This window comes from Tunturibacter psychrotolerans, assembly GCF_040359615.1.
Classification (GTDB): domain Bacteria; phylum Acidobacteriota; class Terriglobia; order Terriglobales; family Acidobacteriaceae; genus Edaphobacter; species Edaphobacter psychrotolerans.
Genome location: NZ_CP132942.1, coordinates 3,109,713 through 3,167,383, shown reverse-complemented (window position 1 = coordinate 3,167,383; position 57,671 = coordinate 3,109,713). Strand labels below are relative to the sequence as shown.

46 protein-coding genes, 1 tRNA gene and 2 pseudogenes (2 of these 49 cut by a window edge) are annotated in these 57,671 nt (G+C 53.7%); 19 read left to right on the top strand and 30 right to left on the bottom strand.

Annotation, left to right across the window (positions count from 1 at the left end; translation table 11 throughout):
- The 3 genes in view from RBB77_RS13115 to RBB77_RS13105 are tightly spaced (at most 38 nt apart) and all read left to right on the top strand, a layout consistent with a single transcriptional unit that may run on beyond the window.
- Positions 1 to 485: the 3' end of a TolC family protein gene (locus RBB77_RS13115; RefSeq protein ID WP_353062200.1), read on the top strand. It extends 949 nt beyond the left edge of the window; only the last 485 of its 1,434 coding nucleotides appear in the window; its start codon lies off the left edge, out of view; it ends in the stop codon at positions 483 to 485.
- 38 nt (positions 486 to 523) lie between these two features.
- Entirely contained in the window at positions 524 to 1,804 is a 1,281-nt protein-coding gene (locus tag RBB77_RS13110; RefSeq protein ID WP_353062199.1) for an efflux RND transporter periplasmic adaptor subunit, read from the top strand.
- Between the two features lie 8 nt (positions 1,805 to 1,812).
- Positions 1,813 to 5,034: an efflux RND transporter permease subunit gene (locus RBB77_RS13105; protein WP_353067624.1), complete on the top strand. Its 3,222-nt coding sequence runs from the start codon at positions 1,813 to 1,815 to the stop codon at positions 5,032 to 5,034.
- A gap of 56 nt (positions 5,035 to 5,090) precedes the next feature.
- Here the strand turns inward: RBB77_RS13105 and RBB77_RS13100 are convergent, their stop codons facing one another.
- The 13 genes from RBB77_RS13100 to RBB77_RS13040 all read right to left on the bottom strand — a co-directional run bounded on the left by RBB77_RS13100 (position 5,091) and on the right by RBB77_RS13040 (position 20,400).
- Positions 5,091 to 5,570 carry a carboxypeptidase regulatory-like domain-containing protein gene (locus tag RBB77_RS13100; RefSeq protein ID WP_353062198.1) on the bottom strand — a complete coding sequence of 160 codons (480 nt, stop codon included), beginning with the start codon at positions 5,568 to 5,570 and terminating at the stop codon, positions 5,091 to 5,093.
- A gap of 273 nt (positions 5,571 to 5,843) precedes the next feature.
- Positions 5,844 to 7,283, bottom strand: a complete 1,440-nt coding sequence (locus tag RBB77_RS13095; protein WP_353062197.1) for a hypothetical protein — start codon at positions 7,281 to 7,283, stop codon at positions 5,844 to 5,846.
- A gap of 141 nt (positions 7,284 to 7,424) precedes the next feature.
- Complete coding sequence (locus RBB77_RS13090; protein WP_353062196.1) at positions 7,425 to 9,227, bottom strand: sensor histidine kinase; 1,803 nt, start codon at positions 9,225 to 9,227, stop codon at positions 7,425 to 7,427.
- 46 nt (positions 9,228 to 9,273) lie between these two features.
- A complete protein-coding gene (locus RBB77_RS13085) occupies positions 9,274 to 9,957 on the bottom strand; it encodes a response regulator transcription factor (protein WP_353062195.1) in 684 nt (227 codons plus the stop codon).
- Between the two features lie 273 nt (positions 9,958 to 10,230).
- The gene (locus RBB77_RS13080) at positions 10,231 to 11,400 is read right to left on the bottom strand and encodes a glycosyltransferase family 4 protein (RefSeq protein ID WP_353062194.1); all 1,170 of its coding nucleotides are present in this window, start codon (positions 11,398 to 11,400) and stop codon (positions 10,231 to 10,233) included.
- Between the two features lie 10 nt (positions 11,401 to 11,410).
- The gene (locus RBB77_RS13075; protein ID WP_353062193.1) at positions 11,411 to 12,262 is read right to left on the bottom strand and encodes a glycosyltransferase family 2 protein; all 852 of its coding nucleotides are present in this window, start codon (positions 12,260 to 12,262) and stop codon (positions 11,411 to 11,413) included.
- A gap of 53 nt (positions 12,263 to 12,315) precedes the next feature.
- Positions 12,316 to 13,386, bottom strand: coding sequence for a lipopolysaccharide biosynthesis protein (locus RBB77_RS13070; protein ID WP_353062192.1), 1,071 nt, complete (start codon positions 13,384 to 13,386; stop codon positions 12,316 to 12,318).
- 321 nt (positions 13,387 to 13,707) lie between these two features.
- Positions 13,708 to 16,659, bottom strand: a complete 2,952-nt coding sequence (locus tag RBB77_RS13065; RefSeq protein WP_353062191.1) for an SLBB domain-containing protein — start codon at positions 16,657 to 16,659, stop codon at positions 13,708 to 13,710.
- Positions 16,660 to 17,964 (bottom strand): nucleotidyltransferase family protein, encoded by a 1,305-nt coding sequence (locus RBB77_RS13060; RefSeq protein WP_353062190.1) that lies wholly within the window; start codon positions 17,962 to 17,964, stop codon positions 16,660 to 16,662. It lies immediately after the preceding gene.
- 39 nt (positions 17,965 to 18,003) lie between these two features.
- A complete protein-coding gene (locus RBB77_RS13055) occupies positions 18,004 to 18,381 on the bottom strand; it encodes a c-type cytochrome (RefSeq protein WP_353062189.1) in 378 nt (125 codons plus the stop codon).
- Positions 18,382 to 18,476: 95 nt separating this feature from the next.
- Positions 18,477 to 18,845, bottom strand: a complete 369-nt coding sequence (locus RBB77_RS13050) for a cupredoxin domain-containing protein (RefSeq protein WP_353062188.1) — start codon at positions 18,843 to 18,845, stop codon at positions 18,477 to 18,479.
- A 188-nt stretch (positions 18,846 to 19,033) separates the two neighbouring features.
- Positions 19,034 to 19,423 carry a hypothetical protein gene (locus RBB77_RS13045; protein WP_353062187.1) on the bottom strand — a complete coding sequence of 130 codons (390 nt, stop codon included), beginning with the start codon at positions 19,421 to 19,423 and terminating at the stop codon, positions 19,034 to 19,036.
- Complete coding sequence (locus RBB77_RS13040; RefSeq protein ID WP_353062186.1) at positions 19,420 to 20,400, bottom strand: hypothetical protein; 981 nt, start codon at positions 20,398 to 20,400, stop codon at positions 19,420 to 19,422. The genes RBB77_RS13045 and RBB77_RS13040 overlap by 4 nt, the downstream gene beginning before the upstream one ends.
- A 139-nt stretch (positions 20,401 to 20,539) precedes the next feature.
- On the opposite strand from RBB77_RS13040, the gene RBB77_RS13035 reads away from it, so the two are divergent.
- From RBB77_RS13035 to RBB77_RS12995, 9 genes and pseudogenes are all read left to right on the top strand, one after another.
- Positions 20,540 to 22,057 carry a B12-binding domain-containing radical SAM protein gene (locus tag RBB77_RS13035; RefSeq protein ID WP_353062185.1) on the top strand — a complete coding sequence of 506 codons (1,518 nt, stop codon included), beginning with the start codon at positions 20,540 to 20,542 and terminating at the stop codon, positions 22,055 to 22,057.
- The gene (locus RBB77_RS13030) at positions 22,051 to 23,553 is read left to right on the top strand and encodes a B12-binding domain-containing radical SAM protein (protein WP_353062184.1); all 1,503 of its coding nucleotides are present in this window, start codon (positions 22,051 to 22,053) and stop codon (positions 23,551 to 23,553) included. The genes RBB77_RS13035 and RBB77_RS13030 overlap by 7 nt, the downstream gene beginning before the upstream one ends.
- A gap of 27 nt (positions 23,554 to 23,580) precedes the next feature.
- Positions 23,581 to 25,083 carry a B12-binding domain-containing radical SAM protein gene (locus tag RBB77_RS13025; RefSeq protein ID WP_353062183.1) on the top strand — a complete coding sequence of 501 codons (1,503 nt, stop codon included), beginning with the start codon at positions 23,581 to 23,583 and terminating at the stop codon, positions 25,081 to 25,083.
- Complete coding sequence (locus RBB77_RS13020) at positions 25,084 to 26,481, top strand: B12-binding domain-containing radical SAM protein (protein ID WP_353062182.1); 1,398 nt, start codon at positions 25,084 to 25,086, stop codon at positions 26,479 to 26,481.
- Complete coding sequence (locus tag RBB77_RS13015; RefSeq protein WP_353062181.1) at positions 26,478 to 27,296, top strand: class I SAM-dependent methyltransferase; 819 nt, start codon at positions 26,478 to 26,480, stop codon at positions 27,294 to 27,296. Before RBB77_RS13020 ends, RBB77_RS13015 begins: the two co-directional genes overlap by 4 nt.
- Positions 27,293 to 28,291: a class I SAM-dependent methyltransferase gene (locus tag RBB77_RS13010; protein WP_353062180.1), complete on the top strand. Its 999-nt coding sequence runs from the start codon at positions 27,293 to 27,295 to the stop codon at positions 28,289 to 28,291. The genes RBB77_RS13015 and RBB77_RS13010 overlap by 4 nt, the downstream gene beginning before the upstream one ends.
- Positions 28,288 to 29,751: a B12-binding domain-containing radical SAM protein gene (locus RBB77_RS13005; RefSeq protein WP_353062179.1), complete on the top strand. Its 1,464-nt coding sequence runs from the start codon at positions 28,288 to 28,290 to the stop codon at positions 29,749 to 29,751. Before RBB77_RS13010 ends, RBB77_RS13005 begins: the two co-directional genes overlap by 4 nt.
- Positions 29,748 to 31,697 carry a methyltransferase domain-containing protein gene (locus tag RBB77_RS13000; protein ID WP_353062178.1) on the top strand — a complete coding sequence of 650 codons (1,950 nt, stop codon included), beginning with the start codon at positions 29,748 to 29,750 and terminating at the stop codon, positions 31,695 to 31,697. Before RBB77_RS13005 ends, RBB77_RS13000 begins: the two co-directional genes overlap by 4 nt.
- Positions 31,681 to 32,079, top strand: a pseudogene (locus tag RBB77_RS12995) (radical SAM protein); the annotation flags it as partial. The gene RBB77_RS13000 and the pseudogene RBB77_RS12995, both read left to right, overlap by 17 nt.
- Here the strand turns inward: RBB77_RS12995 and RBB77_RS12990 are convergent.
- Positions 31,975 to 32,193: a hypothetical protein gene (locus RBB77_RS12990; protein WP_353067715.1), complete on the bottom strand. Its 219-nt coding sequence runs from the start codon at positions 32,191 to 32,193 to the stop codon at positions 31,975 to 31,977. The pseudogene RBB77_RS12995 and the gene RBB77_RS12990 sit on opposite strands and share 105 nt — an antisense overlap.
- A 42-nt stretch (positions 32,194 to 32,235) precedes the next feature.
- On the opposite strand from RBB77_RS12990, the gene RBB77_RS12985 reads away from it, so the two are divergent.
- A complete protein-coding gene (locus RBB77_RS12985; RefSeq protein WP_353067623.1) occupies positions 32,236 to 32,733 on the top strand; it encodes an SPASM domain-containing protein in 498 nt (165 codons plus the stop codon).
- Between the two features lie 83 nt (positions 32,734 to 32,816).
- Here the strand turns inward: RBB77_RS12985 and RBB77_RS12980 are convergent, their stop codons facing one another.
- Positions 32,817 to 36,110 carry a serine/threonine-protein kinase gene (locus tag RBB77_RS12980; RefSeq protein WP_353062177.1) on the bottom strand — a complete coding sequence of 1,098 codons (3,294 nt, stop codon included), beginning with the start codon at positions 36,108 to 36,110 and terminating at the stop codon, positions 32,817 to 32,819.
- A 292-nt stretch (positions 36,111 to 36,402) separates the two neighbouring features.
- Here RBB77_RS12980 and RBB77_RS12975 point away from each other — a divergent pair, with 292 nt between their 5' ends.
- Positions 36,403 to 37,194: an HAD family hydrolase gene (locus tag RBB77_RS12975; protein WP_353062176.1), complete on the top strand. Its 792-nt coding sequence runs from the start codon at positions 36,403 to 36,405 to the stop codon at positions 37,192 to 37,194.
- A 278-nt stretch (positions 37,195 to 37,472) separates the two neighbouring features.
- Here the strand turns inward: RBB77_RS12975 and RBB77_RS12970 are convergent, their stop codons facing one another.
- On the bottom strand, positions 37,473 to 37,727 hold the full coding sequence (locus RBB77_RS12970; RefSeq protein ID WP_353062175.1) for a hypothetical protein: 255 nt from the start codon (positions 37,725 to 37,727) through the stop codon (positions 37,473 to 37,475).
- 79 nt (positions 37,728 to 37,806) lie between these two features.
- On the opposite strand from RBB77_RS12970, the gene RBB77_RS12965 reads away from it, so the two are divergent.
- The 3 genes from RBB77_RS12965 to RBB77_RS12955 all read left to right on the top strand — a co-directional run bounded on the left by RBB77_RS12965 (position 37,807) and on the right by RBB77_RS12955 (position 41,499).
- Positions 37,807 to 40,239: an Orn/Lys/Arg decarboxylase N-terminal domain-containing protein gene (locus tag RBB77_RS12965; RefSeq protein WP_353062174.1), complete on the top strand. Its 2,433-nt coding sequence runs from the start codon at positions 37,807 to 37,809 to the stop codon at positions 40,237 to 40,239.
- A gap of 257 nt (positions 40,240 to 40,496) precedes the next feature.
- On the top strand, positions 40,497 to 41,192 hold the full coding sequence (locus RBB77_RS12960; protein ID WP_353062173.1) for a lipid-binding SYLF domain-containing protein: 696 nt from the start codon (positions 40,497 to 40,499) through the stop codon (positions 41,190 to 41,192).
- 222 nt (positions 41,193 to 41,414) lie between these two features.
- A tRNA-Leu gene (locus RBB77_RS12955) sits at positions 41,415 to 41,499 on the top strand.
- A 53-nt stretch (positions 41,500 to 41,552) separates the two neighbouring features.
- Here the strand turns inward: RBB77_RS12955 and RBB77_RS12950 are convergent.
- The 5 genes and pseudogenes from RBB77_RS12950 to RBB77_RS12930 all read right to left on the bottom strand — a co-directional run bounded on the left by RBB77_RS12950 (position 41,553) and on the right by RBB77_RS12930 (position 44,715).
- Positions 41,553 to 41,894, bottom strand: a complete 342-nt coding sequence (locus RBB77_RS12950) for a winged helix-turn-helix transcriptional regulator (RefSeq protein WP_353067622.1) — start codon at positions 41,892 to 41,894, stop codon at positions 41,553 to 41,555.
- A gap of 25 nt (positions 41,895 to 41,919) precedes the next feature.
- Complete coding sequence (locus tag RBB77_RS12945) at positions 41,920 to 42,042, bottom strand: hypothetical protein (protein WP_353062172.1); 123 nt, start codon at positions 42,040 to 42,042, stop codon at positions 41,920 to 41,922.
- A gap of 49 nt (positions 42,043 to 42,091) precedes the next feature.
- Positions 42,092 to 42,295 (bottom strand): annotated as a pseudogene (locus tag RBB77_RS12940) (hypothetical protein); the annotation flags it as partial.
- Between the two features lie 390 nt (positions 42,296 to 42,685).
- Positions 42,686 to 44,143: an FUSC family protein gene (locus RBB77_RS12935; RefSeq protein WP_353062171.1), complete on the bottom strand. Its 1,458-nt coding sequence runs from the start codon at positions 44,141 to 44,143 to the stop codon at positions 42,686 to 42,688.
- Positions 44,140 to 44,715 carry an isochorismatase family cysteine hydrolase gene (locus RBB77_RS12930; protein WP_353062170.1) on the bottom strand — a complete coding sequence of 192 codons (576 nt, stop codon included), beginning with the start codon at positions 44,713 to 44,715 and terminating at the stop codon, positions 44,140 to 44,142. The genes RBB77_RS12935 and RBB77_RS12930 overlap by 4 nt, the downstream gene beginning before the upstream one ends.
- A gap of 434 nt (positions 44,716 to 45,149) precedes the next feature.
- Between RBB77_RS12930 and RBB77_RS12925 the strand changes: the two genes are divergently transcribed.
- The gene (locus RBB77_RS12925; RefSeq protein ID WP_353062169.1) at positions 45,150 to 46,067 is read left to right on the top strand and encodes a LysR substrate-binding domain-containing protein; all 918 of its coding nucleotides are present in this window, start codon (positions 45,150 to 45,152) and stop codon (positions 46,065 to 46,067) included.
- A 16-nt stretch (positions 46,068 to 46,083) separates the two neighbouring features.
- Here RBB77_RS12925 and RBB77_RS12920 read toward each other — a convergent pair whose 3' ends face one another.
- From RBB77_RS12920 to RBB77_RS12880, 9 genes are all read right to left on the bottom strand, one after another.
- On the bottom strand, positions 46,084 to 46,953 hold the full coding sequence (locus tag RBB77_RS12920; protein ID WP_353062168.1) for an isocitrate lyase/PEP mutase family protein: 870 nt from the start codon (positions 46,951 to 46,953) through the stop codon (positions 46,084 to 46,086).
- A gap of 793 nt (positions 46,954 to 47,746) precedes the next feature.
- On the bottom strand, positions 47,747 to 49,468 hold the full coding sequence (gene poxB, locus RBB77_RS12915) for a ubiquinone-dependent pyruvate dehydrogenase (RefSeq protein WP_353062167.1): 1,722 nt from the start codon (positions 49,466 to 49,468) through the stop codon (positions 47,747 to 47,749).
- A 100-nt stretch (positions 49,469 to 49,568) separates the two neighbouring features.
- On the bottom strand, positions 49,569 to 50,966 hold the full coding sequence (locus RBB77_RS12910; RefSeq protein ID WP_353062166.1) for an MmgE/PrpD family protein: 1,398 nt from the start codon (positions 50,964 to 50,966) through the stop codon (positions 49,569 to 49,571).
- Between the two features lie 39 nt (positions 50,967 to 51,005).
- The gene (locus tag RBB77_RS12905; protein WP_353067621.1) at positions 51,006 to 51,995 is read right to left on the bottom strand and encodes an AEC family transporter; all 990 of its coding nucleotides are present in this window, start codon (positions 51,993 to 51,995) and stop codon (positions 51,006 to 51,008) included.
- A gap of 28 nt (positions 51,996 to 52,023) precedes the next feature.
- Positions 52,024 to 53,349 carry an acetyl-CoA hydrolase/transferase family protein gene (locus tag RBB77_RS12900; RefSeq protein ID WP_353062165.1) on the bottom strand — a complete coding sequence of 442 codons (1,326 nt, stop codon included), beginning with the start codon at positions 53,347 to 53,349 and terminating at the stop codon, positions 52,024 to 52,026.
- Between the two features lie 63 nt (positions 53,350 to 53,412).
- Complete coding sequence (gene ripB / locus RBB77_RS12895) at positions 53,413 to 53,937, bottom strand: (R)-specific enoyl-CoA hydratase RipB/Ich (protein ID WP_353062164.1); 525 nt, start codon at positions 53,935 to 53,937, stop codon at positions 53,413 to 53,415.
- A 55-nt stretch (positions 53,938 to 53,992) separates the two neighbouring features.
- Positions 53,993 to 54,853 carry an itaconate degradation C-C-lyase RipC gene (gene ripC / locus RBB77_RS12890; RefSeq protein ID WP_353062163.1) on the bottom strand — a complete coding sequence of 287 codons (861 nt, stop codon included), beginning with the start codon at positions 54,851 to 54,853 and terminating at the stop codon, positions 53,993 to 53,995.
- Between the two features lie 112 nt (positions 54,854 to 54,965).
- Positions 54,966 to 55,370: a nuclear transport factor 2 family protein gene (locus tag RBB77_RS12885; RefSeq protein WP_353062162.1), complete on the bottom strand. Its 405-nt coding sequence runs from the start codon at positions 55,368 to 55,370 to the stop codon at positions 54,966 to 54,968.
- A gap of 804 nt (positions 55,371 to 56,174) precedes the next feature.
- Positions 56,175 to 56,324, bottom strand: a complete 150-nt coding sequence (locus RBB77_RS12880) for a hypothetical protein (protein ID WP_353062161.1) — start codon at positions 56,322 to 56,324, stop codon at positions 56,175 to 56,177.
- A 520-nt stretch (positions 56,325 to 56,844) separates the two neighbouring features.
- On the opposite strand from RBB77_RS12880, the gene RBB77_RS12875 reads away from it, so the two are divergent.
- On the top strand, positions 56,845 to 57,671 hold the 5' end (the start) of the coding sequence (locus RBB77_RS12875; RefSeq protein ID WP_353062160.1) for a sigma 54-interacting transcriptional regulator. The gene runs 5,407 nt beyond the window's last position; only the first 827 of its 6,234 coding nucleotides appear in the window; the start codon lies at positions 56,845 to 56,847; its stop codon lies beyond the right edge, outside the window.

Genomic DNA, 57,671 nt, shown 5'->3' with positions numbered 1-57,671 from the left:
CGGCCCGCGCGGCGTATCTGCCGGATCTGGGCCTCAACCTCGCCTACGGTATCGACGCGGCACAGTTCGCGGTCAACGGTAGGGACGGCGTCCGTAATCTTGGCTATTCTGCTACGGCTACTCTTGATATCCCGGTCTGGGATTGGCTCTCGACACAACATAGGGTACGGCAAGCCCAGATCTTACGTGACGCCGCCAAGACAACACTTACGGCAACGCAGCGCCGTCTCACAGCTCAACTTGACGAATTTTACGCCGAAGCATCGGTCGCACGAGATCAACTGCAATCGCTCCAAGTCAGCGCTCAGACAGCGAGAGAAAGCCTTCAGCTCACGCGCTTGCGCTATACCGCTGGCGAAGCTACCGTCCTCGAAGTCGTAGACGCACAAAACTCGCTAACCAATGCCGAGCTCGCGCGTGAAGATGGAACCGTTCGCTACGAGACCGCGCTTGCCAATCTGCAGATCCTCACAGGAACGATCTAACCATGACCATTATCCGAACATATAGAGCCAATTATGCGTTGACTACCATTCTTCTTGGCGCCTTCTCGTTTTTGATAACTGGATGCAAGAAAGCTGAGGAATCGACTGCTCCGGAAGTCACCGTCAAGGCCGTTCATCCCCAGATTGGAAGTATCTCCGAACAGATCACGGCTGACGCCACGCTCGCACCGTTCGCGCAGGCAACTCTCTCGCCCAAGGTAACAGCTCCGGTTCGGAAGTTTTATGTTCAACGAGGATCGATTGTCAAAGCAGGCCAACTGCTGGCAACTTTGGAAAACAGGGATCTCGAGGCAGCTGCGCTCGACAACAAAGGAGTGTACACATCCGCTCAAGCCGCCTACGAAACGGCGACTCGTGCTACGGCACCAGAAGACTACACAAAAGCACAACTCGATCTAACCCAAGCTAAGGGCATGCTCGACCTCAATCAAAGTATCGTATCGGCCCGGAGTCAACTGTTCGCCCAGGGAGCTATCCCGGGGCGTGATCTCGACACGGCGAAGGCGACTCTCGTGCAATCACAAGCTGCCTATGACATCGCCAAACAACATTTTGAAACTATTCAGAAGGTGAGCCACAAGGCCACGTTAGAGAACGCTCAAGGGCAACTCGCATCTGCTCAAGGAAAGTACCTGGGGGCCCAGGCACAGCTGAGCTATACGGAGATGCGAAGCCCGATCAGTGGTGTCGTTACGGACCGTCCTCTTTTCGAAGGCGAAACTGCTGCGGCCGGAACACCAGTTATCACTATCATGGACACATCGGCGTTGTTAGCCAAGCTGCACATCTCCCAAATGCAATCGCAGCAACTGACCCAGGGAGCTCTTGCCGAAGTCACGATTCCGGGAGTTTCCGACCCCGTAGCAGCCAAAGTTTCCCTTATTAGTCCGGCTCTTGATCCGGGGAGCACCACCGTTGAAGTTTGGATTCGCGTCGAAAATCCAAAGAACCTCTTTAAAGCAGGTACAGCCGCGCATGCCGTCATCACGGGCCGTACCGTGTCTAAGGCTTTACTCATACCTTCCGAAGCCGTTCAGACAGCAGCCGACGGCACGACAAAGTCAGTCATGGTAATTGTTGCGGACGGATCAGCGCGCAAACACACAGTTGTACTTGGCATCCAAACTCCCGAGACCGTTCAGGTACTCAGCGGCATCACCACTGCCGATACTGTAATAACAACGGGAGCATATGGGCTAGATGATGGAACAAAAGTGAAGATTGGAGCAGATGCTGCCGACAAGCTCGACTCCACCGGCGCGGACACGAAGCCCGGACCCGGGAAGAAGGACGATTAGTGACGCCAATGATCGAAGTCACTCCCGTTCGTCAACCGCCCAAAGACTTCTGGATCTCTTACGCTTCAAAACCTATCTTTTTCTTTTTGATCGTCCTTACAGTCGCTGGTATATACGGAGCCGTCCAGGTTCCAATCTCCGTTTTCCCCGATACTAACTTTCCTCGCGTTGTCATCGGTGTCGACAACGGTGTGATGCCTGTCGAACAGATGCAGGTCACAATAACCAAGCCGATCGAAGATGCAATAAATAGCGTCCCCGGTCTGGTCACCGTCCGTAGCACTACCAGCCGAGGCTCAGCCGAGATCAGCCTTTTTTTCGACTGGAGTGTCGACATGTATCGCACGCTTCAACTTACCGATGCGGCACTTTCCAAGGTACAACGGTCACTGCCCACAACCGCACGGATCACCGCCAACCGTCTCACTTTTGCTACCTTTCCCGTCCTCGGGTATGCGCTAACCACAGATGCCGACGCTTCAGGAAGAGATCTGGTATCGCAGACTCAACTGTTTGAGATCGCCACCTACGATCTCAAACCACCTCTGAATCGCGTCAACGGCGTAAGTACTGTCGTCGTGCAGGGAGGCAAGGTTCCCGAGTTTCACGTAATTCCGAACCTCGCCCGCATGCAGGCAGCAGGGATGACTCTCCTCGACCTCGTAAATGGTATTCAAGCATCTAACATCAGCGACTCACCGGGACTTTACGAGGCAAACCACCAACTCCTCCTGGGCCTCGTTGGTGCTCAGGCCCACAACAGCTCCGAGTTGTCCAGTCTTGTCATCAAAACAACACCAAACGGCGCTCCCATCCGTGTCGCAGATGTAGCCGCAGTGCAGCCAGCAACGATGCCGGTCTACACAATGGTCACCTCGAATGGCAAGCCGGCCGTCCTTCTGAACATCGCCCGCCAACCTTTATCCAACACTGTTAAAGTCGCAGACGCGGTCGCCCATGAGATCGCTCAGTTGCAGACTAGACTTCCCCGCGGGGTTCATTTGGTCTCGTTTTATGATCAGTCCGAACTCGTCCGGGAAGCAATCGCCAGTGTTCGCGACGCCATCCTTGTTGGTCTGATTTTGGCATGCGTCATCCTTTTTCTGTTCCTGCGCGACTGGAGTTCTTCGCTAGTAGCTGGGCTTGTCATTCCAGTCACGATCGCGATTACCATCCTGTTCCTTTGGCTGATCGGCCAATCGTTTAACCTGATGACCCTGGGTGGTCTTGCCGCGGCGATTGGCCTTGTCATTGATGACGCAATCGTTGTCGTCGAAAACATTGTCGTCCACCAGGATCGCGGAGAGCCCCGAATCGAGGCTGTTCGAAAAGCTCTTCGCGAGATCACAACACCCCTAGTCTTCTCCACCATCACGCCGGTCGTCGTCTTTCTTCCGCTCATAGCCGTTACCGGTGTCATCGGAAGCTTCTTCCGCGCATTGGCCGTCACAATGACGGTGGCGTTGCTCACTTCGTTGGCTCTGGCGCTCACGTGGACTCCGGCTCTCTCATTGCATCTCCTGCGACGCAACAGAAACGCCATCTCTCCCAGTGCAGCTTCACACTCTGTTGTTGATGATCAAATTCAGGGCCATGAATTTGGTCTGGTCATGCGCAAAATCTTCCGTCTTCATGGTCGCTTGCTGATGTGGGCTCTGGCGCGGCCCTTTCTTCTTAGCGTGGCTTGTCTTGGCGTCGTCATTGTCGGATATTTCAGCTATCGTGCACTTGGAACAGACTTGTTACCCGAGATGGACGAGGGCGCCTTTGTCCTCGACTACTTGACGCCAGCCGGCACCTCACTCTCTGAAACGAATCGCATTCTGCTTCATGTGGAGCAAATTCTGCACAATACGCGAGAGGTAGAGATAACTTCTCGCCGGACTGGTCTGCAGATGGGGCTTGCGGCTGTCACCGAGGCTAACTTCGGTGACTTCACCGTTCGACTCAAGAAGCGACGCTCACGCTCAATCGACGAAGTGATCGCAGACGTTCGCGAGGAGATCAAGAAAACGGAACCAGCCCTTGACGTGGAATTCACACAAGTCCTCCAAGACATGATTGGCGATCTCTCAAACTCACCCGAGCCCATCCAGGTCAAGCTCTTTGCGTCCGACGCAAATCTTCTCCACGAACTCGGGCCGAAGGTTGCAGATGCTATCTCAAAAATTCCCGGCGTAGTTGACACGCAGAACGGCGTCGACAATACAATCTCAGGTCCGGCGACCAGCTTTCAGGTCGACCCAGTAGTAGCTGGAAGGCTCGGGTTTACACCAACAGAAGTTTCTGAGGATGCGACGGCGATCCTCGACGGCCTTCCCACCAACGACCCTATGATCGTCAACGGCCGACCCTATACAATCCGCGTTCGCCTTCCCGACGACTCACGAATTTCGCTCGATTCCATTCAGAACACGGTTTTCAACTCAAGTACCGGCCGCATGGCCAGCCTCGGGTCCCTCGCTCAAGTTACTCAGCTTCCCCCACAGAATGAGATCCGCCGCGAGAACCTACAACAGCTTGTTCTCGTTAGTGGTCGCCTCGAAGGCTCCGATCTTGGCACTGCGATGACGCGTGTTCGTTCCACCGTTCAGTCCCTCAACCTACCGCCCACCGTGCGAGTAGAGTATGGTGGGACCTACCAGGAGCAGCAGAAGTCTTTTGGTGACCTTGCCCGAGTGCTGGTTCTGGCTCTAGCTCTCGTTTTCGGCGTTCTCCTAGCAGAATTTCGCAACTTCGCTGCCCCGGTCGCTATCCTTACCAGTTCAATCTTATCTATGACGGGAGTCGTGGTTGCGCTCCTTCTCACGGGCACCATCTTTAATGTCGCCAGTTTTATGGGGCTCATTATGGTCATCGGTATCGTCGCGAAAAATGGCATTTTGTTGCTCGATGCAGACGAAAGATATCGCAATGAGGGAAAACTTCATGGCCGGAATAGGCTGTCCGATCGGCCGGATGTGGTGTTGAGCAATACCAGCGACCGAGCCGATACGGATCTTGCTCGTGAAGCCATGTTGCATGCTGCACAGCGCCGCCTCCGGCCAATCTTCATGACTGCCGTTGTGGCTATCTGCGGAATGCTTCCCCTCGCATTCGCACTAGGTGCAGGTTCGCAGATGCTTCAACCTCTTGCTATAGCTGTTATAGGCGGTCTGTTGCTATCTATCTTTCTCAGCCTCGTCGTAACGCCGGTGATTTACTACAACCTCACAAAAAGCATTAACTAAAAGGGTCTAATAATTTTTGCGAACATTATCCAGCGCAGCAGGTCTCGACCCGATCACTAATATCGAATCTCTTGATTCGGTTTATATTCCTCCCCAAATTTGTTTTTATGGTTTGCTAGCGCGTCGCCTGTAGCTTGTAGCGTGATGTCGTCGAGGCGTAGAGGTTGAGACGTAACCTGGATGATGCGTTCAGCCGTGGTCTGATCGGCCGGTTGACCGTTTTCGCTCCACACATTCAGCCGGTAGTTTCCGGGCGGTACATTGTGGATGGAAACCGTGCCGTTCTCTCCTGAGATCCCATAGTAGGGAGTGCTCAGCGCCAGGATAACTGCTCCCATCTCCGGATGAATGTTACAGAAGATATAGGAGACACCTTCGCGATCGAAACGCACGGAACGGGTTGTGCCCGATTCATATAGGCCTAGATCGAACCGTTTGCCGTTGAAAAGTGAAAAAACATTGTGAAAGAAGGGATCTTCATTAGGAAATTGCACGGAGGCGCCGGTGGCGACGACAAGCAGATGAGGCGTGAACATTTTGTGCTTCTGGACGAGACGGTATACCGGTTGACTCACCGGCGACGGAGATATCGTAGTTGTTGGCTTCAAAGAGGAGAGCCATATGACTACATTGCCGGTGCTGAGTGTCTCATGATCCTTCCTGGCACTTGCAGATGACGATGCACGCACGAGGATCTTTGTGGACACCTCCACGCCCTGGGCTCGTAACTGTGGCATCGCAAGCGCCGCCAGGAGGCACCAGTATGGGACGGTTCTCGACCTTGGCAGCTTACGCACTTTCTCAATCTCCTAGAACTGATATCCCGCCGAAAGCGAGAAGATGTCCGCCGAAGTACCAGCACCATAAATAGGCCAGGTCCATATTCTTCGATACTCAGGGGAGAAGATGATATAGGTCTTGGGCTTGAAAATTAGGTTGGCGACGACCATCTTGTTACGTGCGCGCAGTTGCACCTCTGTGGCAGTCGCCGGAAATTGGAGGCTGTGAAAATCGCCTGCGAAGCCGTCGTCCAGACCAATACTCGCGTTCGCCTCGAGGGACCGGCCGAAGCGCGTTTTAAACTGAGTCCAACCGCCTATCGCGTTCAAGCCGCGATAGGGGTTTCCTCCAGTGACAGGATTGACACCAATGAGAATGTCTTTATAAACCCCGCCGCCCAACCCGCCCAGACCCAAGCCACGATATCCCTCTCCACTGACTTCAAAATGGTCGCCGAGTGGTACTCGCCAGTCCGTTGTAACCGCCCAAGTATCCAGATTTTCTCCGTAGGGATAACTCTGTCGACTGTAATATCCGCTGAGCCCGACCTGAAAAGGATGTTCGTTGAATGAATCTCCGTAAGAGTTTTTGGTCGGGGTCCCATAGGATATGCGCGATTCATAAGCCGGTTGTTTGGAATATTCCCCAGGACTGGGAGCTCGGAATAGCAGATTCGTGCTGTAACCGGCGGTCGGCGGATCCCACAAACCTAACTCGAATTGCAGCTTCCTTGTCGAATGAAGCGGGATCTGGTGTGCATAGCGCAATTGAGGCGACCAAGTCCACAAATTTCCTGCACCCGCCAGGCTGGGCTCGGCAACAGTTGCATAAGAGGTGGGCGACAACGGAGAGATCAAAGGCCCTACCATCCCTGCCTGAATTGAATCGTGATCCCAATCGAAATTGATACTAGCAGTCCTCATGCGGACGATGCCAGCTGAGGTTGCAGTGCTGCCATAAGCGAGCCCACCGAAGAAGTCCAGGTTCACGTCAGCAGAAGTTCTTGCGCCAGCGATCCTAGGTCCAAAACCCTGCAGACCTAGAATGGTTTGACGAAAACTTGCCCCAGCACTGCCATCGCCCGAGTCGTTGCTTCCGGCGAGGGCAACCTCAGGTAGATCGATATTATCGACAATACCCTTGTTAATAAAAGAGTTGAAAAGGATCAGGCCCGTAACGCGAACGGGATACTTCGAATCGCTTTCGACCTTCGTCTGCTCATGAAGCTTGACTTGCTCTTCCAGAGTTTGCTGCCTCTCCTGTAGGTCTTCGATCGCCGAAGCTGTCGTCCTTGCCGTGTCGACTTCATCCTTGTGGAGAGACTGTTCGGAAATCGGTTTGGTTGCAGCGAGCTGTCCTTTGATCTGGGAGAGTTCTTGTCGTAGTTGTTGAATTTCCTTTCGAGACTGCTCGAGCTGCTGATTAGCTTCATCTAGTGATGACGATATTGCTTGCAGTCTTTGCTCCATTTTTGAAGACGGACCATTTGCAGGTGAAGAGGACGAAGATGCTGGAACCTGTGCAAGTATTGTCGATTGCGCGTGCGACGAAGCGCACACTCCAACTAGTATCAGACAAGTGAGAAGTAAAACACTGATCTCTCTCATTCTTCAACCTTTTTCATGGACTGGGATGTGTGCGACCGAGGTCTTCTTCTCAACCGCGACGCCAAGCGCCTGTAGCGCTGCTCTTGGCAGGTTAATCGTGAAAACGGTATTACCTGCCGTGGTCTCCTCGAGTTCGATCCCGCCGCCATGCTCTTGCGCAATTTGCTGGGCAAGGGTTAAGCCAAGCCCTGTGCCGCTCTCCCTGCTCTCGCTTACGAACGGCAAGAATATCTTTTGACGAACAAGAGCGGGTACACCTGGACCATTGTCGGCAATTCTAATCTGAATCGACCGCTCGCTTTCGATGAGAGCCAGAGTCACTGCGGCCGGACCCTGACCACGCTTTGCGGCCTGACATGCGTTAAGGAGCAGATTGTAAACCGCACGTCCCAGTTTTTTTGCGTCGACCCACGCTTCGAGCGACGATAGGCCGTTCAAGGTTATTTTGACGTCCCGGCCCGCAGGATGGGAGCGGACCATGTTTACCGCTCTCTGGATCATAAGCGTAATCGATTCGAATTCCGGATGGAGTGCCCTCCCGGTTTGAGTAAAGAGAAGGAGCGAATCGAGAAGATCGGTCATTCCCTGTACGGCCGTCTGTACTTCGAGCATCAGCTCTTCTCGTTCCGGCTGAGATATATTGGCGCCGCTCATAAATTCGGCGTTTGCATACATTGCGGAAAGATAGTGCCTCAGATCATGTGAGATGGAACTCGCCATTCTTCCGATCGTCGCAAGTCTCTCCGAGTCCAGAAGCTCCCGCTGTGTGCGGCGTAACTGAATACGCATACGTTCAAAAGCCCTGCTTAACTCCCTTATCTCCGACGCACCGTCTTCACTGAGTTTATAGTCAAAGTTGCCTTGAGCGAGAGCCCGAGTCCCTTCCACCAGCGTGCCAATAGGACGCGTGAGATTGCGTAAGATCGAGGCCAGCATTCCGGATCCCACGACCAACGCTGCGAGAGCAAGCGCCAACACCCAACGGTTCACTCGATCCAGCAATTGCGTCGCCTGTTCAAAGGACTTAAGCACAACAAGCTGTGGAATCTCCGTTGGACTCTCCTCTCCAACGGAATTCGTGAGTCGTTCCGATGCCGCCAGATATTCCATCTTTCCAAGTTGAATTTTCTTGTCCTGGGTCGATATCTGCAACAGATTCCCACCCCGCGCAACGAGCTGTTGCTGTAATCCCAGACCTAGCGTGCTGACTACTACTCTGCCGTTAACTGCGAATGCAACCTGTGCCGCAGCTGCTTCACTCACCTCGCGGGCAACATACTCATCAATGGGATATCCCACAGCCACAGATCCGAGAAAGGTCCCGTGCTCTTTTGGTCCAAAATAGAGTGGCTGGGTCGCTATCTCGTAGATACGGTCGCCGAGAGAGAGCAGAATTGGCTCGCCTGGTCTGTGGCGGTCTGCCTCAAGCCCACGTGCCACGCCTGAACGATCTAGCGCGGCACCTCGATTGTAGGACACAATGAGCTTCCCGTTTTGATCAAGCAACGCGAAGAAATCGCATCCGCTCACCTGCCAGAATTCTATCCCACCATCCGCGATCGTTCTCGGATCGTAGGTGGTCATCAGTGACTTTAGACTAGGCAAGTCGGCGAGGAGAGCAGATTCGCGCGCAAGCAGTTCACGCTGCTGATGTTGAATATTCTGGTAGGTCTTTACTGAGTGCCGGAGGTCGGATGCGAGGTCCGCCTTCGTCTGCTGCTGCACTATTGTTCGGATTACGAGAAGACTGAGTAGCGTGCAACCAAATGATAGGACGACCAGCGGGATAAGCAACGTCGTTCTCATCCGTAGCCTATCCATCAACTTCGTCCTCCCATGAGCGGCGGCGAAATCAGTTTCCGCGGACGAATTTGTAGCCAATGCCATGGATAGTGCGGAAGTATACAGGCTTTCCTGGATCCACCTCCAACTTCTGCCTTAACTTCATAATGTGGTTGTCCACTGTGCGCGTTGTCGGGTACGACGTGTAGTTCCAGACATCGTTGAGCAGCTCTTCCCGCGTAATGACTCGCTCAGCATGTTCGACAAAATACTGGAGAAGCTTGATCTCGTGCGCTGTAAGGACCACTGGAGCACCGTCTTTGAAAACCTCCATCCCGGAGAAATCCGCTGTCACGTTTCCGAAACTAACCCGGCTGATCGCTGCCGGCTTTCGAGTCCTTCGAATTGCCGCCTGTACCCGTGCCATGAGCTCGCGCGGACTAAAGGGTTTTGTTACATAGTCGTCCGCGCCCAACTCCAACAACAAAACTTTATCGGCGACCTCAGAAACTGCGCTAAGAACAACAACTGGAGTACTCGCGGACCAGCTCTTGATGCCTTTGCAGACCTCGAGGCCCGACATGCTCGGTAGCATGAGGTCGAGAACAACACCGGCAGGTTTTAGGCTCTTACAGGTCGCTAAGCCCTGCGCGCCATCGCCGGTCACATGTACGTCATAACCTTCGGTGGTGAACTGCCGATGAAGCGCTTTCTGTATGCGAGGATCGTCTTCAATAACCAGAATCAAGCTCACTTTTTGCTCCTCAGGAATCTCAATATCGGATCTGATTCCCAACTTCTTTATTTTATCGAGATCATGAGGTTTCTCTGGCGGTTAACCGCACAAGTATCTCACTCGTATCATCAAATGACAAAGCCCTGACATCTCAGAGACATTTTGCGCCCAACTGAGATGCACCACCAAACTAAATAGGCGTGAGTTAGGTCCTCAGGAGTTCTGAACAGAAACACGAATAATTGTTATCCTCATTGAAGCTGCTCCGAATATTATCGGCGGCACGCCGAATCAAGAACCGGCTGGGTGGAGCTCCACCGTCTCATTTCTCTTCGCCGCCTGCATCGATCCTTCTCGAAGATCCACATAAACAACCATGAGCTTATTAGCAATTTCTCCCAACGAAAATCTATCCAGATTCTCTGAGATTCGCCTAGGCGTATCAAGTGCATCACAAATTACCGCGGCCAGAGCTGACACCTCCTTCCCCGAGTTCAGGTCAAAATAGTGACAGGCCTCTCCCCCTATCTCACGGAACGTCGGAATATCAGAGCATACAACACGACTTCCACAAAGCAGCCCTTCGACTACAGGTAGACCGAACCCCTCCATCAAAGACGGAGCTAACAATAAGTCACAGCTTTTGTAAAGCCACGCCAATTCTTCATCACTCACACTGTCCATCATCTTTACGCGATCTCCCAAGGCTTCTCGCTCTATGACGGCTTTGATCGCGCCTGTCTCTGGACCGTGGTTCCCCAATAAAACCAGCAACGTCCGTCTTTCTATCCTACCTTTTTCCAATAGCGTTCCAAACGCCCTAAGCGCCAGTGGTATATTTTTGTTCGCCCGGTGCTGAGCCACCATTAAGAAAAACGGTTGCCCCTTAATGACAGGCGCACTCGGTCTATCGGAGTCGATGTTGACACAGTTGTGGACTACTACGCTCTTCCGTTGGGCAATCTTGGGAAATCGCGTCGCTAATCGGGACAACGTGGTCTCAGAAACACAGGCGATCAAATCAGCCTCTTCGAGGCAACGTTGCAAGAACGCTCTATTGAAAAACACTTTTGGAAATCCGAAATTATGTGGCTCGTCGTAAGGATACAGATCGTGTAGCGATACGACCACAGGACAATTTAGCGCGCTCCGACGAATCGGCACAGGAAAGGAAAGATGAAGGATGTCTGCGGCCAGAGCATCCAGGAGTTTTGGCAGCTCCCATAGGTACCACAAATTGCGCGTAAACGCATCGTTACGAGTGTCAACTGTTACGATATTTACCTTGGTGCCTTCTATCCGAAATGAGTGCCTGAAATATTCCTCTTGCCATTTCCCGATGACCAAGGTGACTTCAGAGATCTCTCTCCGACTAGCCGCACAGCACACGAGGCTATACGCGTGCCTGCAAATGCCGGAAGGGCCAGTTGATGATGAGAGTGCGGTAATGAGAATATTCATAACTCTGCTCTTACGATCCGAATCTGTCGAACGAGTTCGCTTGTAACTGTGCCCAATAGGAGCCGCGGATTGCCTTTTCTCCATATCGTCTCAAACCAGCGATAGGCCGACAGAAAAACAGCGCGGCTCTTTTTAGTCGCTCAGACTTCAACCGACGAAGCAACGGCACGGTGGCGAAAATTACGCGTCTGTGCTCCCATTGTTGCTTTTCTGGATTGCGGCATGTCTTGCTGGCAGGTTGCAATCGGAAATCGGCAAGAAGCTCCGGAATGTGCTTGAACCTGTATCCCTTTACGGCCAACCGAATAAACAGTTCTAGGTCCATCACATACTGAAGGTTCTCATTGATCCAATTTCCTTCATCAAAGACTCGACGGCGAAAAAACGTGGTAGTGGTCGGGATATATAAAACCCGATGATAAAAGAGAACAAAGGCACTAAATGTAATTTCTGGTTTAATCCGAACGAGCCCGCCAAATTCGTCTACGACACGATAGTCTCCGTACAGAATGTCGAGCCCCGGATCCTCTTCAAACATTTTTGCCACGCGTTCAAAACATCCTGTCCGGTAGCGGTCATCCGCATTCAGCCAACCAATAATGTCTCCCGTCGCTTTTCGAAACCCCTTGTTTAACGCCTCACTCTGACCACTATCAGGTTCGGATACCCAAGTTATGCCTGATGAGGCGTCGATCCGGAAGTTCCGCAATAACTCTACAGTTCCATCGGTTGACATCCCGTCGATCACTAAGTGCTCGCAGTTCGGATAGTTCTGTATAACCACACTTTCCAGAGCTTCATAAATAAAGCTTGCCTGATTTAGTGATGGCGTCACAATCGAGATGGATAAGGGTTTGGTCATATAATTTCGCTCTTCCGAGGGTGCATTCCATGCCAACAATAATTGCTCAATCCCTACTTTCGAACCCGCTCGCTGGTTATTGTCGACTTGATGTGAATAACTAGTTCTCGTCGTGGATCGAAAGCATCCAATTCCTCCCAGAATTGCTTCGCCAAAAGGTATATTGCCGTCAGGATGATTGACAACACAGTCGCGGTCAGAGCTATTAACAATCGATGGGGACCAGACTTTCGCTCAGGAAGGCTGGGGAAGTCTATAATCCCGACCGTTGGAATCGACTTGGCCTCATCAATACGAGCCGTTTCATATTCTTCTGAAAGCAGGTCGAATACCGTCTCGTGAATACGAACAGTTCTATAAAGATTCGCCCAGTGCACGCCCAGTCGAGGGAGATCTCTTAATGCGGGGTATGGATGAGCCACATCCAGATTCTCACCTTCTGCTCCCTGGCTACTCTGTTCGTTCGCACGCTGTAGCTCGCGTCGCAGAATCGCGTCCCTTGCCTCCGCCGCACGAACTCGAACATTTTGATCGCCATAAATCTGACGCAACGAGCTCAGTTCAGATTCGCCCGCTATTAGCTGCCCTTCAAGCTTCGCTCCGGCGTCTACGGTAGCCTTCGTCTGTTCCTTTAGATCAATCGTAGTGTTCTTGCTGGAGAAGTCACTGAGTTCAAGCTGGGCACGTTGTAGTTCTGCCTGGACGGTGCTGAGTCGCTGTTCAATAAACTCACGTTCACGATGAGCAGATGAAGTGTTGACTCTAGCGACTAGTCCGTTTAGCTCATCGAGATAAGCCTGAGCTAACTCTTTTGCGCGATTGCGATCTTCGTCTGTCACAACGATTGTGATTACGCCATTCTTAGGATCCTCGGTTATCTTGGTCAAATGTGCGAGTCGTTTAGCCGTACTATCTCGATATCGCTTATGATATACACGCTGCAGATCAAACTTATCGATGAGATGACCAGATATTGTTCCACTATGCAATAGAGCAACGAACAAGGCGCTATTGTTTTTCGCTCCGATGAGACTTCCCGCTAGGCCTGCCAGACCGCTCGCCGAACTCTTACCAACTAGTGCAGCAAGCATCGCTGCGCCGTTTCCACCCTGTTCGGGAGGCATAAGTCGCGCGCCAGATTCATACTCTTTGGGTAGCGTAAACGCGAGTAGCAGACTAAGTCCGAAGACGACTCCCGCCACACGAAGCATCAGATGCCGATTATCCCAAAACAACGACGCGTTCGCAATCCAGGTTGGTCTCTTCACAACATCTGCAGGACTCACGTCTTGGCTTAGTGGAAACGCTCGAGATGTCGGCTCTAAGAGATTGTGCATTGCTTACACCTCGGTAGTCGCTCGTAGGTTTGTTTCCAGATAACTGTCAAGAGCTGCAGCCACACGCGAGTTGAATTGCTGTAACTTGTAGGTTCAGCATGGATAGTTTTAATGTAATGCTAGTGCTGCTGCGAAGCCAATCGAGGAGAACACCTGGGCCGACGCGAAAAGGTTTCGCCACAAAGCCGATCCACCAAACACTTTTTGGGGGACGACAACGACATCACCAGGACCTAACTTTGAGTCAAGAACCCCTGGCTCGTGCCAATTGTTTGACCGCCTTCCGACCACTAGACCATTCGCTCGAATGACGAGAATTTCTTTTCTGTTGCCGCCTTCTGTACTACCCCCTGCGTGCTGGAGATACCACCCCGCGGTTTTCCCAGGAACAAAAGTGATAGCTGAAGCGTTATAAACCTGACCAGTAACTAGGACAAAACCTGGCTTCTTGGGGATGGTGAGAACGTCTCCGTTTCGCATTTCGATATCTGCGGGTGTGCCTTCCCAACTCGCTATATCAGTGCTTATTTTGATGACTAGGCGTCCAATTGCAGGTTGATTGCGCAACCGAGAGACTACTTCTTTCTGCTGTTGAACAAGTAACTGCAACGTCGCGGCGTCGTCTTGCGCAGAGAGGCTTGGAGCAAGCTTCGCACCCGCTGACGTTGTCTCGATTTGACGTATCAATTCGTTTCGGCTCTTGTCTTCAAGGTCTTTCACCTGAAGTCTGATCAGCACAGCTCCCGAAGGATAGGCGGTTGATCGGAAGCCGCCCGCTCGTTTTATCACTGAGCTCAACCGCTCCCCTTCCTGTAGCCCATAGGACCCGGGATAGGTCACCTCACCGGCAAAGTTTACTGAAGCTCCAATATCGTTCCACCCAGATATTTGGTGGACGGTGAGCACATCACCAACTTTCAGCGTTGCATCGGAGTTGGAATCATAATTGTTCACTGCTGCTCCAATCCGAACCGCCTGTCTCCGGCTTATGACTTCTCTTCCATCTTTTACGTCATAACTAGCGAGGTCTGCGTTATCGAGGAGCGCACTACGTTTAAAACCGCCTGCCATACGAACGAGTTGTGCAGCCGTCATTCCTTGAGAAAGTGCGTATTCTCCTGGATGAATCACGTCTCCATGTATCTGAACCTTTGGAGCGTCAGCCTCATAGCGACCGACGATACGAATCGTGTCGAAAGGCCGCAGGCTAATCTCTTCATTACCAGACAAGACGTCGGGAACGTTAAACGAGATAGCTTCAGCGCGCAGATCAGGGGGGAGTAAACGAATAATTTCTCCGCCATCCGCTGGCTCCGGAAGAAGGTCTTGATAGGAACGAAGGACGTCAGTCAATTTCATACCGTCGTGATACGAGAATTTCCCCGGTCTGACAACATGTCCCTCTACGTAAATTGCCTTCTCGCTATACGGGAGAATCGGATCCACAGTAATCCGATCGCCGTCCTGAATTTCAAACTCATCCATTGTTACTTGCGACGCCTCCTTCGTAATCCCTTCGGGAAGGTTAAGGCTCAGCGTCGCCCGATGACCCTGTGGGTCGATTCGCTCAATCTTGGTGCGGGTCACCGCAGCGGCCACAAGCAGCCCTCCGGCATCGGCTAACACCTCCGACAGCTTTTTCTCATCTTTTAGTTCATAGGTAGCCGGACGTTTAACCATTCCCGTGACCCCAACCTGCCTTCCTAGAGGGGGAATCAAAATCGTGTCGCCCGCTTCGAGCCGATCCTCTTCAGATCGAATACCGTGGAGAAGAAAATCATAAAGATCGACCTCGCGCACCAGCTTTTGTCCACGGTACTGACGAACTATGCGCAGTGAGCCGAACCGTGTCGGGCCACCAGCTGCATAGAGTGCGTTGAGAGGGGTCGACAATGAACTGATATCGTACGCGCCCGGCCGTTGCACGTCGCCAACTACGTACACTCGTATGGTCCGTAATCGCGAAATAGTGATGGCTACCTTCGTATCCCTGAACTGCCTACTCAGTTCCTGTTGGACCACCTCCTGAGCCCGTTGGATCGACAATCCGGCTACTGAAACTGCACCAGCTTCAGGGAGAACGACCTTTCCTTCTCGATCGATAGTTCTCGGAAGACTCTGCGATATACCGCCCCAGAAATTGATAATCAGGCCATCACCAGCGCCTAAAATGTAGTCTGGTCCGATGGGCACATCAATCGACATCTGTTTTGTAGCTAAGCCACGCTCAAGAAACATGTCTGAACCAAAGCGCCTAAGTTTCGAAGTCTGTTCAGGAACCTGAGAGTAAAGATCGCGAAGTGCCTGAAGATTGTAGGGGGTTGCCTGATGAATGATTTCCGTAGTATTGCCACTGTTCCGGTCTGACTTGCTCTGAGACGAACGACCTACGTCATCCCGCGACGCTGGTGAATTTCTTCTTGGAATTCCATCTGAGTTAGGAGTTTCCGATCCTCCGGAGTCAGTGCCGATTGTACTTGTCAGACCAGCACCTCTAGAAGAACTTATGACTCCTGGCTCTGATAGTGTAGGAGAGAGAGTGGCATCGTCGATTCCTTGTGTTCCTGTGCTCTGTCCTTCTAAATCGAGATCATCCAGATATCCGCGAGCCCTCAACCACACGCTGATTGCTCCACGCAATCCCGCATTTGAAGATATGCCTTGATACAACATGTCGTCAGTAATGGAATCTACTTGAACAATCGTTCCTCCCTGTTGCAGATAGTCGGCCATCACTTGTTTAAGATCTACGACCAACTCGGGCCGCGATTGCACAATCATCAGAATTTGGCTAGCGGTTAAGGTGCCGTTTGGACTTTGATTGGCACTATTCCCTGCCGTTTCCTCCTTTGTGCGGTCGCTCCCACCATCGTCGGAAATGTTTGCGTCCGGTGACATAGGAGTCGTAGAACTCGAGGGCGAAGCAGAAGGTAGCCCAGTCGGCAAACTTGGTGCCTGCAGTTGCTGTGACTGCACGGCGACTGTTGATAACATTAGACAGCCAAGGGCGATCACACTCCATTTCAATTGTTCGAAGACACTCATCTGGAGAGCTTTCACCTATTCCTTACTTTCTAAAGTATCGAGACTTCTTATCTGTAGCTCACCCTGGTGCGGATCTGCCTTTCGTAAGAACGCGACGCTCCTCTTCCAGTGGGCTGCTTCGAGCATGTAGTAGCAACCTTGCTCAAGATGGAAGTACAACCTAAACAGAAAGAACCGGAATTCCTCGAGCACCTTGCCTAGGTTCACTAGTAAACTTGAACTCGGGTTCTTGACAGTGATTCTCGCCGGTCTATGTAAAGGAAACGGGCTTTTAGCCTCTCGGGATCCCACAATTCCATCGCGCGCCATGGCCCAGTGAAGCAATAGATAGAGCTTTGTTCCAGGGAACCTCGCAAAGACGACTTTTTTTCCATACCTATCTAGCCACAGACTAACCGTCGGAGGCAGTTCCCGAATTGTCCAGGCCAGCGCGTCCGGCATCCGGCGTATGTCGAACATCTGCAGCGAAACCCGTGTCGCAACCCCTATTGCCAGCTTGGTTTCTTCGCTTTCCGACGCACACCGCCGAACCTCGGCCCACAGTGCATAATTCTCTTCGTTAACGTTGACGAAGTTGACGTATTCAAGAATCCACGACGCACGCGTCCATTCACCCTTGAGGTGTTTGAATAAGTGATCTGCAAGCGCAATAAACCGATCACAATCAGAGAGGATTGGCAGTTCTAAGTCTTCCCAGCGCCTTAGACCCGCTCTGGCTAACCTATCGTGCCGGAACGCCCTTCCAGCTGAGCCATTAACGTCGTCGAAGTGAATTTCTACGCAACGTTGAAGTTTAGGCTTATAGAGATCTTTCAAACTGGGCAACCGTCCATTACCAGCCTTAAACTCCTTTACGTTAGGTCCCTCCCCGGTCAGCAAATACCCCTGGCGCTCTAACGTCCGTTGGCACTGAAAAATATGAGAGCGGTCTACCAAAAAATCTAGATCGAGCTGAAGACGTTGCCCGACTTCTCTGAATGCATCGGGAACCAAAGTGAAGCCTTTAAGGTTGGCGTAGCACAGACCCACTCTCGTGAACTCTCTATTAATCACCATAAACTCTTGAAACAGGTGCATGGTGTTCGCCTGATTATCTTCTGCATTCTCCTGGAGACGAAGCAAAACGGGCCCAGGAATTGCTGCTTGAATGCCTAAGACTTCGAGGCGATTCAACAAATAAAGCGCGAGGCCACTGGCATCCAACCACCTGTAAGTCCCCTGCCACGCCCGGTAATTAAACTTGGAAAGGGCTTCATGGTGGGTGCTCGGATCTTCTTGTCGAAAGGTTGCAATCACTGCCTCCGCCAATTGGTAGTTCATTCGCAGCACTCTCCTTCATGTTGGTGTTTTTACCAGTGATTACTTGTCGTAAAGAACTGGATCACCGAGGCTACCTGCGGGCGGCAGGTTCCGAATAAACAAAACAATCGACCATATCTCGTCATCGCTCAGAATGCCCTTCGAGCCCGGCATGCCGGATGGTGCAATACCATAATCGATCACCCATTTGAGTTGCCCATCCGTGTAGGACTGAATCTCACTAGAGCTAAGCAGAGGTACCGGAGGCGACATGGCACCTGCGAACGGGACACCAGTGTTTTGGCCATCCATTCCATGACATGCGACGCAATAGTGCGTGAAAGCCTCCCGCCCCGCGGCGATGTTTGCGTCAGAGCGCTGGAGCGGACTACGTTGCGTGCGGTTGCGAATGAATAAGGAGTGCTTGCTCCAAGTCAAAACACTGTCCTCTATCCTGCCGGGAGGTGAAGATTTACATCCAGTCATTACTACTAAATAGAGCAGCATCAAGATTGGACGGGTCTTGCGCATTGTTACTCTGTCACGTGAAGCGTTAAAGTCATTGAGCCGTGACCAGATCCGCAGAACACTGAGCAGTGGCCTACAAAGTCACCGGTTTGTGTGGGCGTGAATGCGAGTTCCGCCGGCTTCCCCTTTTCAATCTTCGTGTTAAGGTTCAATTCCTTGAATTTTAAGCCATGAGCAACGTCTTCAGTTGTCAACTTGATTACTACCGGCTCACCTTTCTTCAGGGTGATTTGTGACGGCTCGTAGGCGAAACGCTTCACCGAAACATTGATCGTAACGGGAACATCGGACGTTGAAGCAAATCCCGGCACAACGAATGAGCCGACAGATAACATACTCACTAGAATTGCTTTGGCTGAAATCCAGTACTTCATTCACGACACCACCTTTTCCTGGTTTTGCGAACATCATCAAAAGGTACATCCGCCATTCATTTCGAGACTGGAATGTAGACATATCCAATGCTCTTGACCTTAGTTGACTCACTTGGTTTAGTTGTCATTGTGCAATGTGCTATTTGTCACTTATTTGTAAAAGGCTATCCAGCCATTGGGTTGGTCAGTCAAATCTTCAGCAGGGTAGGAATTAATTCTGAAACCAAGTGTTTGATCGTAATCGCAGAAGAGACAAATCCCAGAAATTCCGACCTTTGAGCGTCATAGAATAGAACCGTCTCCGTTCCAACAATCAACGTTCGTAGTTCTCCCCCGGAGAGCAAAGTGGTCTCGGCATTATCATTCGCCGCAAATACTTCTCGAATAAGCTGCCAAGAAACCACAGCAGGCAGATTTTCAGCTCTTTGGGTGCTCCAGGAGCGCCGAACTGCCAACGCAATTCCTAAGTCATTTGATCGGACAGAATAACGACTGGGACCGACGCAATCGGCGAACACATATGGCGTTGCCACGAACCGTCGCAAAAGGTCTGGAGACCGTGTCGCATTGAGTTTCAAGCAAATATCTCCCGCGTCTGATTAGCGACAAACTCAACAAGATACTCGGCGGCGACCTGAGGAGTTCCTCCATACCGGAGCAACCAACATGGTAGTCTTGATACCATTTCGAGAGTGAGATCTCGCATCACAGAAGCTTCATACAGCTCCGTGGGCAATCTCTCCACGCTAGAATTGAGATAATTTCTAGCTTTACTCGACGCCACGGAAGCGAACTCAACCTTGAAATCTAGTATTCGCTCCAAAAAAATCACCCATCGCGGTTCACATGCTCTTTCAATTCGGACCGAGAATGCGTCGGCGATGTCAACCTCGTAGGCTAACTCTCCATTCATTGACTTCTGTGGGCAATAGCTCGTCAAACTAGGAAAGTGATTGGTAGCATCTGGCAACAGCTTGACTGGAGCTGATGTGCCGAACGCTACCAGAGAGCTCTGATGCCGTGACATATAGGTCCAATCATCGGAGACGTAGCTGAATCCGTTTTGTGCAAGGGCGACAGATAACGTAGATTTTCCCGCACCTGACAAGCCTGCTATTAGTAGTCCGTCACCACTCCGCTCAAGACACGCGCAATGCATGGGAACCAACCCCATGGCTGCACCTAACACTCCCAGAGAGATTGGGATAAGCTTTTCCCTCCAGAAACGGAGGTCTGTAGCTGCGACTCTCGAGATACTGGCGCTAAGTGTGCGGCGCAACACATCGAAGATAAAGATGTTGCCAGTGCCAAACGAAGCTGTCACGACATGGCGTAAACCGCGGAAGTGGGGCTCTTCAATCGGATCGAATGAAGATTCGTTCACTACAACGCGCATGCTAAATCGATTTCCAGGTTCGCATTTCTCGACGTGGGAAAGCTGGCTTAGTAGAGCTCGTAGTTCGAACGAGTTTGTGATCAGATCACACACCACACCCGCGAAACGAAGCTCTTGGGCATAGGGCAGAATCGCTGGATCGACCGAAACTGACTTCATCGGAACACCGCCGAACTTCACTCTATCGCAAGGGATACGGGATTTTCACCACCCCCGAAAAACTTTACAAAGCGCTGACATGGATATGACAACTGCTGCCGCCGCTAGTCATATCGTCCAAAATGAGTGAGGGATCGAATTGCCTAAAGCCCGCAAAGTCGTCTTCTTCTTTCCATCTTTCGCGAGCTCCGATGCCACAGCGCCCCTAGGTATTCTCGCTGTTGCCACTCCGCTGATCCGCGCTGGTTATGAGGTTGTGCTCATCGACTCTACGATCACCCCGAACTATAAGCTACGCGTCCTAGAAGAAGTGAAGGATGCGATCTGTCTCGGGATTTCTTTGGTGACCGGACCAATGATTCGGGAAACTGTCGCGATTGCCAAAGCAATCAAAGCTCGAGATCCCAAGTTCCCTATTGTCCTCGGCGGCTGGCACCCCTCCCTTCTACCTACACAGACACTTGAAGCCCCATACATCGACTACGTCATTTGCGGACAGGGAGAAGAGTCCTTCCTTGAGCTGGTCGGACACATTGAGAATCAGTCCGCTCCGGACTTCGTCTCGGGTATCGGTTTTAAGCGAGATAACAAACTCACATTTACGCCCGAACGTGCACTGCGGCCCATCGTAGAGCAGCCTCCCAAGGCCTATCAAATCGCAGATTTCGATGCCTATGAACGAATGTGTGGGAAGCGTTGGGCGATGTACACCTCTAGCTTGGCCTGTCCGTTTGATTGCGCTTATTGCACTAACGGTGCGGTCTATAAGCGCAAATGGAACGCTCTTCCAGCAGAGCAATTCGTTGAAGAGACTGTTGACCTGAGCCGAAGGTACAACCTGAGTATGCTTTGGATCGTCGACGATAACTTTCTCGTGGATCTCGATCGCGCACGAGCCATAGGCGAAGGTCTGGTGCGAGCAGGCGCAGAGTTTCAGTGGAGCATTCAAGCAACCACAAATCTCACCTCACGGCTTTCTCAAGAGGATCTGAAATTGTTGCGCCGCAGCGGACTTCACCAAATCTGTCAAGGTGTAGACTCCGGGTCTCCGAAGATCTTGAAGGCTATGAACAAGACATTTCAAAACTTTGAGGATATCTACGAGAGCGCGGCACGATGTCTGTCCGCAGGAATGCGCCCCTCTTTCAACATCATCTTCGCCTACCCTGGAGAGGGACCCAAAGAACGTAGAGAGACCATGAATTTTATTATGGATGTTTGCCGGCGTTTTCCAGGCACCGAGTTCTGGACGAATATCTTCACTCCCTATCCCGGAACCAACGTAATGAACAGGGCCGCCGAGCTTGGGATAGAAGTCCCCGACTCGCTCGAAAAATGGGCCGAGTTTTTTCCACGCTATACCAAGCTCCCATGGCTGAACGGACGTGATCACGAAGAATTACAAATTATGCGCGATTACCTTCGAATCGCTTTTGATCGGATTCCGATCGGAGTTGACCGCCGAACCCGCATCACTCGTCTCGCTCAGAAATGCATTTCTTTTCCAGCGCGTTTCCGACTTGATCATGGACTGTATCGTTTTCCGGCCGAGCTCTGGTTGAATGACAAGCTAAAAGCAAGGACCGCGGGATTCAAACCAGTCGTCGATGCGCGCCGATTGGAGCCCAGCCCCGAGCAGGTCGAGGCCGCATGCTGAGCAGAGGTAAGGTCGTTCTCTTTTATCCGCCCTATGACGGACCTCCGCTCGGCGCACCTCTTTGCTTACTCGCACTTGCTGCCAGCCTACGCGAAGCTAACTTCGACGCTGTCCTGATCGACGCCGCCATCGAGCCGAACTACCTCTCTCGCGTCGAGTGCGAGTCTGTAGACGCTCTCTGCGTTGGAATCTCCGTTTTGACGGGGCCGATGATCCGCGGCGCTATAGAGGTCGCAAACACGATCAAAAACCATACTCCGTGGCTTCCGATTATTTTTGGTGGATGGCATCCCTCTCTTCTTCCAGACCAAACCCTAAGCGAGAGCTTCGTGGATATGGTTGTTCGTGGTCAGGGTGAAATAACACTTGTAGAAACAGTTCAAGCATTGGCACAACATAGATCCCTCAACAACATCGCGGGACTTTCATGGAAAAGCAATGGGCGACGTGTCCACAATGCTGATCGTAGAGTAGAACCTCTTGACTCCCTGCCGCTCCCCGCATTCGACCTCGCTAATTTTGAGGCTTACGAGAAGATCTCTGGGGTTCGCAAACTCGCCTATGCCACCAGCGTTGGTTGTCCTTACGCATGCAATTACTGCACGGACATGATCTTCTATAAACGCAGATTTAATGCACTCTCGGCGGACCGGACTGTGGCTGAGATGATTGACCTAGTAACTCGGTATCGCATCGACGAAGTAGCGTTGCTGGACTCTAACTTCCCGGTTCAGCTACCGCGAGCACTCCAGATTGCCCGTGGCATCATCGATTCGGGAGTCAAGTTTAAGTGGACCTTCCAAGCCTCCACAGATTTCCTATGCCGCATGAGTGAAGATGATGTGCGGCTCTTAGGCGCTAGCGGTGTCTCACACATGGGCTTCGGCACCGAGTCGACATCGGACTCCGTTCTCAAGCTTATGAATAAGCGTCATCAGCGTGTCGATGAAATGTACGAAACTGCGCGCAAGGCTCAGTTGGGCGATATTCGTGTCACGTTCAATCTTATCTTCGGTTATCCGGGCGAGACAGAAGCGGATCGAATTATCACTTTTCAGACAATGAGCGACATCGGCCGCCAGTTCCCCAACGTCAGCTTCTCTCCAAATATCTTCACTCCGTATCCAGGAATTCCGATTTGGCCTCAACTGCGAGAACTTGGTGTCCCTGAGCCCCAGAATCTACGTGAATGGATGGACATGCCATTGGGAGCAAACATGTTGCCGTGGCTTAAGGGCAACGAGTTAGCGAGACTTCAACGCATGCTCAGATATTTTCTCCTCAACAATCAAATTGATCGCCAGCAAAATAGCTATTCACGGCTACGACGCACCGTGAGGTTTATCGTTCAAGCGCCCATCAGGTGGCGACTCCGTTCGAGTAACTACTCATTCCCTTGGGAACTCTGGCTCTCTAACATATCCGAACACATAGTACTCCGTCGTTCACTGGTGACTGGCCAAGAGCTTCCAAAGGAACCCGCCAATGCATGCTGACCAGATAAAGAGAGGGGAGGCCAGTCGATGGCTGACGTTCTGCTAACACATTCCTACCATCTCCCCTACGATCCCAAGCAGGTGCGAAAGATGCAGCCGTATCCGCCTCTGGGTACGCTCTATGCTGCGTCCGCTCTAAGAGCCGGAGATATCGCTGTCGCCGTGTTCGATACCATGCTCGAAGATCCCAACTCGGGCTTTACAGCGGCCTTGCTGGAGCACGGCCCTAAGCTCGTGGTGATCTACGAAGATGATTTCAATTTTCTCTCGAAAATGTGCCTCACGCGCATGCGCCAACTCGCTTGGCAACTCGCTCACCAAGCAAAGCAATCTGGTGCAGTTGTAATAGCGCACGGTTCGGACATGACAGATCAGGCCGACTCCTACCTCCGCAACAACGTCGATTTCATTTTGCTGGGTGAAGCTGAAGAAACGCTCGTAGCTCTGTGTTCCGCGATTCTATCCGGTGACCCACACTTGGACATACCAGGGCTCGCATATCTTGACGCGGGAGGGGCCCTATCAAAGAGTGCAGGCGGCATCCCAAAGAACCCCTCATGGAATAGTCTGCCGCGCCCCTCACGCGAACTGATTGATCTGGCACTTTATCGCCAGGCGTGGTCCTCCGCACACGGTCACTTTTCAACAAACATCGTAGCTAGTCGCGGATGTCCCTACCGATGTAACTGGTGTGCAAAACCAATTTCTGGCAACAAGTTTCAGATCCGCTCGGCCAAAGCCGTAGCAGCTGAGATTCGTGAGCTGAAAGAAGTTTATGGTGTTGAGCACATCTGGTTTGGCGATGATGTATTCGCACTAAACCATCAATGGGTGCAAGACCTTGCAGACGAGATTGAAACGATGGAATGTGCTCTCCCTTTTAAGATCCAATCTCGTGCCGATCTAATGACACCTAAGACTGTTGCGGGACTCAAAAGAGCAGGGTGCACTGAGATATGGATGGGGGTCGAATCTGGTTCGCAGCGAATTCTCGATGCGATGGACAAGGGATTAACCGTCAATGACGTGATTACGGCACGTACCCTGCTTTCCGATAATGGTATGCGCGCGTGCTTTTTCCTGCAATTTGGTTACCCAGGCGAAACATGGGAAGACATTCAAGGGACTATTGGCCTAGTACGTAGCATGCGCCCAGATGATATCGGCATCTCTTTCTCTTATCCACTTCCAGGGACAGCGTTCTATGAGCGCGTACAGGAACAGATCGGAACCAAACGAAATTGGACCGATAGTGACGACCTGTGCGTCATGTTTTCCGCCGCCTATAACAATGACTTTTACATGGCACTACGAACCGCGCTTCACGCTGAGGTCGACTCTTGGAAAAAGGGTCCTGACCCCGTCGCGAATTCAATTGACCTAGTGACTCTTTGGCAGCGTGTTTTTGAGCTTGAAGCCGTCAGCAGAAACTCCGCGGCAACATTCTGCCTCGATGCGATGGTCGCTGGTTCAGGCAAACACAAGTTTGTTCCTCTGCAAACGCTACTCTCATCTGAGGGGCAAGTATAAATGGCAGAGCTTCTACTAACTCACGGCTACTTCCTATATGAAGACCCCAAGGAGCTTCAGATTCTGAAGCCCTACGCCCCACTCGGAATCTTGTATCTATGCTCTCATCTGCAGAAGCAAGGATTTGATGTAGATGTCTTCGACACCACGTTCTCCAGTCGTGAAGCGCTCTTCAATCACCTGCGCACCGAGACACCCTCGGTCGTTGGCATCTATGCCAATCTCATGACACGAAGCAATGTAGTAGAAATTCTGAGCGTAGCGCATGAGGCAGGCTGGAAGACGATCGTAGGCGGCCCCGAACCAGGTGCGTACGCTCTTGAGTATCTTCAGTCGGGCGCGAACTATGTCGTCTTTGGTGAGGGTGAACTCACAATGCAGGAGTTGCTCGAAGCTTTTCGCGCTAATGACACCGCCGCATGCACTACCATCTCCGGACTAGCCTACCTTGATGCCACCGGAAACATGCAGGAAAACCCACCGCGTAATCAGATAGCCGATCTCGATAGTCAACCATGGCCAGCTCGTCACGCTATAGATATTGCCCGCTACGTCAAGACATGGCGCGACGCACATGGTAAAGGTTCGATCAACTTCATTACGGCTCGCGGATGCCCTTATAAATGTCGTTGGTGCAGCCATCAAGTCTTCGGCCAAACTCATCGCCGTCGTACTCCACGGCTCGTCGTCGATGAAGTGGAGTGGCTCCTCCAAACTTATTCTCCGGACATGGTCTGGGTATCTGACGACGTCTTTACTATCAATCATCAATGGCTTCGCGATTACGCGCGAGAGATGCGGCTGCGCGGCCTTCGCATTCCTTTTGAATGCATCTCTCGAGCAGATCGTCTGAATCCAGAGATGCTTGACCTTCTCGCTGAACTTGGTTGTTTCCGGATCTGGATCGGCTCTGAAAGCGGGTCGCAACGCATCCTCGACTCCATGGACCGTGGAGTAAAAATTGAGCAGGTACAACAAGCTGTCGCTATGAGCCGCGAAAGAGGCATCGAAAGCGGCATGTTCCTTATGTGGGGCTACGAAGGTGAAGAGCTAGAAGACATCGAGGCAACGATCAAGCACGTCAGCATCTCCAAACCAGATGTATTCTTCACTACCGTCTCTTATCCCATCAAAGGGACACCCTACTACCAGAAAATCTCCAGTCGCCTCGTTCAGTTGAAGCCGTGGGGGGTTAGTTCGGATCGCGAGATCAAGATTAAGGGACGTCACTCGCAAAAATTTTACAGCTACGCAGACAAACTCCTTCGAGATGAGGTCCAACTCGCTCGCATGGCCGAAACTCCTGACGCAGAATCCGACCGCGCGTCCAGCCTGCGCCGCGAGATCGCGCTCGCCCGTGCGGCTTTGCTCTCAACGCAGACCGAGGTGGAAGCATGATTCCGATGGCGACCGCCCAGCCACAAGCCATTCTCGCCTTCGACCAATTGGCGAGGCGCTACGACGATCTGTTTACAAGATCTCTCATCGGGCGCGCTCAACGAAATGCGGTCTGGAGAGTGATCGCGCAGGCGTTTCGATCCGGAGACCACATTCTGGAATTGAACTGTGGTACAGGCGAAGACGCCCTTTTCCTTGCTGGGAAAGGAGTCTCTGTGGTTGCCTGCGACGCCTCAGAACAAATGATCGAGTATGCCCAGCAGCGCCTTCGTACCGAAGCTCCCACTACTTCCGTGAAGTTCGCCCAACTACCAATCGAGCAAATTGCTGAGATTCGAACGGAAAGCGCTTTCGACGGGGTCTTCTCAAACTTTTCAGGTCTGAATTGCGTCGCTGATCTTAGTCAAACAGCAGAAAACTTGGCAACTCTCATTCCGCCGGGTGCTCCCCTTATTATTTGTCTTTCAACCCGCTTCTGCATCTCAGAAATCATCTGGTTTCTGATTCACGGAAGGCCCCACGAAGCGTTTCGCAGATGCTCGGGCCATGCTGCAGCTAAAGTAGGTGAATTCGTTGTCGATGTCTACTATCCAACACTCCGTCAGCTGCAAAAGTCGTTCTCGCCCGCCTTCGTTATGCGTTCCTGCGTCGGCATCGGCATCACCGTCCCTCCTTCTTACGTTGAACCATGGATCCGCAAATTTCCAAACTTGCTGCATGTCATGGATACGATCGACAAAGCCCTCTCGGCGTGCCCGGGGTTTCGAGTGATTGGCGATCACATGCTCATTAGCTTCGAGAGAGTCCAGGTATGATCGCGATGGCTCATAAAGAATCCATCGATTTTCGTGCGGACGAAGACAACGACTTTCGTCTTCGATGCCCTCGATGCAGGGGATGGATCAATAGTTTGCCGTATACGAATGTTGCTGAAGCCATATTGGTCTGTTCCGACTGTTGCTTAAAGCTGTCGAGCGAGGGCGGTATTTGGAGAGCTTTGCTTCCCGAACGCGTCTCTCACTTCTCCCGCTTCATTCGTGACTATGAGTTTATTCGCTCTGCGGAAGGCCGTGGCAGCGTGGATGCGAAATACTATTTCGCGCTACCTTATCGCGATCTGTCAGGAAGCAACAGTCAACAATGGATCATACGTGCAAAGACGTTTCGTTATATCGAGCGACATATTCTCCCTGACTTGCAACTCGATAACAGAAAGCGGCTTCGAATTTTGGACCTCGGCGCAGGTAACGGATGGATGAGCTATCGGCTCGCTCTCGGAGGGCACGCGCCTGTGGCAGTGGATCTGCTTACCAACGACAGAGACGGGCTTGGCGCCGCAATTCACTATCAGAAGCAGCTTACTACGCTCTTTCCGCGCGTACAGGCCGAATTGGACGTGCTTCCCCTCATGGACGACGCATTCGATCTTGTCATTTTCAACGCTTCATTTCACTATTCCGAAGATTACGAGAAGACCATTGCTGAAGCCTTACGTTGCACGCGCGCGGGGGGCACAATTCTTATTGCTGACACCCCATGGTATAGCAACGAAGCAAGCGGTCAACAAATGGTAATCGAACGTCGGAGGTCTTTCACTCAAAGTTATGGCATTGCCTCCGACAGTCTCAACAGTCTCGAATTCCTCACCGATCAACGTCTCCAAAGACTGGAAGCGCGCTTCGCACTTCATTGGCAGGTGCACACGCCGAGTTACGGCATCCGCTGGCTCATGCGGCCATTATTCGCCAAAATGCAGGGTAGACGTGAACCATCTCAATTTCGAATCTATAGTGCCCGAGTACAAAAATGATCGTTCTCTTTAATCCGCGAGCCACAAAACCACGCAACCGACGGCTTCCCCTTGCTGTATTGGCTATTGCCGCCGTACTTGAGGACCGCGAAGACTACGAGATTGTCGACGGCAACGTAGATGACAATCCCGTGGCCTCCATTTCGCGGCTAATCGAACAATACGACGTTGAACTACTTGGCGTCTCGGTCATGCCTGGACCGCAGATGGTCGCGGCGATGGACGCTTCCCGTGAAATACGTCGGGCCTATCCCCATGTCAAGATCGTGTGGGGTGGCTACTTCCCTTCCGTCTATCCAGATGCCGCGCTCAATGCAAAATATGTAGACTACATCGTTCGCGGCCAAGGCGAAGACACCCTACTTGAACTTCTAGATGCAATGCGCGGCAAGCGAGCGTTCGATTCCATTCTAGGGCTCTCCTACAAAGACATCTTCGGTCTCCCGAGGAATAACGCAGAGCGGCCCATGAAGGGGCCTGATGAATTTCCTTGGTCGCCATTCCATCGACTGCCTGTCGAAAAGTATCTTCGCCCTTCTTTTTTTGGGAAACGTACTGCCGTCCACCACGCAAGCATTGGCTGCCCTTTTAACTGCAGCTTCTGTGGTGTCCACGCCGCGTACGGGAACAAAGAGCGCATGGAGTCTCCGGAGCGTACCGCCGCCATTCTCTCCCATTTAGTGACCGAGTACGGTGCGGATTCGGTTCAGTTCTACGATATGAATTTCTTTCTTAGAGAAGATCACGCCCTCGAACTTGCCAAGCGAATTGAACATTTGAATCTTCGCTGGTGGTGCGAAGCCCGGGTCGATGTGATGTCTCGGTACTCTGACGAAACATTTGCTGCACTCAAACGCGCCGGTTGCACGATGATCTTCTTCGGCGCAGAGTCAGGCTCTGACTGGGCTCTTAAAGAGATGAAGAAGGGCATCAGCACAGAACAAACAGTCACAATCGCAGAACGAACAAAACAGTTCGGTATCATTCCTGAGTTCTCCTTCGTCATCGGAAACCCCGGCGATCCAGAACGTGACACACGGGAGACTCTCGCCTTCATTCGCAAACTGAAGAAGATTAACCCTGATTCTGAGATCATCATCTACCACTACACGCCGGTACCTCAACCTGGAGACATGTACGGCAACGTGGACGGCCAGATAGCATGGCCATCGACGCCCGCAGAGTGGGCGTCAAAGCGTTGGATGGATTTCACTCTCCGCATCGACACACAAGCTCCGTGGCTTCAACGTAAAACAAAAGATCTCATAGACAACTTTGAGATTGTCATTGGCTCGCGATGGCCAACAGTGCAGGACATCCGTGCGCCGAAGTGGAGCCGCATTTTGCTAAAAACTCTCAGTGCTTGGCGATACGCTCTCGGAGTTTATCGCTTTCCGGTTGAACTTCAATGGGCCAACGAATTCATCAGCCTCCGCAAACCAAAGCGAGAAAGTCTGTGACTGCAACCGCTTTGTCTTCCCTTGATGTCTTCGATACTTGGGCGCAGGTCTATGATGAGCAGCCTAATCCGCTCCTTATGCTAGAGCAACGCTTTCTGAGTCAGATGCTCCCAGATATCAACGGCCTGCACGTACTGGATGCCGGCTGTGGGACCGGCCGATGGCTTCAGTTCCTAGCGCCACGTGGCGCGGCGAGTCTGATCGGCGTGGATTCGTCGACAGAGATGCTGCATCGTGCAGCAAACAAGATTGGTAAAGCTTGCTCCCTGCGGCAGGGAACCTGCGTTGCTCTACCGATACCTGACGGCACAATCGATCTCGTTGTGTCTTCCTTCGTTTTGAGTTATCTCGAAAGCCTGAAGGACTTCGCTCGGGAGCTATACCGAGTTACCCGTCCAGACGGCCACATCTTTTTGACGGACATGCATCCGGACACTGCGATCACTTGTGACTGGACAAGGTCCTTCACTCACGATGGATCGACAGAGAGACTCCGTGTCAATGGACACTCCCTCCAGGCAATCATCGATACTTTCAAAGCTTGTGGATTTGTACTGCTTGCGAACATCCAGCCCACCTTCGAGTTAGAGGAGCGGAAAATCTTCGAAGAAAACGACAAACTACCTTTCTATGAAGAATCCGCCGGCCTGCCTGCTGTTTACATTCTGCAACTGCAAAAAAGATTGCCCCTATCAAAGCTCTCTGATGCAAGCGAAAGCTCTCAGGCACTTCATCTCTCCGGAGCCAGATATGCTCTCGGACCTAGGTCGGCAACCGAAGGGTCGATTGAGGTCGAACGCGGACACATACGCTCCCTCTCGGCCAAATGGCCGCTCATCGGGGAGCCCCAAACAGGGCGGAAGGAAACCGTAGACTTATCCGGCTACATATTGCTTCCGGGTTTGATCAACGCTCACGATCATCTTGAGTTCAGCCTCTTCCCAAATCTCGGTGTCGGACCGTATCTGAATTCAACCGAGTGGGCGAGAGAGATCCATCGGACCCACGCGACCACAATTGCCTCCCATCGCAAGGTGCCAAAGCAGACCCGGTTGCGATGGGGAGCGATCCGCAATCTCCTCTGCGGCGTGACTACGGTCTGCCACCACAACCCTCTCTCGCGGGACCTGGTCGCTGCTGATTTTCCAGTGCGTGTACTCGCCAGATTCGGGTGGGCACACTCTCTTGCCATGGATCCAAATCTCCTACACAACTTTGACCATACACCACCGAATCTTCCTTTCGTGGTTCACGCCGCTGAAGGTGTCGATGCAAAAAGCGCACAAGAGATCTTTGATCTGGATCGGCTGGAACTTCTCGATGAACGGACTGTACTTGTACATGGCCTGGCCCTGAATCACAAAGCAATTTCACTTCTTAATCAACGTCGCTCAGCACTCGTAATTTGCCCGACTTCGAATCAATTCCTATTTCATTCTGCTCTTTCCGCAACCTTGATCAAATCTATTCACACAGTCGTTCTAGGCAGTGATTCTCCACTCACATCTGCTGGTGATCTGCTCGATGAAATAAATTTTGCGCGCAATGAGATTGGCCTCGATGCCGAGTCTCTCTTCGACATGGTCACCGCAAGATCGGCCAGTGTCCTGCGTCTCCGGAACGGGGAGGGGCGTCTTCGTCCGGGCGCCGTAGCCGATCTTATCGCAGTCCGCGACAAGGGCCTTACACCGGCAGAAACCGTTGCGCAACTTACAGTAGATCAGGTTGAACTAGTCATATTAGGCGGCAGAGTCCAACTCGCAAGCGATTCTCTATTTGCTTCTCTTCCCAACTCGCTTCAAGCCGGGCTGCAGCCCCTATTCGTAGATGGCATAAGGCGATGGTTACGCGCTCCGATTGATAGTCTGTTGGCCCAGGCGAGAAAAACTCTTGGAAGAGATCTGCGAGTCGGCGGAAAGAAGGTGGAACATGCCAGTGCTGCATGAGTCATCAACCGAACGATTTCCGCAGGCCGAACGGATCACACAGCTGCCGATTTTGATATTGAATGTGCATAGCCTCTGTAACTGTCGCTGTGTCATGTGCGATATCTGGAAACGTGAGACTAAAGAACAGATTCGCCTAGAGAATCTGGAGCGCCACCGCCTTTCGTTGCAAAGACTCGGAGTTCGACAAATAGTTTTAACCGGGGGCGAACCGCTCCTCCATAGTGATCTCGCAGAGCTTTGTACATTTTTCCGCGATCAGCCGATTCGGATAACTCTACTGACCACAGGTCTCCTGCTGCTGAAGCGTGCCTCTGAGGTTGCAACTCTTTTCGATGACATCATCATTTCGCTGGATGGACCGCGAGAGGTTCACGACGGTATACGCCGTGTCAATGGAGCTTTCGATCTCATCCACGAGGGCGTCGCTGCCGTTCGTCGCTGGAATCCATCCATACCGATAACTTGCCGAACCACCGTCCAAAAAGCAAATCATCGTCATCTGCGAGAGACAGTCACTGCAGCAAAAACCTGGGGCTTGAATTCCATCTCGTTTCTCGCAGCAGATCTAACCTCCGAGGCCTTCAACCGTCTTCTGATATGGCCTACCGAAAAACAAAACCAAATTGGTCTGACCCTCAAAGAGACAATTGATCTTGAAGCTGAAATCGAACTGATGATTCAAGACTTTGAAATGGACATCAACCGAAGATTTATTGCCGAGTCAGCGGCGAAGCTGCGAAGGATCTCACGTCGCTTCCGCGAGCATCTCGGACTACTCTCTCCCCAGGCTCCCCTTTGCAACGCTCCCTGGGTCTCAGCCGTCGTTGAAATCGACGGTGAGGTCCGTCCTTGCTTCTTTCACAACTCAATAGGAAACATGACTCACTCGACTCTAGAAGACGTAGTCAATGGAGATCGGGCAAGAGAGTTCAGGGCTTCGTTCGATGTGGAGACCAACGCAATCTGCAAGCGATGTGTATGTTCGTTGAACTACAGACTGGCAAGGAACACTCCGGACGCCCAGGTCATCTGAATATATTTTTCAATATAATCTAGTTATTGCACGAACTTCTGCTGCGTCTATAACTAGAATTAAACGTCCTGACTCGTGGCGGGCTATTTATTCCTAGCCACTGCTTCAGTTACTAGAGGATCATTCTGATCAGCATCCTTCCATAACTTTGAGAACCTGCGATACACCTCGATGCTTTCGAGTTGATTACGACCGCTTTTGTAGGCCCGCGCTACGCCTATCTCCGCCATCGGATAAACATCTCCTTGCTGCATCGACGCCTCACCCTGGCGAGCCAACAACGACTCATACTCAATGCCGGCTAGCGGCGCTTGGCCCAACGCTGCATGAGCCATCCCACGCAAATATACCGCCAGTAATGACTGATCGTATTGTGCGCTTGTGTTTAAACCCGGAAGGGCCTTCTCCGGCTCGTTTATCCCAATCTCAGCCGCAGCCCGCAACTCGGGAACATAGTCTTGGATCGCCACAGTATTTCGCGGAAAATCCTGTTGCAGCGTAGCGGCAGTCTTCACCGCATACGGCTGATCACCGCAAAGAGCGGCTGCCATCCCCGCGTCAAACACCGCATTGGGTCCTTTTTGCAAGCCCTTCACATCCTCAACCATCGAGAGAGCGACAGTGCAATTCTCAGCCAAAGCTTGATCCAGTGCACCCTGCGCCAAAAAATATGCTTGCGTGCCCAAAAGTTGGCTATCGTCGCTAACTCTCGCGGCGGTCTTCCGCCACAGTTCCACCGCAGTGCTTCTCCTTCCTGTGTTATCCAGAAACATGGCGTAATTGGCCAAATTCGCGTACGTCACCTGCATGCGATCGGCCGGCGTTGAGATAGCGAGTGCATTTTCCAACTCTGCTACCTGTGCGGTCACAAGATCTTCCCTTCCATTTAGGCGAGCCGCTGTCAAAATGTTGGCATTCCTCGCAACGCCAGTGCGTTCCGCTTGTGAGTTCAATTCGAGAACACTGCCGTACCGATTCGTCCCAATCAGATCTCGCTCCGCCTCCACATACGTCTCCGCATCGAACGGGTTTTCCTCATATCCCTTTTGCGCCGCTTGCAGAGCCTCCGGAAACAGCCCCTGCATTCGCAACGTCAACGCTAGACCCTTTTGCCCGTCAACGCTGAGCGGATACCTCAGCACGTATTCGTGGATCGTCCGGGTAGCATGCGTCAGATCTCCACTACCGTTCATCTCAAAACAAAACTGAGCCAGCAGTTTCACCGCATCACTAGCGCGAGCAGCCGCTTCACGCGCCAATCCAGCTGCATTTGCCGATGAAACTTCGGCCTTTTCTTCGCGATAGAGCCACGCCAACCGCATCTGGGCTTGAACAAACTTTGGATCGAAACTGACGGCTTCTCGATAGGCCTTCAATGCATCGAAGATTCGCCCATCCCGCTCTGCCGTCGCACCTGAAAAATACGCATGCAACGCTTCCAGGTTCGCCGAAGCATCCTCGACAAATGGAACACTTCTTTCGACGTCGGCTTTACTATCCTCACTAATCTCTTTTCGCACCGCCAAGGCTAGTCGACCGATCGCAGCCGGAATCTCTTCCCTGCTCGCAGCAATCACATCAAGACTCGCCACTTTGTCGTTCGAATCTACCCTCAGAACATCCACACTAATCGTGTAGGGTGCCTCGGATCCAGTGATCTCTCCATACAAATAGACCCTCGCACCAACTTTCTGTGCGACACTCTGCACAGGCGCCGTAATCACTGCGCCGCTGCTCTCCGTCTCGATCTGGCTCACTCCCCCGTGATATGCGTCACCACCGAGCACATTCAAAGTCTTTGACTGATGCAGCGCGATCTCAAGACCCTGAATCACCGTTCCGTCCAGTGTCTGATCTCCGGTCTTGTTCTGGATAAGAGTCAGCAGCAAACGATCACTCCGTTTCAGCACCATCGGTCGCAAGAGACTTCTGCCCATCAGCAGAGAGGCCCCCGCCGCGACGCCAAGGATTACGGCCACTGCGACTGCCATCCGAACTCGCGTTTTTTTCGTCTGCTCCGCCACCAACTCCGCGAAGGATTCGTCCTCGGAACGCGACCACTCCGGTAGCTCTTTCCCAACGAGGTCCTCAATGCCGTCAAACGTCGTCAGTACGGGCGAAGACCGCAGCGGAACTGATGCCCCGTGTCGCAAACTCGCTGCCGCCAACGCAGCTGGATCAACCTCCTCGTCGACGGCATCCTGCGAAGAGTCGCCTCGCGTCGCAACACTGTACGCCGAACGAAGCTGCGACTGAGGATACGCATTTTCAAATGCCGGAGCCCCTGCTTGCATCGAACGCGAGCCATCTATAACACTCGCATAGTCTTTTCCAGAATCGGGAGCAATACGGACGAGGCTGTTGTTATCACCTGAAGACTTTGCTTGCGGCGACGCCGGTTTACCGCCCTGACCCGACTCGGACCTGCGTTTCGGCCCCTTATGCGGAGCCACCGGATCATAGGCACGAACAAGCGGAACGGCCGACATCGGTCCCTTGTGCAGCCATCCTCCTCGACCCAGTTTGCCGCCGACCTTGTTCAAGGCCTCCTGCAACTCCTTTGTCGTTTGAAATCGGTCTGTCCGGTCCTTCGCCATCAGTTTAAAGATGACGCGCTCCAATTCACGCGGAATCGATTCGTTCCAGGTGCGCACCGAATCCGGCGTGTGACTGAGAAGTTGAACAAACATCAGCGCACTCGTCGTTCCTTCAAATGGAACCCGCCGAGTCGCCATCTCGTACAACACGACACCCAGCGAAAACAAGTCCGATCGTGCGTCTAGCGACTCGCCTCGCGCCTGCTCGGGTGACATGTACGCCACCGTTCCCACCGTCGCCCCGGACAGCGTCATATCCAGCGTCCGCGACTCCCACCCCCCACGCTCTTCAAGCCCGATCTTCGCCAGACCAAAATCCAGCACCTTCGCTTGGCTCTTTCCATTCGGCATCTTCACCAGAAAGATATTTGCCGGCTTAATATCTCTGTGTACGATGCCCTTGGTGTTCGCTGCCGCCAGCGCGTCGGAGATCTCCAACGCATAGCGGACAATCTCCTCCGACGAAAGCGCGCCACGCTCAATCCGGGACTTCACTGTCTCGCCCTCGAGCAACTCCATCACCAGATATGGCGTGCCCTCCTGTGCGCCGATATCGAACACCGTACAGATATTGGGGTGATTCAACGCAGATGCCGCCCGCGCCTCCTGGAGAAAGCGCTCACGCATCCCTGGCATCTTGTAGCTCTCATGGAGCAGCTTCACCGCGACCTGGCGATGCAGCCGCTCATCCCACGCACGAAAGACGAGGCCCATACCGCCGCTGCCCAGTCTGCCCAGGATCTCGTACGGACCGAACCTCTGGCCATTCTCTGGAATCATGCCTCTGGTCTGCCTTCTATCTTTTCAGCGTCGATCAACACTCATACGTCCGAACTGCGTTACTTCACAACAGAAATCGCAAGCGTAAGATCTTGTGCGACTTGATCATACTGACCATCGATGGAAGTTCTAAGTTCTACTTCGAAAGGGTTCCATACTCTATAACCCACATTCACAGAGGGTCTGCGATCGTGAGTAAATCCTGCATTCGTCATCTCCATGTGCGCGAGAACACTACTAATCATTGCTTTCAACTCTGGCATACCCCACGCCGGGGATACATCCCCCAAGCGTGGCATCCGCCCTTGTTCGTTCTCTGACTGCGTCGAATCGGGAGCACTATTCGCCTTATAATCAGCCTGTGAACTCCCCCAATCAGGTCACTCGCCGCCCCGCCAACCAGACCCTGCTCGTCGACGCCGACGACACTCTCTGGGAGAACAACATCTACTTCGAACGTGCGATTACCAGTTTCGTCTCCTACCTCGATCACCGCGTCCACACGGCCGAAGAGGTGCGAAGCCATCTCAATCAAGTCGAGCACGACACCATCCGTACCCACGGCTACGGACTTCACAGCTTCCGCCAATCGTTGATCACCTGCTTCGAGCAACTTACCGACACTCCGATGACCGATGAGAAGCACCACCGCATCGAAAGCTTTGCCCAGTCAATCGCCGAGCAGGAAATCGAGCTCCTGCCCAATGTGGCACCCACCCTCAGCGAACTCGCCACCCGCCATCGCCTCATCCTTGTCACCAAGGGAGATCAAACCGAACAGACCGACAAACTGCATCGCTCCGGCCTCGCCCCCCATTTCACTGCAGTCGAGGTGCTCTCTGAAAAACACCCTCAGGCCTATCTCTCGCTAGCTTCTCAGCACGGCTGCGATGCATGCAAAACCTGGATGATCGGCAATAGTCCACGCTCTGACGTCAATCCCGCACTCTCTGCAGGTCTGAACGCCATCTTTATCCCCCACGACTTCACCTGGGTCCTCGAACACGAAGTCGTCAACCAGCCCCCGGCTGGCCAACAACTTCTCGAACTGGCAAGCTTCGCCGATCTCACCCAACACTTTTAGCGACATCCCTTTTCCACTCTCCAACTGTAATGATTTCGGCCTTCTTCCGCCCTCTATTTTGTTCGCATCTTAAATCCGGACACAAGGAGAGTTTTATGATTGTGAAAAACTGTGAATGCTCTTGCTGGCCTATCTGCGCCTGCGCCGAATGCTCGTGTTGCGACGCTGACTGCAGTTGCAATGCACCCAAATAACGAACCGGAGCGGTGTGGAGACGATCTCACACCGCTTCCTACCTCTCGAAACATGTCCACGAACGTCCTCATCGGGCTTTTGCATCAGCGAGAGCTCTTTTTTCGTTGCTGCGCAGGCGAGTTGACTCCACTGCGACTGCGGAAGATATTCGGCAAAGCGCTAATCATCGTGCACGTCAAGCCCTCAAAAAGCAGCTCACTCTCGTCTGCGGCACCTGCTCGACGCACGTTTATCTCAACTGCCGCTGCGTCGAAACGAAGCTCCTGAACGCCGTGGCCGAAGACCTCTCCTTTGCGTTCTCCCGGTGCGCCAGCGCCGTAAAGCAATAAAATCCCCACACATTAACACTCCATAAACCTCGCACAAAACTTCCCTGTAACATCTAAGAGGACTAAACCAGAAGAAGTGTGAGGTGTAATGAGCGAAGGTCGTTGGGTTTTATTGATTGCGAGTGAAGTTGGCGGTACGGATTCCGTCTCAGACCGCGCCATGGAGCGCCTCGTCGAGGCCATCCGTCTCGAAGGCTACGAGGTCGTCCGCACCTCGACGCCGGAGGACGGTTTGTCCCTGGTCACCTCCGATCCTTCCTACAGCACAATCCTTCTGGATTGGGATCTCGAAGGCGAGAACCAGTTTGCTGAAGGAGCCGCGCTTGCCATCCTCCGCGCCGTTCGTCGCCGCAACAAAAAAATTCCCATCTTTCTCATCGCCGACCGCACTCTAGTCAGCGAACTTCCTCTCGAAGTGGTCAAGCAGGTTCACGAGTACATCCATCTCTTCGGCGACACCCCCGCCTTCATCGCCAACCGCGTCGACTTCGCCGTCGAGCGCTACCACGAGCAACTCCTTCCGCCCTACTTCCGCGAGCTAAAAAAGTACAACGACCAGGGCGCTTATTCCTGGGACGCCCCCGGCCACATGGGCGGCGTGGCCTATCTAAAGCACCCCGTCGGCATGGAGTTTCACAAATTCTTCGGCGAAAACATCATGCGCTCGGACCTCGGCATCTCCACCGCGCCGCTCGGCTCTTGGCTCGACCACCTTGGGCCTCCCGGAGAATCCGAACGCAACGCAGCCCGTATCTTCGGCGCCGACTGGACCTTCTACGTACTCGGTGGTTCCAGCACATCCAATCAGATCGTCGGCCACGGCGTCATCGCACAGGACGACATCGTTCTAGCCGACGCCAACTGCCACAAGTCCATCTGCCACTCCCTCACCGTCACCGGCGCACGCCCGGTCTATATGAAGCCAACGCGCAACGGCTACGGCATGATCGGCCTCGTCCCCCTCAAGCGATTCAGTCCCGAATTCATCCGCGGCATCATAGATAAGAGCCCACTCACCACTGGCGTCGCCAACCAGAACCCCACCTACGCCGTCGTCACCAACTCCACCTACGACGGCCTCTGTTACGACGTCAACCGTGTCGTGACCGAGCTCTCGAAATCCGTCCCCCGCATCCACTTCGACGAGGCTTGGTACGCTTACGCCAAGTTTCACGAGATCTACCAGGGACGCTTCGCCATGGGCGTACCGGACGACATGCCCGACCGCCCCACAATCTTCGCGGTGCAATCCACGCACAAGATGCTGGCGGCCTTCTCGATGGGCTCCATGATCCACGTCAAGCTCAGCCCCCGCGCCAACCTCGACTTCGATCAGTTCAACGAGTCGTTCATGATGCACGGCACCACCTCGCCGTTCTACCCATTGATCGCTTCGCTCGATGTAGCCGCAGCCATGATGGACGACCCCGCCGGACCCACTCTGATGAGTGAGACCCTGCATGACGCCATCAGCTTTCGCAAAGCGATGTCCTCCATCGGCCATCGTCTCCGCGCAGCCGAGCAGGGCTGGTTCTTCCGCCTCTATCAACCCGAATACGTCTTCGATCCCCTCGACCAACAGACCTATCTCCTCGAAGAAGCTGCCGACGGCCTCCTCACCAATCGCTCCAGCGCCTGGACCCTCAAAGCTGGCGAAGAATGGCACGGCTTCCAGGACGAGGACATCGCCGACGACTACTGCATGCTCGACCCCACCAAGGTCACCATCCTCACCCCAGGCGTCAACGCTCAGGGCAAGGTCAGCGACTGGGGCATCCCCGCAGCCATCGTCACCGAGTTCCTCGACGGCCGCCGCGTCGAGATCGCCCGCACCGGCGACTACACCGTTCTCGTCCTCTTCTCGGTCGGTACCTCGAAAGGCAAGTGGGGCGCCCTGCTCGAAAACCTCTTCGAGTTCAAACGTCTCTACGACTCAGAAGCGTCCCTCGAAGAGGCCCTGCCGGAACTCGTCTCCCGTTTTCCCCACCGCTATCGCAACGTCTCCCTCAAAGAGCTCTCCGACGAGATGCACGCCGCGATGGTTCAGCTCAACCTCTCCGGCCTCGTCAACGACGCCTGCGACGAAGACTTCGACCCCATCCTCACTCCTGCCCAGACTTACCAGAAGCTTCTTCGCCACGAAACAGAAAAAATCCGCTTCTCCGAGATGGCTGGCCGAATCGCCGCAGTCATGCTCGTTCCCTACCCTCCAGGTATCCCCATGTCCATGCCCGGCGAGCGCCTCGGCAGTGCCGAAAGCCCTGTCATCAAGCTCATTCTGGCGATGGAGGAGTTTGGCAAGCGCTTCCCCGGTTTCGAGCGCGAAGTTCACGGCATCGAGACCGATGCAGAAGGAAACTACTGGATGCGCGCAGTGATCGAAACCCCCGGCAAAAAGAAAAACGGTAACGGCCACGGAAAACAGCGCCCGCCAAACGCAGCACCGCCGGTCAAGAAGAGGAAGCGCACACCTGCGACCTCCCCTGTCACCCCCGGTAGCGGGCTGGGGTCAGAACGGTAACTTGCTTGTAACCCGTGCCCCCTCAACCAAGTCCAAAGGCCTTTTCTGTTGACAGAAGAGGTCTTTCCCTTTAACTTGCCACCATAGTCGATGGCGGTTGATCTCTGTCTTACCGTTGCCGAACTCTTCCTCCCATTTGCATCACGGCCTGGTATTTTCGATAAGTTTCACCGGTTGAGGCTGGTCAATTCTATGTGCATTGAACAGCTACGACGACCGGCCAATATTCCGAAAAACAAACCAAGAAAGGTCCTCCGATGAACAAGAAACTACTAGTCGCTCTGGTATGCTCTGCAGTCACCTTGCCCGCCGTCGCGCAAAACAAGATCGACAATCGCCTGGGTGACTCAGCCGAGGTTCTGAAACAGATCCTTGCCAAGGAAGATGGAATCCCTCAAAATCTGCTCGATAAATCTGTATGTGTTCTCGTGTTTCCCGCTGTCAAGAAAGTTGGGATTGGCATCGGCGTAACCTACGGACGTGGGGTCATTATCTGCCGCTCTGGCACTGACATGAACGGTCCCTGGTCGGCTCCCGCGATGTACAAACTGGATGTCGGCAGCTTAGGGCTGCAACTGGGCAGTTCCTCCACAGACTACGTCCTGCTGGTCGAAACCAAAACCGGGGCACAGAAGATCTTATCCGGCAAGCTCAAACTGGGTGCTGACGCAACCGCCGTAGCCGGGCCAACCGGTGCGAAGGCAGTCGCTGCCAACGATCCAGGCGTCGACGTCCTCACTTACTCCAGAGCCAAAGGCGGTCTGTTTGCCGGAGCCTCTATCGCCAGCGCCTCCATGGACACCGACGATGACGCCAACAAGGCCGTCTACGGAAAAAACATCACCGCGACAGAGATCGTCCGCGAGGGTGCCGTAACCGTAACACCGGCAGGAAAAGCCTTGGACAGCATCCTACGGAAAGCATCGCCGAAGCGTTCCGCGTCAGCGAACTAGAACTATCAGCAAAGTCTTGCCTAGGAAGGATGACGTCAACTCTCAGCAGATGTCATCCTCCCGGTCTATTCGCTTGGTTCACCATTTTGTGAGGCAGCCAGTTCTTCTTGCGTGGCTTCGTAAAACCTTATCCACACCCACTCCCATTCAACCCGTCGCAGATGCTATACTTACCTTCGGATTGCTTACCGCACCTCGCGCTCACAAGCGTCGAGACAAAGCGCGGAGGTGGCGAAATTGGCAGACGCACTAGCTTGAGGTGCTAGCGCCGCAAGGCATAGGGGTTCAAGTCCCCTCCTCCGCACCAATCCAAAGAATCAATAAGTTACGAGAAGGCCAGACCTAACCGGCTGGCCTTATTTATTGCCACTGTAACTGTTTTTGTAACGGTTGCAGAAAATTGAGAATTGTGACGACGGTGTGTGGCTCGCGGAAATAGCCTTGTTTAGGGCTCCAGCGGACGCCGCCGCCTGGGAAGGTCATAAACCTCTCCCCATTTCCTAGGTGATCTAGGAGTTCATGCGTTGCCGACTTAGAGGCTTCCGCCAAATCGTATTCGACGTGCCGGACTTGGCGACTCTTATCCGTTCTAACCACCAGTCCAGCAGATTCGAGGTTTCTAAGATTTTCGGTCAAAACCTTCTTCGATGCCGTCGGAATCCGTCGTCCAAGTTGACCAAGACGAACAGGTCCGTCTCTCATCATGCAGAGGATGTGTATCCTCCACTTACCCTGCTGTGGAATTCAAAGCCTCAGGCGAGTCCAGCAGACGAACATCGTTTCTCAAAACGTCGCTGATCTCGTCGAGCGTCAATTCGACAGCGGGATCATCAACGAGTTCGTGAATCATTCCAGGTTTCTGCGCTCCTTGTCCCGGGAACAAAAATGCAGTATTCAAGTTAGCTGTCCTTCCCATTCGAAAGGTTCCAGGGACTAGAGCCTAGAATACAGCCGTCACTAGTGCGAAGCAGATTCTTACGAGGCGATGCTGTCACGAACTCCTCTAAAGAAAAACCACAGAACGGTGTCTCTACCAATGCATCGACCTTTCCCGGAGCACTGCGGATCATGCGCCACAAATCCTGTGCCTCAGTAATGTCGACTTTTGTGGCGCAGAAAGTATGAAGTCTAAATCACTGTCAGCGTGGACAGCCGGTATTTCTGAAGGTCGATTTCAAGTGAAGTCGGCTAGATTTTGGCCAGATGGAGAACCTTAAGATTGCGTGTCATCCTTCGCAGGGTTCCATCGCGTTCAAACGCCCATAAATATTCATGCAGACAAGCATTTAGAGACTCGCAAAAGGCATCAAGGCTTGTGCGAACGCTCCGAAAGAATAGTCTAGGGCGGCTTGGCACGCTTCTTTATCGACGTGCAGGATCGACGCAACATTCGGCAATGAATACCCCTCCAGAACCCGTAGCACATATACGAACCTTGGAAACAAAGGGAGGTAGCAGAAGTGCCCGTCGCAGTCGCTCAGTTGAAAGTGGGGCTAGCTGCACTGCGATGGTCGATCCTTCGACCCGTTTCGCACGCCAATATACGCCCGAGCCTCTTCTATCCTCAGGTCCTCTTCGCGGAGCGCGACACAGGCTTCGATGACATCGCGCACAGACCATGCGCACAGCCAGTCCCCAAACACTGTGCGTGAATTAGCGACGCCATCTATGCCAGATTCCGTGGCTCTCGCCGCCGTCTTCTCATCACCAGTGAGGACGAGAGCGATCCAATACAACTTCGCCGCACAGGTCGTGAACTCGCCAATGACTTCGAGCGCTGGCCGGTCCGCGCGAGGGTTGTGATAGTTCCCAATGTTCCCTTCAAATAGACACTGTCGATTGCAATTGCTGCATCGTCCGCCACTGCTGCGAATCCACAATCGCAGTTTTGTCATAAGTGTCTTACAGACTGCGCATAATCTCGTCCACATAACCTTCCTCCGAATGGTGCCACGTTCTACAATTCGTACTCCGATGGTCAGAGCGATCCCGATCAGCCCCCCGAGAAACACATGTGAAGCTCGCTCCGCGGCGGTGAGAGCGGTTTCTCCCGTTAGCACCAATGCCAGCGAAACGCACGCACAACGCGTCCCGAAAGCGAATACATACGGGCGCAGCGCGACCAGCGTCAGTATTCCGGCGAGGGACACCAATCCATACGCAAAGTGGCCGTGAGGTAGCAAAAGCCCTGCGCCAATTCCTACTGGAACACCAATCGTGGCGCCCGCTAGTCGGTCCCACATCTTTTTGCGCCCGCTGGCAAGGTCCCCCGTGATGACACTGGCAGCCGACCATATTACCCATTGCCCATGATCCAGATGCCGCCACACAACTGTAGCGGCTGCGACTGCTACGGCAAGAATCACCGTAATCATAGCCTCGGCATACGGCTGCGCCCCATTTTCCATCTCCCACCGAAGCATTCTCCCGAAATGCTGTCGATAGCTCGTATCGGCAACGCGATCCTTCAAATGCTCCATTGCCGATAGCACAAGAACCGGCACTAGAGCCACGAGCATCATCGGAAGAAAGTGCACCCCGCGATGCAGCGGAGTTCCCCGCATACTCCACTCTTCTGTTTCGCAGGCTAGGTAAAGTGACGGAATAAACGTGAAGCTCCCCGCCGATCGCAACCTCTCATCCTGTCCTGGCAATCGAATCGGAGCCACCGCGAGCAAGGCGCAGCAGGCCACAAACAACGAAGGCGTGGCCTGCGACGCCAGAAGGGCGATGTAGCCGACAGAAATTGCCAGGCCATGCAGAACCACGCCAAGCGGCGCCAGTCCCGATCGTTCCATGGCGATAAAGCTAGAGATGGTCACAATCGCAGTGCTTAACCAAATGCTCTTGCCGGAAATCAAAGCCAGCAAAACAATGGGAGCGAGCACCATCACGGAACGCGCGACCGCTACGCGATCTACCTCGAACCCGTAGCGTAGTTTCGGACTCACGAGAGACCTTCCAGATCATTCTCTCGGATCACCTTGGCAATCGCGCCCAGCAACTCCATTGAGGAGTCATGCTGCGCCTCAGTCGCCGCCGCACAAGCGTCCTCAAGCACGTACACCTCGTAGTCGCGATCATGCGCATCGCGCACCGTGCTCTGAACCGCCCACGCTGTGCTCACACCCGCCACGACTACTCGGTCCACTTTACGCGCGCGCAGCGCGGCATCCAGCGATGTGCCATAAAAAGCGCTGATGCGCGGTTTCACAATCACCAGGTCAGCAAGTTCGTCACGGATGTCGGGATGAAAGTCCAATCCCGGCGATCCCATCTCAAGCGCCTTGATCTCATGCAGCCGCCCGAAGAACGGGGAGTGCTTCGGATGGTCGACATAACCCTTCGCAAAACCGACCTTAACAAGAATCGTCAACCAGCCCTTGCCACGAGCTATCGCGAGGGCGCGATTCGCCTTCTCGATTACGCCGCGGCTAAGTGCATGCTCTGCAGTGTGTGAGATCTTGCCATCTGGGTGCACGATATCGTGTATGTAATCCAAACCAATGAATGCTGTGGTCATCTTTTTTCCTTTCGATTTTTGTTGTTGCGTGAGAGATGAGATCTTTGCTCTAGAGTTTTGAAAGTTTCGCTGTGCTCCAGTCTCTTCCTAGAGCTTTGACCCGCAGGACGCCGCCCGCATAACGGTTTTGAAAGATGCGCAGTATCTCTTCCGCCGAATGCCATCGACACCACGAGGAATGTCGATGTTCGGAAAGCTGGGGACAAGAATCAGCAGTGCGGAGCATGATGAAGATATAAGGCCGCGTGAGCGCAATTTTATGATCCACATGATCGGTCGTTCCCTCCAAAGGAAGAAGGTTCATCGTCGTAGCCGTGGCAGTCCGGTATTTGTTCTTGCGCGGAACCGACAATCAAATAGATTAGGTTTTGAGCGATAGGTAGCGACGCTTTGTTTCGAACGGAGCGTTCTATAATAGAGATAGGGGTAAGTCTATGGAATTGCGGCATCTTCGCTATTTCTGTGCGGTCGCAGACTGGAATGGATTCAATCGCGCGGCACGAGCGCTGCATACTTCTCAATCATCGATCAGCGCACAGATCCGGGATCTCGAGCAGGAGATTGGCGTGACACTGTTCAATCGCGCGCAATCCCGAGTGAGCCTCACTCCTGCCGGGGAGAAATTTCTTGAGGAGGCACGTCGATTGCTGGCGGGGGCCGATCGAGCCGTGGACGTGGCGCAACGCACGGCGCGGGGAGAGATCGGCTCGCTCTCGATAGGTTTCCTTATATGGGGAACCGGCACATTCTTTCCCGGTGTCATTCGCGCGTTCCGGGAGCTGTACCCCGGCGTGCACTTATCCCTGATGGAGATGATGTCTGTGACGCAGTCAGAGGCGCTCCTCAAAGGGATGATCGACGTGGCGTTCACGCGGCCTCTTGAACCTCCCTATGACAGGCAATTGCGTTCCGAAATGCTCTATATGGATCCGCTGGTAGCGGTGCTGCCAGCAGGTCATCGACAAGCAGGCAGGCCTCTCCAACTTGCTGCACTGGCTGACGAACGGTTCGTCGTGTGCGATCGAAGCGCAGCGCCAACGATATTCGACAAGATCATTGCGCTCTGTGCTCAGGCCGGATTTGTACCAAAGATCGCGCAGACGTCCAATTTAATTTCGAGCGTTCTCACTCTAATCCAGGCGGGGGAAGGTGTGACGTTGATTCCAAGCAGTCTTCAGCATTTCCGTTTCTCTGATCTGGCCATCTGTCCTCTAACAAAGCCCACTGGCACGATCGAGTTGGTCATGGCATGGTCGCCGGAGCGGGACGACGTAGTGAAGACGGCATTTCTGGATTTCATTCGCAGCAAGAAGAAGTTCATCCGAAGCTCACTCAAAGTTGAGTCAGTATAGGTTTCCATAGCGGCGTTTAGGCATGCGCGTAGCGTCTCTCCATCTCATCAAATTGTGGCTTATTGACGAGGCGCTGGCGTTCAACGAACGTGGCAACGAGGCCGGACGCTTCGTCGAGCGAGCCTCTTTCACGGAGCGCCCGCAACGCGGTTTGCATGCCCTGCACAGCGCCCTGAAGGGCGGCATTCGCGTAAAGGATCAGGCTGAACCCCATCTCTGCGGCTTGCTCGCGCCCAACAATAGGTGTCTTGCCACCAACGACCATATTAAGCATCTGCGGAACTGCGAGCCGTGTGGGGATCTGGCTGACCTCGTCAAGTTCTTCGGGCGCTTCGACAAACGTCATATCAGCGCCTGCTTCGATGTAACGGCTGGCGCGCTCGAGAGCGGCCTCAAAGCCGTCGACAGCTCGGGCGTCGGTTCGCGCAATGATGACGACATTCTCGCGCCGCGCATCGACGGCGGCTTTGACCTTATTAACCATTTCCTCGGAGCGGACAAGTTCTTTGCCAGAGAAATGCCCGCAACGCTTTGGCGTTACCTGATCTTCCAGTTGCACCGCACTTGCTCCCGCACGTTCCAATGTCCTGACGGTATGGGCGACGTTCAACGCATTTCCGAAACCAGTGTCAGCGTCGACGATCAACGGCATATCGACGACACCGCGGATCGCTATCGTATGGTCCACGAGCTGGCTTAGATCCATAAAGCCGAGATCCGGCAGGCCCAGATGCATGTTGGTCCACCCGGCGCCGGTCAAATAAACCGCCTCGAACCCGAGGTCGACGATGATACGTGCCGCCAATGCATTAGGTGCACCAGGCACGAGAGTGCCGTTCTTGGTCGCCAGTATCGTTCGCAGGGCATCGATATGGATTGAATTCATAAAGCACTTCCTTTCTTAGCTGCAGAGTGGAGCAGGAACCGCCATTCGCACACGATTAAGATGCATGACTCTGACCGAAGGCTTCGCTGCGCTCTATTGGAATGAAGAAACTCACATTGCCTCTCATTGACTGACTCGGCCATCTGTCACCAACTGAATATGCCTACACTTATTTGATAAATTGTCCGGTTGGCCGGGCATATCGGACAGTTGATTTCTGAGCGCCATCTTTCAGGCCTGCTCAATAGTCTGATGTAATTGCCACTTGAATCTCTCCTTTCCCGTTCGGCGATCTGACGTCTGCGGTTTCGCATTTATACAAGCTGGTATTCGTTGGATTGAGGAATGATATTTGCACACTGTGCCATTGCGTTCCGAAGCTCTATCAGCTCCAGGTTTCTTGAGCACTAGGGGCGCTCATCTGCATACTGCCTATACCACGGACGATTCCGCTGAAGAGCCGTTAGAAAATAAGATCGAGCAAAACATCCTCACGCAGGTAGGCGCTCAGAGTAGCCAGAGAAACAGCGATTCTTACAATAGGTGGGTCGTTGGCTCCTGCTTGAGGAATAGGCACGACAAGGGCGGCCAGCGCCGGATCAGGCGGCCGCTCTCCCACGGACGGTCAGGAACCGGGAGCACGCTGCGCATACGCAACGAACGGGAGTAGAGTGCAGGCACACGCGATCCTCCATACTCTGCTACCTTTCCATGGGAGTAATCCTTGTGTTTTCATCTCCCAGACTTTCTGTGCTCGCAGGCATCTTTTTGGAAAAATTCCTATCTTCCTCGCTCAACGAAAGACATTCGTTCTGGCGAGGTCGATGACCTCGTCTCCTCGACCGTTCATGACGGCGCGGATCATATAAAGGCCAAAACCCAATGCCTGCTCCGCACTGATCGTGGGAGGCATCGAGAGTTCCTGCCGGTTCACGATCACTTCGACCAGAGCCGGTCCGTTATGTGCAAAGGCGCGTTCGAGAGCCGGTCTCAAATCCTCCGGACTTTCCACTCGGACGCCAAGTATGTCTGCCGACTCGGCCAGCTTCGCGAAATTGGGATTCACTAGGATTGTGCCATAGTCAATAAGGCCGGCGGCCTTCATTTCAAGCTCTACGAAACCCAGTGTGCTGTTGTTGAATACCACCAGCTTCACTGGAAGATTCAATTGCTTGAGGGTCAATATGTCTCCGAGCAGCATCGCCAACCCGCCATCGCCTGAAAGGCTGATTACTTGCCGCCGGGGATACGCCGTCTGTACGCCGATCGCCTGCGGCAGGCCATTTGCCATCGAGCCGTGAATCAAAGAACCGAGAAGCCTTCGCTTGCCGTTCATTCGCAGATAACGAGCGGCCCAGATCGTCGGCGTGCCCACATCGCAGGTGAAGACTGCGTCCTCGCTGGCAATTTCGTCAACGATCTTAGCGACGTACTGCGGATGAATCGGAGTTCGTCCAGGCTCTCCTATCGCGAGATCGTCCAGTCCCCGGCGTGCCTGGCGATAATGGCTGATACATTTGTCCAGATAGGACGCATCGGTATTCTCTTCGAGCAGAGGAGTGAGTGCTTCCAGGGTGTCCTTTACCTTGCCGATCAACCCAAGTCTGACAGGTGTGCGTCGCCCGATCTGCTCGCCCCTAATGTCAACCTGAATAATTTCTGCATTCGTTGGATAAAACTGCTGATAGGGGAAGTCGGTGCCGAGCATGAGCAGCACATCGCAGTTCATCATGGCGTGGTAGCCGGAGGAAAATCCGAGGAGTCCCGTCATTCCTACATCGAATGGGTTGTCATACTCGATGAACTCTTTTCCGCGCATCGCATGCACGATGGGCGCCTTCAGCCGCTGAGCAACAGCGACCAGTTCATCATGCGCTCCTTCGCATCCAGCTCCGCCGAGGATAGTAACTTTGCTTGCACTATTTAGAATTTTCGCTGCCTTCTGTAACTCGCCGTCCGAGGGACGGACTGTCGATGCAGATCCCAGAATTCCCAAGGAGATGGCCGGTGCAGGACATTCACGCGATGCAATATCTCCGGGGATCACCACAACAGCTACACCGCGTTTGGTAATGGCTGTTCGCATGGCGATGGCCAGGACGCGCGGCATCTGCTCCGGCTGTGACACCAGTTCGCAGTAGTAACTGCAGTCCTTGAACAGGTGTTCCGGATGGGTCTCCTGAAAGTACCCACTGCCGATCTCGTGGCTCGGAATCTGTGCTGCGATTGCAAGGACAGGGACACGGTTGCGATGGCAATCAAAGAGCCCGTTAATGAGGTGGAGGTTTCCTGGACCGCAACTGCCGGCACAGACAGCGATCTCGTTCGTGAGATGTGCCTCGGCTCCTGCCGCAAAGGCGGCCACCTCCTCATGGCGTACGTGTAACCACTCAATCTTGTCGCTCTTGCGGATCGTTTCCATCATGCCGTTTAGTGAATCGCCGGCAACTCCGTACACCCGCTTGACACCGGCTTCTATCAACGTCTGAACAAGTACTTCTGCTACCTTTGCCATGGCTCTACTCCTTGTGTTCCCCATCCATGCCTGCTAATGATTTCGCGCCCAATTTAACCGGTTACTGCAAACGTATCTTCGATCTGTCTTCTGCGGTTTCTCAGGCTGCGTTCGATGACGCTAGTGTCGCGTGGCCTGCCTTGACGGCGCCGAGCAGTTTCATCAGATCCCGGACCTGGATATTTTCTACCGAATACACGGCATCTTTGATCTCGCGACATAGCCTCTCGTCGACGCGACCGGTCACGAGCGCGTCGAACTTGTGGACCGCGTCTTCCCATGTGAACGGATGGGAAGCGAGGCCTGGGTAGTCTTGGACATCGTGCTCAATCACTCTCCCGTCCTGCAGCCGGACGGTGATCTTGGCCGGCATTTTCTTGGGGTATTGCTCCGTGTATTCGTGGTTTGGCCGGACCGAAACCTTCTTCAGTAGCCCCTGCACGTCGGGTTTGATGATTCGGTCTGGTTTGAATTGCGCCGGCATCACGTCGCCGTCAAGCAGGGCCACCGCAAGCAGGTACGGCAGGCTGTGATCCGCCTGTTCCTTAATGCGGATGACTTTGTCCACGCCGTAGAGGCCTCCACCGGCGAAGTCAAAGGCGAGTTGGAACACCTCTGCCTCAATCGAGACAATCGTGTCGGGATCGATTTTGTTCTGCTTCGCAAGTTCGACCATGCAATGGACCGCGGACTGGGTGTGGATCATCGCGTTGTACTTCTTGATGGTGCTCTCCACGACGCCCTCGTACCCCTGTTTGTCCCAATCGACGTTGATCTTCATCCTCAGGAGGTGATCAATGCCCAAGGGGCCCTCAATGACTTGCAGCGGCCCTTGCACCCCTCGACGGGCCAGGAACAGCGTGTTCATGGCGCCGAGCGCCGACTGGGACGATGCAAGGCCCTTCCACTGCGACAGCGGCTTTGCACGAACAACAGCGAAAGAAGCGTCGCTGACCGCGGCCATCGCGATGGCATGTCCAATCTGCTGCTCGCTCAGACCGAGTAGCCGGCCAGCGGCGGCGTTGTGCGAGAAGGCCAGTTGCGCGGTGTGGTCGAAGCCGCTGCTCATGAAGTTGGCGCGATCAACAAAACGTGACTGCACCGTGTAGCCTAATGCCACTGCGAGCATCAAATCGCGTCCACTGCCGCCAACGTAGTCGGCGATGGTGAGCGCCACGCCGAAATTGTCCGCGGTATGGCAGGTTTCGGTTTGAGCCAGGAAGTTGTCCATAAAATCGACGTAGCGTACGAGTGCGGTGTGCCAGAACGCTGCGTAGATGGGGTTCGCCTGCCCGCCGCCGATCAACGTGCAGGGGCTGGAGCCGCCGAACTCCGCGACCTGCTCGTGACAAGCCTTGATCGGGGCGGCGCCCAGTGCGGCGATGCAGCAAGCTAGCGAGTCTAGAATGTGGATTGGTAACTGCCTGCGTGATTCGGCCGAAAGGTCGGCGAAGGAGGCGCGGGCGGCATACTTTGCGAGAGCTTCAACTTGAGTCATGATTTGAGTTCTCCGTTTCTAGAAGTAAGTCCATTTTGTTTAGTGCGTCAGGGCGATGAAAACTCCCATCGTGACGATCGAGCCCATTACGCTGAGGAATACGGAGGATGCTGCCTCCTCCTGTGCGACGCGGTACTGCAAAGCAAGCATGAGCACAATAGGCATGGCTGGAATGGCCGTCGTCAGTACAGCCTCACTGACTACAGGATTGCCATAGCCCATCCATCGCAAACCACCCAGAACCAGGGCGGGCTGAATGATGTTTTTCAGGAATACGAAGAACAAGACATATCGGTTGACTTTGATCTTTCCGGATGCAAGTACGATCCCGCAGGCAAAGAGCGCGACGCCTCCGGATGCGTGGCCGAGCAGGGCAAGCGAGTGGACGATGAGTTGAGGAATGCGGAGGCCGCTCAACACAATAACGAAAGCGAGGACCGGTGCCCAAACGATCGGTTCTTTGACGGTTTCCACGAGTTTGCCAGTGAACACCGAGACGTATGATTTAGGAGCCGATGCTGAATCCCTTCCTGCCTGCAGAACAGAACTTTTGTTCTCTGAATCTCTCCCTGTCGAATCCAATGCGAGAAGCAGAATCGTGATTGGCACGACCGTGAGATTGATGACCAGGCTGGCTATCGCGATCGGAATGGCGCTGAGCCCTCCGAATAGATCGCCGAGCACGGCTGGGCCAACGAAAGGCACTGCTGGTGCGGAAGCCGTCAGCGCGGCCAGCGCGCTACTACTCACTTGCATATGAAGAACTAGTCGGGAAAACAGAAACACCACACAGTAGAAGCCAATAATGCTGACGCACAGGGTAATAACTAGCGGCACGTCCTGACTGAGTGCCTTGCGCGACGTCATAACGGTTCCGGCAAAAAGCGCCAGCGGTACTGCGTATTGAAGCACCATCCGATTCAGGGTCGAGGCATCCTTTGACCCAAAATCGTGTCGCCAGGCCGACACGAAACCGAGTAAAAAGGTGACGACCATCGGAAGGAGTGCGCTCAAAATGGTATCTAGCATGGTTGTTGGCCCTGTTGTCCTGAACTTCTCAAACCAGGTGCATTCCCTTGGCCGCCGCCGTGAGCTCACCTTGGAACTCGGGGTGGGCCAGGGCGATCAATGCTTTGGCCCGCTCCGTCGATGACTTACCTTTTAGGTCCGTCCAACCGAATTCTGTGACGACAAACTGCGTGTCGGTGCGCGGAGTGGTCACCGGGCCGTCCAGCCGAGCCACGATTCGCGACACCTTGCCTTTCGCCGCAGTCGAATGGCAGGCAATGATCGACTTGCCTCCGAAGGAGGCGTAAGCGCCACGCACAAAGTCGAGTTGGCCTCCCGTTGCGCTGTACTGGTGACCGAGCATGTGTTCAGCGTTGACAGCTCCGGTCAAGTCGACTTGCAAGGCGGCATTGACCGAGACGACGTTATCGTTTTGGGCGATGATGTGCGGGTCGTTGACATAATCGACCGGGTGGCTCTCGACGGACGGGTTGTCGTCAAGGAAGTCGTACATAGCCTTTTGCCCTATGGCGAAGGTGAAGACGGTCTTTCCGGAATTGAGCCGCTTGCGCCGGTTGGTCACCACGCCCGCATCGATAAGGTCGATCATCCCGGGACAGAGCGCCTCCGTGTGAATGCCGAGATCCTTCCGGCCACTGAGTTGCGTGCAGACCAGGTTTGGTAGCGCACCGACGCCCATCTGCAGGCATGCACCATCCGGCACCATCTCGGCGATGATCCCGCCAATCGTGGCGTCCTCCGGTGCAGACTCAGGAACTGGTAACTCCAATAACGGTGCGTTGTTCTCGACGATGACATCGACTTCTGAGATATGTAGTTGCGCCAGCGAACCATAGACCCGCGGCATCTGATCGTTCACCTCCACGATCAGGTGCTTGGCCGCGCGAGCTACCTTGCTGGAGTAGTCATTCCCCGTGCCAAAGGTAAAGTACCCATGGCGATCCATGGGCGACACGGTCACGAGAAAGGTGTCGATGCAGATATGTTCCGTCAGGAGCCGGGTGGATTGATGGAAGTTGCTTGGAACGTAGGTGAGCACCTTGCGCCCCCCGTCCTGTATCCCTTTTTTGATCAGGGCACGCTCGACTCCCGTGACGAACATGCAATAGGGATGAATGCGGCCTGTAAGCTCATAGCGCAGAATCGACTCGCCCGCGATACGCGTGGACTCAAAGTAGTAGATCTTCAGATCATCGACTTCGCCCGCGGCGGCACGGTCCGCCAGTGCGTTGAGTAACGCCGGCGGCTCGGTCATGGCCATGCCCATCGACAGGGTGGCTCCCGAGGCAATCCGCCCTACCGCGTCTGCGGGCGTGGTGAGCTTCGATCGATAAAACGATTTGGGTTCCATCATGATTTTTCCCCCCGGATCCGATCCGCGTTGACGATTCGTGCGTAGTTCGGGCTTGTGTAAGATCTAGTATTTCGCGGAGTCCGGTTGGTGACCCCGCTTGTAAATCAGCATCGTGCGCTCGAAACTCATCACTTCCTTGCCATCCTGATTCAGCCCGCGTGTGGAAACCGTCACGATCCCTTGCGTGGGGCGACTCTTTGATTCGCGCTTGAATAAAACCGTCGATTCCGCGTAGAGCGTGTCACCTGCGAAAACCGGGTGCGTCGCCTTGACCTTGTCCCATCCCAGATTGGCAACGACCTTGGCGCTGATGGTTCGGACGCTCATGCCAGTGACGAGTGCGAGGGTGAACGTGCTGTCCACCAGCATCTTCTTCCACTCTGTCTGCGAGGCGTAGGCGGCATCGAAATGGACAGGTTGCACATTCAGGGTCAGCAACGTCATCCAGATGTTGTCTACATCTGTGATCGTCCTTCCCGGACGGTGCTCGAATACGTCCCCAACTTCGAAATCCTCGTAGTAAAGGCCAGATGTCTCGCGATAGTGCTTCGGGCCTAGCTCCCGGTATGCCGATAGTGTCTTCTCCATGTCCTCTCCTTCTCGTTGCGTTTCTTTCACTAATTTCCGCTCCAGATGGCAAGACTTATTTCTCAACAGCGATTCCAGCTCGTTCAAGGACGAGTCTCGCCTTGCGTGCAACGGCTTCATCCACCATCTGGTGATCCACAGAACCTACACCCTTCTGGTTCACGACAAGAATCTGGCGTGCCTTGGCTACTTGTTGTTCGTTCGGGGTTAAGACCTCATTGATGATTGCAATTTGTGCCGGGTGGATTGCACATTTGCCGTGAAATCCCAGACTCTCCGAGGCTTTCGTCTCCTGCTTGAGGCCTTCTGTGTCCCCAATATTGAAATAGGGCGAATCCAAGAGCGCTATCCCGGTTGATGCAGCAGATTGAACGACGCGCGACCGTACCCAAAGCAGGGGCTCCCACGCAGTTTCCGCCCCAAGATCCGCGGCCATGTCCGCCGCGCCGAAGAGCAAGGCAGCTGGCTTGGCGTCTCCTCGGACTATCTCATCAAGAGCCCCCACACCCTTGGCGCTCTCGATAAGCGCGATAATCTGCGCCGTCTTGCCCGTCTCTCGCAGCAGATTTCCTACCAAGCCAATGAGAGCGGACGATCCGCATTTCGGTAAGATCAGATAATCAGGATCGGCCGGAGAGCTTAATAGAGCCTCTAGGTCATCGAACCCGAACATCGTGTCCGGGGAATTAATTCTCAGCGCACAAGGGAGATGGTCTGCGTGAGTCACTGCAAGGTAGCGAAGTGCTGCCTCGCGCGCTTCTTTCTTTGCGGAAGGCGCCACTGCGTCTTCAAGATCAACGATCAGGGCGTCGGCGTGTACCTCGGCTGCACGGGCAAATCTGTCAGATTTGGTCGCTGGTGTGAACAGCCAACTCTTCAGCGAAAGAATCGATTGTTGCAACTTCGGAAGCGTCATCACGGCTCCTTCAAGCGTTCTCAACTGATCTCAACGCCGATCAATAACGGTCGACCGTCATTCCGTCTGGTTCATATTGGAGGCGGCAGAAATGGGAGATCATCGCAGCCGATCAGGCAATCGGATTCTCCTCGAACAACCGGGCGACCATTGCCGAGTCGAGGTAGGCACGAACTCGCACGATCAATCCCTCTCGGAAATAAACTACCCAGCAGTAGCGATTGTCGAAGCGCATGCCGTTCTTTGCTGTCGCTAGAGAATGAAGTTCAACTACCGCCTCGTCGTCCTTTACGATCAAATCCTCCACATGGAGCTGCGCGCCGTGTGGGAGAACCTGGCTCAACTTGGAGAAGGTGCCCTCCGTGAAAGCCTTCTTGCTACAGTAGTGACCGGCGAGGGGGTGGGTGCCCATCACTGTCCAGGCGACGTCGTCGGCTACCCGTTCGAAGAACGCAGCGCCGTCGCCGTTCTCAAGTCCCTTGAAGATCTCCCGAACACTGTCTGATGTAATTGCCATTTGAATCTCTCCTTGTCGTTTGCTATCTGTCTTCTGCGCTTTCGCAATTAGATAAAGCAGGTATCCTGCCATTTGCTAAGGTGCTGAGAAGAGACAGCGTCATCATCAGATTCATGCTGCATCCTCAGCAAAATGACGAGCGCTCAGCAGAAGTGCTGAAATCAAAAACTGAATCAGCAACGGATGGACTAACCTTTCGAGGGCGCTTGGTCTGGGCAGACGGAAAGAGAATGTGATGGCAGGAGCCGCTCGTCGGAAACGAGAGCCGTCCCATTGGAAGGATTGAGGTTTCAGACCGTACTTGTTGATTCACAGACGTCTGATCGTCGATTCAACCGTTTGTCGGGGAATCCCAAGTTTTTCGCAGCGCGCCAGGGCAAGGATGGTTGGCGAATAAACATCGGTGATCGCGCAGATTCCGCTCATCTTCCTGCAGTTTCTGCTCGGCGTTTCCGGTAATCGATATCGGCGTTGATTCCATACCAGCGGACGACGTTGCCTTGTTCAATTGCCCGGACGACACGAACGAATCAGATGTTATCCGAAACTTGCGGCTGTGCCCCTTCGGCTCGCTCGCGAAGAATCCACTCGCGCACATAAGGAGGACAATGAACCAATGCAATCCCCCCGTTCTCGCAGTCACTTAAGAATCGTACAACCTCAACGTCCACAAGAGTGACCTCACCCAAGTCCAGGAGTATGTGAACGTTGTGATCGTCCATTTGAGCCCGTATGTTGGCGATATTGTCCGATTGAATTCGGCCACTGAACCGCAGGCTCGTAGTGTCTCCGTCCGACTCCTTTTCAATCCTCAACATTGGTTGACCATTCCTTTCGGGCGCGGTCGTGGGCTACCGATACGAGAGCATGGCCCCGCGTGGCGAAGCGGTCGGCATAGACAACGCCAATCCCATTGAAAGCGCGAGTAATCCGGATGGAAGGTGAAGAAGTCATTACTTGCTCCTCTTTATCAACTCATCACCGGTAACAGATTCGCGAATCCACGTTCCTGCAGTATCCGGGTAGGCATGGCGAGGGCCATTCGTAAACAACTGAAGCAAAATGGACTACATCAATTCTTCGTGCTGCCTTTTCGGCAAAATGACGAGGACTCAGCCAGTTGCCTGGCTCCTGAACCTGAGGCTAGCTGTTGATAGCTGTACGTGCCCGAAGCGCACGGAGAGCAGAACGTCATGTGACCGGCAATCGCTGGATGCTGTACACATGCTTGGGCATCAAATCCCCTAAATAGTGGTATCCGATACGCACCAGTCACTGGCGTTGAAAATCCATTCCTTTGGGGGATACAATCTTCCGAACCTTCCTTGATACTCACTTCAAAAGTATCGAGCATGGCAGACATGGCTCGATCCAAGCGAAGGCACGTAGCAATCCCTGAACGCCCGAGACAATTCGAAGCTCGAATACGGAAAGACTGCGACTGCCATAAGCGCAATTGGCTCGGGGGATCCACATGACTACATTGCCACTTGGGATTCCATTTTCGCAAGACGCGCGGGATCTGGGAGCTGCAGCCGTGGCGACGAGGACACCTTCCGGAACAAAGCCTTCTGGGTACGTGCTCGTACCCCTCCGGGAAGCTGCGGACTTCACCCTTTACCGCGGCCGGCAGCAGGACAACCCATCCCCCGTTCTGGTAGTGGCGCTCGCGGCAGAACACCCATCGCCTCAGAGTCTCCGGCGGCTGGAGCACGAATACTCGCTCGCAGGCGAAGTCGATTCCGCATGGGCAGCCAAGCCTCTGGCGCTCACTCGTCACGAAGGGCGAGCGATCCTCGTACTCAAAGACCCTGGCGGTGATCCTCTGGATCTGATTCTTGAGCGAGGCCAGGGACAACCGCTCGATCTGACCCGCGCCCTGCGCATCGCGATCGGCTTGACGGCGGCGCTCTGCCAAGTCCATCGGCACGGACTCATACATAAGGACATCAAGCCTGAAAACGTGCTCGTCGACGACGCCGACTGCGTATGGCTTACTGGCTTCGGAGTTGCATCGCGGTTGCCCCGCGAGCTCCAGCCGCCCGCACCGCCGGAGATTATTTCCGGCACGCTGGCCTACATGGCACCCGAGCAGACCGGCCGCATGAACCGTTCGGTCGATGCCCGAAGCGATTTTTACTCCCTGGGAGTCACCTTGTATCTGATGCTCACCGGCGCACTGCCATTTGACGCAGCCGACCCCCTGGAATGGGTCCACTGCCACATTGCACGCCGGCCGACACCGCCTCGGGATCGCGCTGCAGTGCCCGAGCCATTGTCTGCGATCGTTATGAAGCTCCT

Coding starts and splice junctions, on each gene's coding strand:
- RBB77_RS13105 (WP_353067624.1), top strand. CDS start 1,813: ATGATCGAAGTCACTCCCGTTCGTCAACCGCCCAAAGACTTCTGGATC.
- RBB77_RS13100 (WP_353062198.1), bottom strand. CDS start 5,570: ATGTTCACGCCTCATCTGCTTGTCGTCGCCACCGGCGCCTCCGTGCAA.
- RBB77_RS13095 (WP_353062197.1), bottom strand. CDS start 7,283: ATGGAGCAAAGACTGCAAGCAATATCGTCATCACTAGATGAAGCTAAT.
- RBB77_RS13090 (WP_353062196.1), bottom strand. CDS start 9,227: ATGAGAACGACGTTGCTTATCCCGCTGGTCGTCCTATCATTTGGTTGC.
- RBB77_RS13080 (WP_353062194.1), bottom strand. CDS start 11,400: ATGAATATTCTCATTACCGCACTCTCATCATCAACTGGCCCTTCCGGC.
- RBB77_RS13075 (WP_353062193.1), bottom strand. CDS start 12,262: ATGACCAAACCCTTATCCATCTCGATTGTGACGCCATCACTAAATCAG.
- RBB77_RS13070 (WP_353062192.1), bottom strand. CDS start 13,386: ATGCCTCCCGAACAGGGTGGAAACGGCGCAGCGATGCTTGCTGCACTA.
- RBB77_RS13060 (WP_353062190.1), bottom strand. CDS start 17,964: ATGAACTACCAATTGGCGGAGGCAGTGATTGCAACCTTTCGACAAGAA.
- RBB77_RS13050 (WP_353062188.1), bottom strand. CDS start 18,845: ATGAAGTACTGGATTTCAGCCAAAGCAATTCTAGTGAGTATGTTATCT.
- RBB77_RS13040 (WP_353062186.1), bottom strand. CDS start 20,400: ATGAAGTCAGTTTCGGTCGATCCAGCGATTCTGCCCTATGCCCAAGAG.
- RBB77_RS13030 (WP_353062184.1), top strand. CDS start 22,051: ATGCTGAGCAGAGGTAAGGTCGTTCTCTTTTATCCGCCCTATGACGGA.
- RBB77_RS13025 (WP_353062183.1), top strand. CDS start 23,581: ATGGCTGACGTTCTGCTAACACATTCCTACCATCTCCCCTACGATCCC.
- RBB77_RS13020 (WP_353062182.1), top strand. CDS start 25,084: ATGGCAGAGCTTCTACTAACTCACGGCTACTTCCTATATGAAGACCCC.
- RBB77_RS13015 (WP_353062181.1), top strand. CDS start 26,478: ATGATTCCGATGGCGACCGCCCAGCCACAAGCCATTCTCGCCTTCGAC.
- RBB77_RS13010 (WP_353062180.1), top strand. CDS start 27,293: ATGATCGCGATGGCTCATAAAGAATCCATCGATTTTCGTGCGGACGAA.
- RBB77_RS13005 (WP_353062179.1), top strand. CDS start 28,288: ATGATCGTTCTCTTTAATCCGCGAGCCACAAAACCACGCAACCGACGG.
- RBB77_RS12990 (WP_353067715.1), bottom strand. CDS start 32,193: ATGATTTGCTTTTTGGACGGTGGTTCGGCAAGTTATCGGTATGGATGG.
- RBB77_RS12980 (WP_353062177.1), bottom strand. CDS start 36,110: ATGATTCCAGAGAATGGCCAGAGGTTCGGTCCGTACGAGATCCTGGGC.
- RBB77_RS12965 (WP_353062174.1), top strand. CDS start 37,807: ATGAGCGAAGGTCGTTGGGTTTTATTGATTGCGAGTGAAGTTGGCGGT.
- RBB77_RS12960 (WP_353062173.1), top strand. CDS start 40,497: ATGAACAAGAAACTACTAGTCGCTCTGGTATGCTCTGCAGTCACCTTG.
- RBB77_RS12950 (WP_353067622.1), bottom strand. CDS start 41,894: ATGAGAGACGGACCTGTTCGTCTTGGTCAACTTGGACGACGGATTCCG.
- RBB77_RS12945 (WP_353062172.1), bottom strand. CDS start 42,042: ATGATTCACGAACTCGTTGATGATCCCGCTGTCGAATTGACGCTCGAC.
- RBB77_RS12930 (WP_353062170.1), bottom strand. CDS start 44,715: ATGACCACAGCATTCATTGGTTTGGATTACATACACGATATCGTGCAC.
- RBB77_RS12925 (WP_353062169.1), top strand. CDS start 45,150: ATGGAATTGCGGCATCTTCGCTATTTCTGTGCGGTCGCAGACTGGAAT.
- RBB77_RS12920 (WP_353062168.1), bottom strand. CDS start 46,953: ATGAATTCAATCCATATCGATGCCCTGCGAACGATACTGGCGACCAAG.
- poxB (WP_353062167.1), bottom strand. CDS start 49,468: ATGGCAAAGGTAGCAGAAGTACTTGTTCAGACGTTGATAGAAGCCGGT.
- RBB77_RS12910 (WP_353062166.1), bottom strand. CDS start 50,966: ATGACTCAAGTTGAAGCTCTCGCAAAGTATGCCGCCCGCGCCTCCTTC.
- RBB77_RS12905 (WP_353067621.1), bottom strand. CDS start 51,995: ATGCTAGATACCATTTTGAGCGCACTCCTTCCGATGGTCGTCACCTTT.
- RBB77_RS12900 (WP_353062165.1), bottom strand. CDS start 53,349: ATGATGGAACCCAAATCGTTTTATCGATCGAAGCTCACCACGCCCGCA.
- ripB (WP_353062164.1), bottom strand. CDS start 53,937: ATGGAGAAGACACTATCGGCATACCGGGAGCTAGGCCCGAAGCACTAT.
- ripC (WP_353062163.1), bottom strand. CDS start 54,853: ATGACGCTTCCGAAGTTGCAACAATCGATTCTTTCGCTGAAGAGTTGG.
- RBB77_RS12885 (WP_353062162.1), bottom strand. CDS start 55,370: ATGGCAATTACATCAGACAGTGTTCGGGAGATCTTCAAGGGACTTGAG.
- RBB77_RS12880 (WP_353062161.1), bottom strand. CDS start 56,324: ATGACTTCTTCACCTTCCATCCGGATTACTCGCGCTTTCAATGGGATT.